Source organism: Anaerostipes sp. 494a, assembly GCF_001940315.1.
In the GTDB taxonomy this organism is placed as follows: Bacteria; Bacillota; Clostridia; order Lachnospirales; family Lachnospiraceae; genus Anaerostipes; species Anaerostipes faecalis.
Genome location: NZ_MJIF01000001.1, coordinates 937,747 through 995,417 on the forward strand (window position 1 = coordinate 937,747; position 57,671 = coordinate 995,417).

Sequence of the window (57,671 nt, forward strand, 5' to 3'; positions counted from 1 at the left end):
GGCATACTGTAATCAAATTTTCCTTTCATTCCCTCTATTATAATCTCTGTATTTTTATTGCCAATTTTTATTTTAGAAATCGATATATCTAATGCACTCTCGATCTCTTGTTTTTTATCTTTCCATTTTTCAATTCCTATACCAACAGAATTAAATCTTATTATAAAAAAATTATTATCTGTCATTTTTTGCTCCAAATATATAGGTTCTTCTCGTACCTTATTAACTAATCCTACCATCTGAAATGCTTTTGAATACTTTTCATCAATGAACCACTCGCTCCATTTCATGCAAAAAAATCCTATAACTGGTGCTAGAATATAAATAGTACAAGTCAAAATGAGAATTCCCAATCTATTATTTCATGGTACAATGTAGGTACCGCACTGAAGGAGGATCTCATTATGGCAAAGCACTATGACAAACAATTTAAACTGGATGCAGTCCAGTATTATCATGATCACAGAGACTTAGGACTGCAGGGCTGTGCATCAAATTTAGGAATCAGTCAACAAACATTATCACGTTGGCAAAAGGAGCTACGTGAGACAGGTGATATTGAATGCCGTGGTTCCGGTAATTATGCTTCTGATGAAGCAAAAGAAATCACACGATTAAAACGTGAACTTCGTGATGCACAGGACGCTCTTGATGTACTAAAAAAAGCAATCAACATTCTGGGAAAATGACGGAAGCCATTTATCTCGAAGTTGCTGAGAAGGCAGAAACTGCCCATAAGGCTGGACGCCGGGTTTCTGTCTCCGGAATGTTGAAATATCTCGGCGTTTCCCGTTCTGGTTACTGTGCATGGCTAAAACATGTTCCTTCAAACGCTGAACAGCGTCGTGAAGCGGTAAAAGCCAAAATCAAAGATATTTATAATGAATCAAAACAGAATTACGGTGCCCCAAAGATTACCAAAGAACTGAGGAAATCAGGAGAAGTAATCTCTGAACGTACAGTTGGAAAATACATGAGGCAAATGGGAATTAAAGCACAATGGGTAAAACCATGGACTATTACCACAAAAGATTCTGACTTCAGTAGCGAATTGCAAAATATCCTTGATGAACAGTTTAACCCGGAACGCCCAAATGCTGTCTGGTGTTCTGATATCACATATATCTGGACGATAGACGGATTTGTTTATCTAACCAGTATTATGGATTTATATTCCAGAAAAATCATTGCCTGGACACTTTCTAAAACACTGGAAGTATCCTGCGTGATTGAAACAATAAATAAAGCAAAAGCAAGACGTAAAATCAAAGAACCACTAGTTCTGCATTCAGATCGCGGCAGTCAATATGTATCCAAAGAATACAAAAAAGCGACTGCTGGTATCCAGTGCAGTTATTCAAAAAAAGCTCATCCATGGGATAACGCATGCATCGAATCATTTCATGCATTGATCAAACGTGAATGGCTGAACCGGTTTAAAATCCGAGATTATAATCATGCATATCAATTGGTTTTTGAATATCTGGAAGCATTTTACAATACAAAACGTATTCACAGTCATTGTGACTATATGTCTCCAAATGAGTATGAAAAGTTGTATCGTAAAATCCAGAAAGACGAATTGCAGATGACAAGTTAGGATGAGGAAAAACTCATTTTAACTTGTACTAAATCTTGACATAGGACCAAACAACTAAATTCAATACAATATAGTTGCTTTGATATACCAAACTATCCCATCCTGATATAACATCATTCATTGAATTATGTTGATGGTGCATCTGCACCATCAGCATAACAATTACATAAATGATTATCATTTTTTTCTTTTGTTTCGCCGTACTTATTAATGTTTTACCTCTTTCGTAAATTCTCTTTCTGTTAATATTTTCTCTCACACATTCTCTTTTTTCATTCATCTTTTATACCTCTCCTTTTTATACTCAATTACCTTGCCATCACTATCCAACTCAATAACCTTATCAATTCGCCTCACTAACGCATTCCAAGTTTCTTTGCTGTTAACCTGAACATCTCTGTACTGATCCTCTAATGGTAAATTAGATAGTATATACACTTTCTCGTAACACGCTGTCCGATCCATATATCTAGCAGGAAGTTGCACAGGATATCTGTCCAAATAACATAACATTTCAGAGATGGGTATCTGACTCCTATACTCATCAAACACCAACACTTTTTGCCCACTGTATGCGTCAAAACTAATACTTCCATGTCGATAATTCGTAACTCGACATATCTCATTCAACTTATAATTGTCATAGACTGTCCTTGTTTTTCCCACTCCTGTTTTCCCAAAAATATAGATTGTTTCTATATTTCTCATGCACATTGAGAATTTTTCTCTATTAAAAATCTCCCGCAGATTATCAATATCCTTTCCTTTAAATAAATACTTTTTCTTTTTTGAATAATCTCCAAAGTACTTCGACCTTCGCTTATCATATTCATAATTACTGTTTGATCAGGTGCTTTTTCTTCGTTTTCAGATGGGCATGCTCCACTTTCAAAAAAACTATCCTTTAATGATGTTCTTGACTTTTCACTTTTTTCCCACTTTCCAATTTTCTTAATATAATCTCGATTTTCTTTCGCAGACCCATATGCTCGCTCGATGTGCGCAATCGGAAATCTATTTTTCACTGTTCCAAACCGAATTGGCGCATGTGAAAACAGAAATATATGTACATGTTCTCTTCCTTTTTCAGCTCCAACTTCATGCGCAAAACAAAAATAATTTAATGTTAATTTATTTCTTAAGATATCTTTAAGCATATCATCAGAAATTCCATGTTCCTTTGGAGAATTAATTGTTAGTTGATATTTTCTTGATTGACTTCTACCATCCATTTCTACATCCTTTCTTTAATACTTGCTACATGCTACTTACTTACACACAGGTAATACTAACCTGTGTGCAACGCCAAGGGAAAACCCTTTTCGGCATTTTCCCTTGGCACAGATACAGTTTTAACTCTTAGTCTGCTTAATAGCCTCTGCACTTGCTGAAATATCGTAATCTCCATTTCTCCAGTAAATACGCATGTCCAATTTTTTCCAACTCGTGATCTGGCAATGCAACAACATATCTGTAACCTTCAATATTTTCCGTTTTTTTCCCATCCACATATACATAACAAGCTCTAACATCAACTAATAAAGGATTAGCACCTATTGTCGCATTTGCATCAATCACAACATCTGTAATTTTCATGTATTCTATTACTCCTTCTTATTTTTTTCAACTGATCAATTGATAGCTTAATTATAATCCTTTCTCAAATCAAAAAATTGACCGCTATTAGCGGTCAACTTTTTTAAAATTCTTCATAAACTTCCCTTGCTTCTAGTGCTTTTCTTTTACAATTCATGTAAGTTCCTCTCTTTCCATTCTCTTTATAAATTTTATCAGCCTCTAAAACTAATTTCCCTGCAAAATTCCATTTTTGTTTTTCAGTTAAATTTTTTACACGCTCTCTTGGTATTTCTAATATATCCAATATAACTTTTTCGATACAATCATCATCTTTGTCATACAAACTTTGTCCACACTCATAAAAAAAATCATAACATTCTTCCTTGGTTAACAACAATCCAAGACAAACTTTTATTATTATATCGCTATCCAGTTTTGCTATATTTTTATATTTTCCTTTCAAAAATTTATTAAATGTTTTATAACTTTCAAATCCTGTTCTTTCCATAAAACATTGTTTTGTTTTAACTCGTGGAAGATATTTTAACACTAACGCTTCAAACACCAATGCATACCTGTCTCGTCCCATATCTTTTTGTTTTCCATTCTTAATTTCCTCATAATATTCTTCTACTAATTTTGCATTTCTTACCATTGATTCAATCTCTAATTCAGAAATATTTTTATCGTTTGTTGCCAATATAACAAACAAATTAATGGGCATGGTTTATATACTACTAAACAATTATCAATTAACAACAGCTTTGTTTTTTTATTTTTGTTTATATTTATTGATATCATATATAGCCTCCTTTCATACTGCCCATGATTTTGAAATGCTGTCTTCTTTCTTTAAACACAAAAAAGGAACATATTGTTTAATAATATGTTCCTTTTGCTTTTATCTAATTTATTCAAATGTCTCTTATGCTTTATTGTATCTAAAAAAAAGCATACTACACCTTTTAATTAATTTCTTTCCAAATAATAACAAATTTCTAATAATACCCTAATTCTAATAATAACCTAATTCTGATAAATTCTAATAACAATATTATTATATTACATTTGTTAAATAATTTCAATAAATTCTTTTTAAACAAGAGGACTTAAAAACCTTACAGTCCTTAAGTCCTCTAAAACAATTTTCTTATTCTATTGATCTACGTTCCGTAAAGAACTGCCCTACGGCGTCTCAGCTCCGCTTTGTTTCTTTACCTCACTTGTATTAACTTTATTTTTACAATTTAATTTGATTTACATCCTCGATACTAATCGTAGTCAATTCTTCATCTGTTAAGTCTGAATCATTTGCTAATCTATTTGCTTGATTTACTAAAACCATTTCAAAATAATTTCTTACATCTCGTCCATTAGCAAAATTATCATCTATTAAAGCACATTTATTTTTAAAATATTGATATACAACGTGCTGTGCTTCTTCCTCTACTAACATTCCAGATTTATTACTCATTCCCATAAATATTGCGAACAATTCTTCCGCCGTATAATCTTCAAAATAAATAAATTTATTAAATCTCGAACGTAATCCAGGATTTGAATCTAAAAACTCATTCATTAAATCAGGATATCCCGCAACAATCACAATCAAATTTCCTCTATTGTCTTCCATTGCTTTCAACAATGTATCTATCGCTTCTTGACCGTAATCATTTTCTCCTTTTCCTGCCAATGTATACGCTTCATCTATAAAAAGAATTCCACCTATTGCTTTAGATACAACTTCTTGAACTTTAAGTGCTGTCTGCCCTACATATCCACCAACTAATCCCGATCTATCAACTTCTACTAGTTGTCCTTTTGAAATTATTCCTAATTTCTTGTAGATTTTAGCCAAAATTCTTGCAACCGTTGTTTTACCTGTCCCAGGATTTCCTGAAAATACAAGATGCAACGACATTGATTCTTGTTTAATTCCTCGATCTTCTCTTATTTTTCTAATACGTAATAAATTAATCAATGAATTAACATCTTGTTTAACATTCGTTAACCCTGTTAGATTGTTAAGTTCTTCTAACAACATTTCTATTGTTTCCTCGTCATCCATTGTTTCACATTTTTCTTCGACGTCGTTATATCCTATCTCTCTCTCCATTTCAGTCAATTGCTTACTAAATGTATCTCGAGCATTAATTCTTAATTTATTTAATGCAAGCATATAATTTTCTAATTCATCCTTTGTTATTTCACCATCGCATGCCAAAAATTCCTTTCCTATCAATTCATATAATAAAAGTATATGATCTACCATTCTCATTCCTACATTAGGTTCCTGCTGATCTGCTAAATTTGCAAGAATTATATCTCCATCAAACAAAATTTGAAACGATAATGGCAGTACATCAAAATTAGATAAATCATATAATTCATTTTCATTTATGTATTCAACAAAATTATCTACTGTAAAATACCTTTTTAAATAATCAGAAACAAACTCTATTTCATCTTGTTTAACTACTCCATCTGAAGCACTTAAAAATGCTATCCATTTTATTAAATCTATATTTAATATATCTTGACAAGTTATTTCTAGATTTTGATCTCCAAAGTACTTTTTATAATCTATATATGGTTCTATTATTTCACATGTTTTCTTTAAAGCTTCCAAGACGCCCATAACTGTTTCATCTAACATTTTATTTTCTCCTTACTAATTACCGTATATTTTTTCTAAATTATCAATTATTTTATTATAATGTTCCGTGCAATAATATTCTGTCTCCCCTGAGAATCCTTCTACTTCATGAGTTCCTTCTCTATCACATTGTTCGCACTTATGTTCCGATGCGGATCCATTACCAACATCTTCTTCCATCATATTAATTGTATCTTGCATCTCATCATAATGTTCCTTGCAATAATACTCTATTTCCCCTGAAAATCCTTCTACTTCATATTCTCCTTCTTCATAACATCCGTCTACTGCACAATAATGTTCTATTGATGTATCCTCATCTGTATCTTCTTCATCAGCTTCTTCCGAAGTGTCATCTGAACTATCATCGTAACTACTGTCACTTTCTGTTACATCCTCTGTTGTTTCTTCTGTCGTGCTATCTTGTTTCCCTACTTTTGATGAATTTGAACATCCCGATAAGCTTATAATCCCCACCAAAAGTATCGTTATTAAATATAACCTCTTTTTCATACTTCTCCCTTTCATACTTTTTGAAAAAATTATTACACTTATAAATTATAGTCACTTTAGTAACCACAGTCAACTACACAAGCATATACTATTCTAAAATTATTAATATTACACAAGGAGATGGGCATGATTGAATATAGTCCATTTTGGAATACTTTAAAAAATTCAAAAGTAACAACATACATCCTTATCCACAAACATCATATTTCCAGTGCCACCATAAACAAACTAAGGAAAAACAAGCCTATCACAACAACATTAAATGATCTTTGCAAAATATTAAATTGTCGTATAGAAGATATTGCTCAATATAGATATTCTAACGATGATCAGTTTTTATAAATCACAAAAAGGCTTAGAAATTTTACAATTTCTAAGCCTTTCATAAATAATTTTTCTATTTAATTCTAAACATATCAATTTATATCTTGTGAATTTTGATCATTATCGAACAATCCTTTTACTAACAAAATTCTTTCCTGAATTAAATTAATACATACCCTATAAGAATCTTCCAATTCCAAAGTTTCATTCTCCATAGCACAACCTAATACTTCACTAATTGCATTTGCTTCGTATAAAGCTCTGTTTATCTGGTCTTTTGTTTCAATTTCCATCTTGATTTCCACCTTTTCGAAATATTAATATAAAAATATTGTACTATGGCAAAAACCCTCTTCAATCATGATAATTTAATGTTAATTCTTCCAGTTTCTTTCTTATATTTGTGATAAAATCGTAGGTTCCCGCAAAATGTTCAAATATTGCCGTGGCAGATAAAAAGTACTCGAACCATAATTATTTTTCCTCTCAAATTGCCGTGAAATGCCGTGTTTTGCAAGGTTTTACCGGCATTCCCGGATATTGTAAATTTCATCTATTGTACTACACTTTTTGCAAAATGTGGCAAAACGGTGCAAATCACTTCCATGTGTAGTAGTCAAATCGTAGTCAGTTAGGGGGGCAGACTACTGCTTAGAGGGGTGCACCCCCCTCTTACATTCATCAATACATTCTACTCTTCGATATTCTCTGCGATTATTTCTATTTCTTCATTCAAAAGCATCAACAATATTTTCTTCTGAGATATCAATTTTAATAGAATCCAATGGTTTTGAAGTCCCTACCAAGGTATTAATTCTTGCTTTCTTTTCAAGTAAATACCTTTTGTTATAAAAAACATCTGCATATTCTAAAACAGTGTTCATTTGAACTATATCAAATAGTGCTCCAATAACTGCTCCTGCCACTGGAACAGCCTTTCCTACAGCTTTTTTTGACAACCCTTTTCCAATCTGTTCAAACACACCTTTGAACAAGCTCTCCTCAAGACTTTTTTGTCCTGCCTTTTCCAGTGCAGTTTTGGCAGCTCTATTTGCTAATGCGCGCATCTGACAAATAAGCAAGGTAAGCCCTCCATGTTTAGCCATTTCTTCCCATGTTTTTTTACTCAACTGCTTTACTGTAGTTATTTCAGTCATGAGCATTATTTTTCCAATAATTCCAGTCACTTCATTTGTCCCTTGACTATTTGGACTTAATGCATTCATAAACACATCACTGGCTATTATAAGTTCTGAAGGATCATTCTTAATATCATATCCATAATACATTGCAACAGATTGAACTGCCCTATAATACAAAAAAGTACTCAATACTAAATTGAATGGTAATCCAGCAAATCCAAAATACCCAGTTGCTCCACCTTCTACCAAAGCAAAACCTAAGTCTTGTGTTTTATATTTATTCACCAATTTAGAAATATCATAACTGCGTGCCAAGCACACTTCTTCTAATGAAGTAATTTCAACATCTTTCGACACATCATTTATTTTGTTAACAATCGCGCGATCACTCACCGTCAATTTTGCTGCCTGTTTTTCTAATATTTCAAAACCTTCAACAGCAACTTTCATACATTGAGCATATAATTCATTTTCTGTGATTGTCTCTTTAGCCACCTTTCCAATATTTTTGATAGGATTAGGAATAATTCCTACAACCTTTTCCCCTGTTTTCGCTAATACTCCTGGTTTTACCAATTTTCCATATCTATCTGTAAGGGCTTTAATTGATGCGTCTTCTTTTGCATCAATAATTGGTGATGGCAACAATATATTTTTTCCTTCAATCATATACGCCTCCTCCTTTGTACAATAACTTGTATTTTTCGCGAATTAACATAAATGCTTTTAAATGAATTTTCGTCTTTCATTACTTTAAATATAAAAATAAAACTATTCAATTTTATTATAGCATCCCACTTTTCTATTTACCATCAAAAAAAGACACCCAAGTCATTAACCTGAGTGCCATCAAATTCTCTGCCCGTCTTTAGGATTTAGCACTAGCTTTTTTGGCAATAATAGAAAATCAAACTCATCTCAAACCAGCATGTTTGCTGGCTTTTTTCGTGAAGAAGTCCAGAAGCTTAACCAAGAATCCCAGAAAAAGAAACACTCCGAAAAAATCCGTCAGATATCTGATGAATCTCCTGAAAGATTCCTTGGATATTTCCCTTAAAAAAATCTGAATGATTCTCTTGGCTGTAAAAAATACATTGACCTTATCTATGCAAGGGCCGTCCGCCCATGCTCGAAGTCCAGGACTTATGATGAAGTCATTCCAAAGCTATTTGAAACCTATAACTTTTCCCTTGATCAGCTTTATTCTGGACTTGGATATATTGGTTCTGAATACGAAAAGATCATTGAGATCGACAAGGAAGATGATTTCCGGCTGAAAGGACCATCGAAAGAAAACAGGAAAGATCCGATCGTTGGGCTTAGACTGCTCCTTGATTCACACCAGATCCCGATCGGAATGAAAATGTATCCCAGCAATCAAAGCGAAAAACCTGTCATGCGAACTATCATTGACGGATTAAAACAAAGAAACCAGATATCCGGCAGAACGATCCAGGTCACCGATAAGGGATTTAACTGTTTTAACAACATCCGCCATACACTCAAGGCAGGTGATGGATATATTTTTTCTAAATCTGTAAAAACACTTCCCGAAATAGAAAAAATCTGGGTACTGCTTGAAAATGATTATATGGATGTAAAAAATAAGAATGGCGAGGTCCTTTACCGTATAAAAGAATGTGTGGATGATTTTCCTTATCATTATACAGATACTGATGGGCACAAAAAAACTTTAAAACTTAGGGAAAAGCGTATTGTAACATACAATCCGAAACTTGCTGAAAAACAGAAATATGAAATCAGCCGACAGGTTGAAAAAGCAAAAAGACTTCAGGCATCTGAAGCAAAACGTTCTGAATATGGTGACAGTTCAAAGTATGTCACTTTTGTTCCTGCTGATAAAAAAGGGCAAAAACAGATGGAAAGATTAAAATAGAAATGAACGAGAAAGCAATAGAAAATGCAAAAAAACTTGTCGGTTACAATATGCTCATAACGTCAGAAATCCGTATGTCTGCTACTGAAATCTATGCCGCTTATCATAATCTCTGGAGGATTGAAGAATCCTTTCGGATTATGAAAACCCAGCTAGATGCAAGACCTGTATATCTGCAAAAAGAAGAAACTATTACCGGGCATTTCCTTATATGCTATCTTTCCGTACTGCTGACCAGACTCTTGCAGATATATATTTTAAATGATAACTACGGAGTAGCAGAACTTTTTGATTTCATACATGACTTCAGAGTGGCAAAAGTATCTGATCGAAAATATATAAATCTTACCCGAAGCTCTGCTTTTATAAAAGACCTAGCAATCCAAACAGGATTGCCATTAACCTCATATTTTCTTGGAAAGGGAGATATAAATAAAGTGCTAAGTCATAGGTTTTAATCTATGGCTTAGCACTACTTTTTTATTTCAACTCCGAAAGTCAGGTATTAATTCAAGCATTCTACCTTTATTATGAACGTTTTTCATCAAAATAAAAATGGCAAAGTGCTTATCGTAACACTTCGCCGAAAGCCTAACCGGTTTGAGCATAACAATGCTTGGTTAGGTCTGCTTTATTATTTTATGCAACTCTGCTGCATTTATACACTTAGATGTGCTTTCCAATCCGCCGGAAGATTCATTGCTGTAAGACTGACTACACCAATATTATTTTGAATCAACTTATCAAAAGCATCTACAAATACTGTCCATTTCTCATCGGATGAACGCAGATACTTCATCGCCAGTAGGATTTGATACAAACCGTTATGTACCGGCGGTGGTGTGACTTTATCTGCATCCAGAATTTCCGGTGTCGTATGTATTGTGCGATTGTAAATTCTGGAATTATGAGCACACATATTACGCAAGACTGAAACGCCCTGTATCCATGAAGCAAGCATTTTCTGTGATGGATTTACCAAATTTCCTTTTTTCGATTTATATTGGTAATTAGCCGCTAATATAGAATACGAACTTCCAGTACCTGTTTTCAAATTCTTAATTATTTTCGATAGCGTACCAAATGAAAGCACTTCAACAGCTGCCCATACAGGCACCTCTCCATCATGATTGTCAAAATTATGTTTGATAAACACATCATTAGAGCGAGCAATTTCTGACGCTACGGTAGACATATTCTGCCAATACAGTTTTTTCTCTTTAAAAATCGATGAATCCTGCAAAACAAGTGGTTCTCCGTGCATAAGCAACGCTTCCACTAATCGTACTCTCAAAGCCACTTCAATCTTGGAAATCATTGAAAAAATCAAAGCAGATAATTCCTGATCAAATTGATACAATTTTAAAATATCTTCAAACTTTGTTCCCGGAACATACTTCTTTGTAGCATTATCATATAATTGGAACAAGTATCCACGCAAACGATAAAATCCAACTGACTTTAATGCCTTTTCTACGTCCGCACGAGAAGTAATTACCATTCCTGCATCAATATAAGATTGTACCTGCTGTGCTATTGTTAATATTTGTTTCGGATATTGATACATAAAACACCCCATAAATGAAAAAGTCCCACCGGGTTGCGCATGAAAAATCAGAGGCGTGGTGGGTTCTGTTACTATCATTATACAACTTTTATTGCGGCTGTCAAGATTCCTTTTTCAAAAAAGAATACAAGCTCCCACTATTTCATGCAGTACATACTTTCCGATAGGACGTTCTTCCTCCCTTATACTGGTATACTCAGCTCATCAAAATGAAATAAAACGCCAAGTGATGTTCCTATTGGCTTTGTATTAAATGCATCGATTACATTTTCCAGTGCCATTTTGCAGAGCTCCGGAATTCTAACAATTCTCAATAAAGCAGCTGTATTTTTCGCATCATCTAAAGCATCATGCTCTTTCCCTGAAAAATCTACTCCTGCATACATTACTGCATCTTTCAAGGATACTGCTTTAGATAGACCAAGTGTTTCTCCATATTCTTTCTGAAAGTCCTGAAAATCCTGTAGTAATTTTGTATCTTCTTCATTCAGACAGATTCTTTTTAATTCTATTTCCTTTGTAATCTGTTCATAGTCAGATTCGCTCCACTGGTAAATATGAATCTCATCTTTAATGCTGTGGCACCAGGAAAAGAACTGTTCCATTGCTTCTGCAAAAACAGGAGCGTTCTGCACCATCTTTGTCGAAATACCGGTTAATTTCTCAAACTTTCTTTCAATCCGCTCATTATATTGAGGTTTCACCAGCGTATTAAAATATCCGATTTCCTGATATTGGTCATCTAACAAAACAGCACCTATTTGGATAATCTCTCTTCCGCAGATTATCTTTTCATCTTTAAACTTCTTGTCCAGTGCATTCATTTCCAAATCAATTACAATGTGCTTCATAACCATTTCTCCTTCTACTTTCGTTCCTTCACTGGTTTCAATGCTGACTTATTCCGAATTCCCAGCTTTTCACTGAATTCCGGGTTCTTTTCCATTTTTTCAATGATACTGATCAACTGCATTCTTTTTACTACATCCATCCCCACACCTCATTTGCTCTTCCTTATCCTTGCTGTTTTTCTATGTTTTCAGTATAATAATTTTGTATTCAGAAATACACGTTGGAGGAGAAGACTTAGACACGTGTATTTCTCCAGTTTTGAGAAATGAGGGAGAATTATTAATGGGTAAACAATCAACGAGAGAGAACAAAAATATATATCAGCTGTGCCGGGAAGCCCAGGGGCTCACCCGTGAAAGGGCGAGTGAAAATATGGTAGGTGTATCTGCCTCAAGAATTGAAAAAATCGAATATGAGTTGCAGGAGCCGACACCTTACGACATCATCCAGATGGCCGACTGTTATAAAAGACCGGATCTTTGCAATTACTACTGTTCCCACAAATGTACCATCGGTGACCGTTACGTTCCAGAAGTTGAGATATCCGAATTATCCAATATTATTCTGGAAACGATCGCCAGCCTAAATGAAATCAATCCATTGACCAGCCGCCTGATTCAGATTGCACGGGATGGAAAAATTTCAGATGATGAAATCAAAGACTTTGCGTTTATCAGCAAAAAACTGGATGAAGTATCTCTAGCCATTGATTCACTAAATTTGTGGGTGGATAAAACCGCCAGTGAAAATAATATTAATATTGAACTATTAAATGCTGAAAAAGAAAAACTGAAATAACAGAAGAGGGCAGTAGTTTACGGAAATCCCGTAAAACACTGCCCATTCTAATACCCTGTAAAAGAGTATGAATCATTTTATAGTTGTCTGAGGATTCCCTCAACTCTACGGATTGCTTCTGCAACCTGCCGGGAAGCCTGATTGATTCGATCCTGCACCATCCAGTCTACAACAAATCCATCAAAAAACCAGTTAGCAAAAGAAAGGAAATCACCTGTCTCAATATCCAGATGACAGGCCATAATACCACCTCTACGATTCTTGGATTCTGAGTTTATGAGTTCTTTAATCCAGAAATTATTTGGTAATTACAACTTTTCCCTCAGAGTCAAGTAATGGAGTAATCCCACCTGCATATCCCGATTTCCAAATCAAATAGTTCACACCAGTCTCATGATCTACTAAAATCTGACGAACACCCGCATCTTTTAACTGAGAACCGTCAACAAAGACAACCTCAAATCGTTCTTCTTTTTTTGCCATATTTCAATTCTCCTATAAATCTTGATTTACTTTCCTAATGTGTTGCTGTTTTTCGCTGCGGCTTTTGCACTTATCGTATTTGTCGATTCAAACAGAGAAGAAGTCGGTGCAACCGGACTCATCAGAACTCTTCCTGTTCCACGATATACATTTACAAGGCCTTCTCCACTGACTGCGGATCCTACCAGTGTCTTTGTCGTCCTTTCAACAGTAAAATCAAGGTTGGATGACCAGCATACTGCCAGATTTCCATCAATTTTAAGCTCATCATTTTCCAGTTCGACCTCAATCAGTTCATTCTCCGGAACATTACATTCCAGCGCAACCACACCGGTTCCCTGAAGACTCATATTGAACAGCCCTTCTCCACCTAATACAGCGGAAGAAACATTTTTCCTGGCAATGACATTTCTTTTCACGCGGGCATCACAGGCAAGGAACATTCCATCTTCAATGGTCATACCAACTGCTCCCCATTTCGATACATCCTGAAGGATAATATATTTGTATGTAGGCTCCAGTACCAGGCATCCTTCTCCAACATATTCCGGTTTCACAGCAGATTCTTTGGTAACAGCACCTTTTAATGCTTTTCCAAAAAGATCTCCGATTCCTTTTACACCAGATGTTGCCTGAACACTTCCTCCCATCCATTGCATAGAACCTGCCTGAATAACTGCCGAATAATCTTTGCTAATATCAATGACAACCTGTCTTCTTCTGACATTCATCTTACTCATATAATACTCATCGATTGCATTCATGGGAGATACACTGGCATCCTGTACATATTCCAATACATGGAAATTGTCCACTGTCTTAATAAATTTTCTGTTTTCATTTTCAAGATTTACAATTCGCATAATCGTTTTCTCCTCTCTTTTACCTTCCATCTAAAAATTCAAATAGAAACCCATCTGTTCTATAGGGAAATTATATCTTCTATATCCAAAAAAATACACAATTCATATGTGGAAATAGAATCCTGTATTCCACTATTTTTGAGAAATCCTCTTTTCTATTAATTTCTCCAACGATACCTCAAACCTTTTATCATCTTCCTCCGTCCGTTTTGCCGGACCTTTCAAATGATGCTTTTTCTTTGCATTTCTGACTTTCTTTGCTAGATGACGTTCCATCAGTATCTGATCGATATTCTCATTTGTATACCATTTACCGCTCTGATGAATGCCATAAGCACCTTTTCCCAGAATCATTGCAGCCACACCATAATCCTGTGTTACAACAATATCACCTTTCTGGCATAAACTGACCAGTTTAAAATCTACTGCATCTGCACCGTCTCCCACTGTGATCACTTCACTGTAATCCGAATATAAAACATGGTTTGTATCACATAAGAGAATAACTGGAATCTCATATTTCTTTGCTGTTTTTTCTACGATGAACACCACCGGGCAGGCATCCGCATCTACTAATATCCTCATCTTTTCTTTCCTTTCGTCAGATCATAACTTTCCCCAATCATACGCTGGATATCTTTATCCGGAACACAGCCATCTAGGATAATAGAATTCCAGTGTGTTTTGTTCATGTGATAAGCCGGAACAACAGATTCAAAAGCATTTCTCCAGAATTCTCTCCATTCCGGATCACATTTCACATTGATCCAAATATGTCCATCTTTATCATAGATAAGCGCAAATGTCTTCTTATTTTCCTTATGACGCATAACACACCAATTCTCATCATGAAAAGGATAATCTTCATATACATCTTGAAATGAATGGCAAAATTGTATGATCTCCTGCCTTGTCTGCATAGTTTCCTCTTTTCTTTAACCTTCCTCTCCCCGGATCGGAGCATCGAGTTTATAGTACCTGGTACTATAAATTGCATACATCTTGGTTAACAAACTTTCTAAGAAGTCTCTATTATCCACATCATCTACCAGAAGCATTTCTTTTGCACCTTCCAAGTAAAACATTATTATTTGGGTACGTTCACCTTACCTTCAATAATCTCCACTCTATTTTGGACTAACAGCATGTCAAATGCACTATTAACAGCCGCTGTAATATTTGGAGTCATTCTCTGGTAATTGTATGCACGAGCGCATTCCACACATAATTGCTCCTTTGTCAGACCAACACTCTTGGTCAAAACAATATACATAGCCTCGGCTAATTCATCAATTGAAACGTGGTTAATCTTCCTAGTATTCTTTCTTGGCACTATTTTGGTATAGCCTTCAGGATAATAGAAATCGCCTTTATTGATAACCTTTCTTCCAAGCTGTCTCAAACAGTAATCCACTTCTCTTTTAACTTTTACGGTTGCTTTCACATTACCGTATAGCGGTGCCATTTGCTGACAAATCAAATCATAGTGAACAGGATATAATGTATTCACGATCTCCATTACACAATCCGTACCGGATAGGTATCCGTTTCTTTGAGATAGTTGATTGAAGGATACTTCTTTCTCCTCAGCTAATCCATATGGATTTTCCATGTCTTCAATACTTATTACCTTTTCTTCGAATGAAACAAATTCTTCGGCTGTGGATTCCTGTTGGATAATACTTGGCTCCTCAACACCATAATCCGCAATAGCTTGTTCTATCACTTCTATCAAACGCTCGCCTTCTGTAATTGAATCTTTAATCCAATCGGTAGACCAAATACGATAAATTTTCCATCCCATATTCTCCAGAACGTCCTGTCTTAGACGATCACGCTCTCGAGCCGTTTTTGCCGAATGATAAGTTGCACCATCACATTCAATTCCAAGAACATATTGACCACTGATCGTTGGATGCTTGACTGCCATATCAATACGGTAACCTGAACATCCCACCTGCGTTGCCAATTTATATCCCCTACGATCAAGAAAATCGTATACAGCTTTTTCAAACGGCGAGTCATGCTGTGTAATATCGCTTTCAGTAATTTCTCGTTCCAATGAACTGATTCCGTTAATCGCAAAATCAATATACGCCCTTAAGAGTTTCGGTCCTTCCGCAGAGATACGATCTATATCAATATCTGTAGGCAAAATAGACCCCACTAATTTAATATTGTATTTTGCTCTTGTAATAGCTACATTTAGTCTTCTTTCACCACCAGACTTACTCAGAGGTCCAAAATTCATGCGTAAAATGCCCTGGTTATCCTTTGCATATCCAACACTAAAAATAATAGTATCTCTCTCATCACCCTGAACATTTTCGAGGTTCTTTACAAAAAACGCTTCTTCCTTCTCTTCGTTAAAGAAGGTCTCATATTGTTGGTTCTTCATACGCAGATCTCGAATCGCCAACTCAATTGCTTGCTGCTGAACCTCGCCAAATGCAATTACTCCTAACGAGCGATTTGGAAATTTATTAAAATGTTCAAATACCATTGCAGCAACTCGCTTTGCCTCAGGAACATTTCCTTTCTTACCACCGCGATCATAGAATCCTTCTCTAACATACACATATTCAACACCATTATCAGGAACCTTATCAACATTCGAAGGGAATGTAATTAGGTTGTGATGATATATTTTTGCATTTGAAAAAGCAATCAGGTGCTCATGACGACTACGATAATGCCACAAAAGCGTTCTTTCCGGAAGGAGATTTGCTTCGTCCAAAATTGATTCGTATGCTGTCGTATCATCATCTTCATCATCTGTATCAAAATCATCTGTATCTGATGTCGATGTTGTGAAAAAACTTGTCGGAGGAAGCTGTTTACTATCACCGGCAATAATAACTTGTTTGCCTCGAGCAATAGCACCAATTGCATTCTCTGTACACACCTGAGATGCTTCGTCAAAAATTACTATGTCAAACTGATAAGTATCGGCTTCAAGGAAAAGACTAACAGACAACGGTGACATCATCAAACATGGTTTCAAAACCATCAGCAGATTAGGAATCTGACGGAACAGCTTACGAATAGGCATAATTTTTCTTTGTTTGCTGAGTTCTCGCTTAAGAATACCCATTTCGTCCATTCCACTTGTGAACTTATCAAGTAACGGAAGATTATTTATCAGTTTACTCTTAACACGTGCCTTTGCAATTTCAAACTGTAGCTTATCCAATTCTGAAAATTCACGAATCGTGTTTTCCTGGTTTAATCGTCTAAAGTTCAAGATTGCAGGGTATTCCGGAAGTACTGCATCAAGCCATAGCCTGAAGAATCGCTTCTGGAAAATCGGAAGAATCTGGTATGGTTTAAACTTCTGCTCCTCAAATTTTTGAATATATTCTCCTAAGCCCTCTTCTGTACAATTCTTTCGTGCGTTGACAAAATCTATCCATTCTTCAAGCAAAAATAATCCATTACAACAACGCTTGATTCTTTCCGAAAGCGTATGAAGATTCACCGTCTCATATGTCTCTGATTCATCAAAAAGACTTATAAACCACTTGAACTCATAGCTTATATCTTGAAGCATCTGATCAATTTGTGTTTCGTATTTTCCGCAGTTTTCTATCACATTTTTATCAGAGCATATTCTTTCAATAAATTTTCCATTTGGTGAATACAGTGCTATTACTTCTTTAAAATGTACGGCCCATGTAAGGGCACTACGAACCTCATTCCAGGATGTAGCCATTCCGTCATAAAGGAAGTCATAATGTGATTTTAATACTGTTTCTTTAGAAACCAAAATGCGTATCATACTTTCCAGGACATTCAGAATATCTTTACTCTTAATGATGGCACTATAAGTAGTTAAGTAAGCATCGACTTGCTTAAAATCTGTATCCTCATAAGCAAATACACCGTCCATCACAGCCATAAATCTCGAAAGCAGGCTATTGCATTTTCCTTTCTCATGATCTACTTCCTCCAATGTTTGAAGCGCTAAAAATACATTTTCTGCAGTTATATCAACCGCTACATTCTTATAATATTTGCGAAGGAGTACACCGTCCTTTAGTAACTTTTCTCTGCTCTTTGCAGACCATTCAATAACCTTAATGACATCTCCCCATGAAGTATCAAGCCCCCTATATAAAAGGCCATATTTACCAATCATGTTTTCATCATCTGGAAGAAGCTGCTCAATAATAGTATGCATTTCACTTACAGCAGCAACAGCATTTTTCATTTCCACGTACATATTCAGTACATGTTGCATTGCCGAAAAATCTGTGTCTTCATATCTGAATTTTTCGCCAAATACGGAAACAATATTCTTACATTCATTGTCAATATCCGTACGAATCTGAGCTATTTCTTTTATCGTTGAAAGCACTGCAACAATTTCATCATCTTCCAGCTTAGATGATGTGCTTTTGTACAGTAGTTTCATCTGTTTCTGATCCGCACGATAACTACCTTTAAAGATTTTAAAGAAAGATGTGTATTCTGTCTTAAATCTTGCCAACATGCCCTCAAAATCAATGTCAAACACGCTTCTATCATAATTTTTAAGCACATTAGTTTTTAATGCTTGTATTTCTTCCGCTTTTTTTGCCGCAATAGCGATTTCCCTTTTGCACGAATCAATTAGATTTCCAGTATCAATCCTAGACATTTCCGAATGCTCAGATATATGACGCTGTAAACATTCAAGTTCAGAGATTATGGCTTTATATGAAACTAATTGATCAACATCCGAAATTGTATACTCTCCATTAGTTAAAAGGATTTCTGCTATCTTCTTTAACGTATCTTTTGCCTTATTAAAGGCTGTTTGCTTTCCGTAGCATTCTTGTGCACAATCATACAGAGTGTCAAGATCTTCCAATAACCAGTTTTTCGGCAGAATTACAAAAGGTTGCGAAGAAGCACTAAAACTTATTCGGTTATTTCTTTGAACATCATGCAATAATTCAAAATACGACTCCAAATAACCTGAAAGTACCTGCTTATAATCAAAAGTGAAAATATCAGCAGTAAACAAATTTTCAAGTCTTGCTTTTATCGAACGTATCTGTTTTGCTTGATCCTCTGCAACACTTCGCTCTCTTTGTAATAAAACAAATTGTTCCTCATGTGCTATTCTAGAAAGAATTTCTACACTCTTAATACATTTTTCAAGAATTTTCTGTTCACCTTCAATACTATCCACACTATTAAGATCGCACATGCAACGTTTTTTCAGAGAACAAATGCCTTGATTATTTACCTGGAAATACATATTTTGAAGGTCTTTAACTTTATCCTCATATACTCTTGATTCAGCTTCAAATAACTCAACTTCTTCCATGAATGGCTGAATATCATCTTCGGTTATCCAACTATATGGAATTAATGGAGAATTCTTTGCCACCGCAAACAACTTCTTTGCATCCTGTAAACGTGCATATGTACAATCATAGTTTAACGAAACGTCCACAAACATTTCATCAGTTGTTGAAGCAACTTGTCTTAATTTGCCTTCCAACTTAGGGAACCGTGCATTTACATCATGTCTTAACTCATTTGAAACAAATTGAACCACAGATCCACGCCAAGGATTGCTATCAAAATCCTCCGACATTTTTCCAATAGTATTCTTAAAATCAGTCAGCACATAAAGATATCTATTATACTTTTCAAACGAGGTATTCCTGACATCAGAAATACTGAAAATAACTTCTGGATAATCGTCAATGCTGGCAAGGATACCATTAACCTGATAAATAGTCATATTTAACGGCGCCACATTCGCAAAAATCTGCTCCGCATAATCATTCAATTTTTCTTTATCTTGATATAAAGCCTCCAGTTTCATAATGGCATCATCGCTTAACTGAGCCTTGTTTTTTGCAAGATTTAAAGACGCACGCAACTGTTCCAAGACAGCTTTTTTATTTGCCTTATGGCTGTGCAAAACAAGACAAAAATCATCCAGACCAGCAGCTGTTAATCTTTTGTGTACAACATCAAGTGCAGCCATCTTCTCTGATACAAAAAGGATTTTCTTTCCATCGGCTAAACACTCGGCAATAATATTAGTAATGGTTTGACTCTTTCCTGTTCCAGGTGGCCCCTGAAGCACGAAGCTTATACCCTTTTTTGCACACAGAATGGCTTCCTGCTGACTCGAATCAGCATCGACTACCTGAAATACATCAATAGGCCTCTGCATTTTATCAAAATCAAAATCGTTAAGATCTTCCGGTATATGCTGAACCGCTGTATGATCCCCTGCAATCGCACGTACAATTTCGTTTGAAACAATATCATCTTTATTTCTATTAAGATCACTATACATATTAATCTTCAAGAAAGAAAACAGACTAAGGCCTACATCTTCTGATATTGTCCAATTATTGTTTTTAATAGCTTTATTTGAAGCATCTAAAAAGCTTTGTAAACCTGATTCATCATCGTATTCTGGAAGAGAAATACCAAAATCGCTTTCCAACTTATATTTCAATGCTGGGTTCACAACAATTTCATCATCTGTCATCTGTAATACAAATGGATCTGCAATTGATTCCACTGTAAGACTAACTGGAACAAGAATAAGAGGTGAAACAATCTGATTCCTACTATAATCAGCCTCTGTCCATTTCAAAAAACCAAAACCTAGATATAAAATATTGATACCTTGTTCTTCGATTGCCATTTTGGCTTTGTTTCGTAGATTTCTAAGAGTTTTCTGAAGTTCTTTTACAGTCTGATTGGTCTGCACTCCAGATGTGAGTACCATTTCTTCTTCATCAATTATATCTTCTTCATCTGTTTCACTTTCTATTTCGTCTTCTTGATTTTCAAAGTACATAGGAAATATCAGAGAGTCATTTTTCTCTACAATACTATCCCAAAGGTCAAAGATCCCCGGATTTTTGATTGTAAGAGTAGATCTTTTTGTTTCTCTGTAATTTATAAGTCTGTTGCGTTTCCCCAAATCCAACAGCTTATTCTTCCATATTTCAACTTTTTGGTCCAATTCTAAAGGCATGCTGAGTCCCTCCACATTTGACAGTACCTAATCATTTATATTGTCTTTGTTGCAATTAATATCATAAGTTCATTTGTAATATTATCCATTTATCCTACACCGCCAGTGCATTCGCATTAACCTGCTCTATTACTCTTCTGATTCCCATCCACACAGATAGATCCGTAAATACTTCAACAATACTTCCCTGATCTGTAAATGGAGTTTCCTGCAAAACAGATAGGTCTTTCATCATGCCATTATGTACAATGAATTCCACAATCTGGTTCACAAAATATATCTGTCTGCTGTCCAGATTCGTCTCGTCCAGAAATTCTGCAAAAGCCTCCTTCGCGGCAGTCATATCCAGGCCCACGATTTCTCGAACAAATTCTCCTAGAGGTTTCTCGCCATACTCTGCTTCATAATCCTGCTTTGTTCCAATTTCGCTCCACAGAATTTTTTCCAGAATCTTAATGTCCGCAGATGTTAGTGGCTTGTTACTCTTAAGCTTTGCAATTGCTTCATTGTCCTGATGCTGACGTACATAATATTCTGCTTTTGCCTTATAATTCTTCAGATCATCATTTTCCAACTCTGATTCGTTCCAGTCCATCGATAAGATCTCATCATCAAAGTTTGTATCATAGATAATCTTCGGACCCTTAGGAATATACTTCATCAAATCTCGAAGATTCTCCCTAATATGCTCAAATTCGTTGATTCCAGCATTGTCAAGGTAATCCGTATGAAGAATCTGATTAATCAGATCTGCCTGAACCATGATTTCCGGAATATTAGCAACACTGGAAAGTGCAGATACCTTTGAAATCAGGTCATGCATACCACGAGAATACTTCTTCCCAATCAAATACGCCAATTCGATACCATACATCAGCGCATCAAAACGCAATGCTGTTGCTTCATCATTCTCAGGTTCAATGAGTGGTGAAAGTTCTTCTCTTACAACCAATGTATCCTCATAGGTCAAGGCAGTATAATTCTTTTCGTTCGCGTAGGTATCAACATATTTTAAATGCTGACGAACGGCAAAATTTTCTCGATTCAGTTCTTTCACTTTTGACGCCATATGCTCAACCAAAGCATTACGATAAGCTATCAGTCGCTCCGTCTGATACGCGATATCCTGCAATTTATAAGCAATTTCAAATTCAAGCTGGAAAATTGCTCCCTGTAACGCAATCATATTTGCTGTTGGACGTCCTTTATTCATGCGGAAGAATTCAAAGTTTCCACAGAAATCGAAAATGTAGAACTTCTCCTTGTCTTCACCATCCAGTAATCCCGGACACAAACGTGTTCCTCTTCCGATCATCTGCCAGAACTTGGCTTTACTCATTACTTTTTTGAAAAACACAAGATTCACTACTTCCGGAACATCGACACCAGTATCAAGCATATCAACAGAAATAGCAATCTGCGGCATCTTCTTTGGATCAGAAAATTCATCAATAGCACTCTGAGCATAATTCAAATAGTTATCAATAACCTTTGCATAACCAACCAGATGTGGATACTCTTTACCAAACACTTCATATATCTTTTCAGCATGATCATGGTTTTTCGCAAATATAATACTCTTTCCGATCTTATTGCCATAATCAACTTTAATTCCATTTGTCATGAAGATATGCAGTACTTCTTTGATGGTATCCTCATTAAACACCCAATCGTTTAATGCAGAAGACTTGATACTTTCTGGTAACTCACCATTTTCATCTATAAATTTATTTTCGTATTCTTTTTTTTCTTCCTCAGATAATTCATCATAAACAATACCCTGATCAATAAATTTCAGAGTGGTTTCCACAGACATAAAATCAACAAGATATCCATCCTTTACAGCCTGTGCAAGTTCGTATCCGTATGTTGGAACACCATTTTCCAGTTCAAAAATCTCGTATGTGTTTTTATCAATCTCATCCTTTGGTGTTGCTGTCAAACCAACTAATGGTGCATCAAAATAGCTGAAGATATCCTTATACTTGTTGTAAATGGATCTATGTGCTTCATCACAAATTACCAGATCAAAATGTCCACATGTAAACAACTTTCCATTTTCATCATGAACAGAATCTATACAATTCATCATGGTCTGATATGTGGAAAATACTCCATGCGCTGTATAGTTATCTTTCTCTTCGCAGAGATTGGTTACAGATAAATCAGGCAAAAGATTTACAAAGTTTCGTTTTGCCTGTGTCACAAGAGAATTACGGTCAGCCAGGAAGAGGATATTTTTAATCCATCCCTGTTCTAGCAATACCTTGCACAGTGCAATGACCGTTCTTGTTTTTCCAGATCCTGTAGCCATAACCAGAAGTGCTTTTCGACGATTTTTTGTGCCGAAACTATCACATACAGCCTTAATCGCGCCTTCCTGATAATATCTACCCGCAATATTCTTATCTACTGTAATGTATTTTAAACTCGATTTCATTGTTTGAAGATTAAACAGTTTTTCAAGATCTCGCTTAGAATATACGACCGATACTTTTCGTTCTGGATATTGATTGTCGATAATTCTGGTCTCAAAGCCATTCGTCAAGAATACTACCGGTCTTCTTTTCTGTTTTTCTTCAATAAGATCCGCATAAAGTTTTGCTTGCTGACGACCTTTAGAGACATCTACACAGGTACGCTTCGCTTCAATGACAGCCAATATTCGTCCATCATCTCCCAGTAAAACATAGTCTGCAAAACCAACTTCTGACTTGTTTGGCATTTCCGGAATCTCATATTCATTTATCCAGTCTTTACCTTCTGTCCACCCTGTATCCTGAAGCATGGAATCAATATATAATTTTCTTGTTTTATACTCCGATAAATCAAGAGGCTTTGGAACATATGACTCCTGCTGTTCCTCTCTTCTAGCTGAAAGTTCCTCTTTTAGCACTGCATTTTCTTTTATTAAAGATTGTAAATCCAGATCTTTTTTCTCAAGCTCACTGATCTTTTTCAATAAGCTTTCCTTCGTATCAGCAGCCTCTTTTTTCAATTGTTTCGCTTTGCTAATCCTATCTTCGATTAATTGCTTATCAAAAATATGCTCTACATAACTCAACGAATAACAGCATGCAATAAAATCAATGAAAATAGATAAATTCTCCAGACAGAGCATTGCTTCCGCTCTACCTAACTTTCTATTATTGTGTGCAACATTATTTCCACATCTTCGAATGTAATCCATTCGTTTCCAAATATCGTATCCGACAATATCTCTGAAATCTTCAGCATTCATCAGACTCTGAAGATTGTCCTGGTATGGCATATCCAACTGTTTTTCAACAGAATACATCCATTTCACAGCAAACTCCATCGCCCTGCGGCAGTTAATGACACAAGCCTCAGGGTCTATCAAAACAATCTTTTCTGCAGAAATTGCGACATCTGCAAATGCTGAAAATTTCTCTTCATTTTTCAAATAATCAAAGTTGGTTATCATAAGAACCTCCTTCTTGTATCGAATACATTTCTATAATTATGAGACAAAGTCTTCTCTTTGTTTTCTAAATTTTGATTTGTCGATTTGTTCCGCAAACCTAATAAATTCTCTTTGTAATTCAATCGGCGGTATTACCTGCTTATACGCTTTCATAATTGCAGTATTTAAATTAGGCTGTGTTCCAGCTGGAGCAATTGCTCTAAAATGCTCTGTCATCTGATTTAGTGCTTGCAACAGAAACACTTTATCAAGTCTTTCGTCTATATCTTCCATTGCAAGCCAACCATCGTGAATGCATCCATCAAAGGTAATAATTCTCGCAAATCCTAATGAAACTCCACAGTTTGCAAATATCAAACTTCCTGCTTTTACAAGCCTACTCTTCTTTACCCCTTCTTTAATGATGTACTCCTTTGTCGAACTTAAATATATATTATCGCCATCGGTTGCATCTCCAATTTTTATCCAAGGAACATCACCACCTAAGAATTGTTCTATTGGTCTTGGTGATCCACCTCGAACGATGGTACAAAGATCTCCTAGAGGTTCACACTCCCAATTCTTATCATTAATATTTATATCTCCAAACATCTCGACAAATCGGGCTTTAATAAGTTTGTCTAACCTCTGAAGCTCCTGTTTTCTCATCTGAATAATCTGTTCGATTTTCGAAAGCTTATCTACAACTTTTTGCTGACTTTCCATTGATGGTAATTCTATTTCTATCTTTAATAGATCAGATTTAGTAAGACTCGGTATTGTAACAGCCTTATTTAATCTTTCAAAATCAAAATTCCGGCAAAAATAATAAAGGTATCTTGGCAGTAATACTTTTCTTTTGGCCGATAGTCCAAAGGCAGTATCGACATTCCAAAATGGTTCTTCGACAAAAATTGGATTGTTTATATTTCCTTTTCTGCCAATAATCACTGTATCTGCTTCGCAAATATAATCATCAGCATATCCCATTATTCCGCCACTTCCATAGATAGGATATTTTCCATCCGGGTTCTCAACATTTTTTTGATTACGCCCATTTCTTATTTCAAGTACATCACTAAATATCATATATTCATCCCTACAAATCCGAAGTTGTATTATGCAATAAATCGTTGATGAGATGATTTGACGTTATTCTGATTTACAATAGCATATTGCATGGTTGTATCAATCTGTGAATGCCCAAGTATCTTCTGAACCTGTTCAATTGGCATTCCCTTATCTATAGCTCTTGTAGCCATGGTCCTACGAAATTTGTGTGGATGTATTTTATTTAGATTCAATTTCCTACCAAGTTTACGGATTCGAATCTCTACTCCGCTGATTTTTAGTCTGCTATGCGGTGAATCAAGTGTAACAAACAATGCTGGATTATTATCATTTCGTGTACCCAGGTAATTCTGAAGGTGTAACTTTGCCTTTGCATCAAAGTATACACGTCGTTCTTTGTCGCCTTTACCAAACACGACACACTCTCTATCTTCAAAGTTGATATCACTGATATTCAAATTTACCAATTCTCCAACTCGGATTCCCGTAGAATAGAGTAAATCAATCATTGCAAGATCACGTGGACAAGAACAGATATCCCGCAATTTTTCAATTTCTTCGTCTGAAATAATTTCCTTAACCTTTTGCTTGGTTTTTATTTTATGTATCCGTCTCATAGGACTTTTCAGAATATAATCCTCTTCTTCTAGCCATGAGAAAAAACTGGAAATATTTCTTCGAATATTATCCACTGTAACCTTACTACAGTTATTAATCTGCTGATATTCAGAAAGATACGCTCGAATTTGCTCTGTAGTAATTTTCCGGATTGGCTCCTCAATGTTGTCAAGAAGCTTTTCAATCGTTGTCCTGTAATACTGAAGTGTCCGATCAGAACAGCCTTCAATCTTTTTAGCATCCAGAAATAGTTGTAAATACTTTTGGTTACTTGCTGGTTTATTGTCAGAATGTGATTCACCCAAGTTTCTCAACAAGACCTCCTGTAACTTTTTCATCTGAGCTATTGATAGCACTTCTGCCATCTCGTTTAGAATATTTACTAATTTTTCTTCCATGTTGATATCTCCTTTCAAAATACCAACATCCTTCGCCAATTAATAACAATAATTACGCTTTATCATCTTCCTGATTAATAACACTTTCAATCATAACTGTTACAGCCATATTCAAACTGTGACAATTTGTCACGGTTTCATTTCCTTCTTCTTTTAATCGTTGTTTCAGTTTTCTCCAATAGGCACTTGCGTCCTTACTTTCTGTTAATACAAAAACAACATCTATTATTGAAAAATACCATTCTTCCGTTTCTTCATCCCACGCTGTACGAATTGGCTGATTCTCATATAATTAAATATTATCATTTTGTATCAATGAGTCTTCTCCTTATCCGAAATACTCCTGCATCAAGCTATCAAACAACAGCTGTGCTTTTTTCAACGCTGCTTGTACCGCAACTTTTGATTTGTCGACTTGTTCCACAAATGCTACAAACTCTTTTTGAAGTTCCATTGGTGGAAGAAATATCTTAGTTTTCTTAATCTCACCTAGATGTAAATTGGGAACTCCAATCCCTTTTGTACTAGAATCAAACTGTCTCTTTGTTTCGGGATTATTTATTACACACCTAAAGAAAACTGGATCAATAATTTCCTTTGGTCTTAATAGAGCAAGACTTACATAAATATCAAATATTTCATCTGTATCATTTACCGCAGCAACACCATAATTAACACCATTTTTTGACATCAAAATATCATTTCTCTGCGGCTTAGTTGTTGCGTAGAGTTTCTCATGTAGTTCTGCTGGAATATACTTTATGTCTGTCCAATCTATCTTCTGTGACATAACATCTTTTGAAGATAAAAACTTATATCCTTTTTCTTTATCCTCAGTATATTGAGGCGTTTGATGTGTGCCATCCTTTATCAAAGAACATACTTCTTCCATAGTAACTACATCAAATCCATTTTCATTATCATGGAGCGTTCCAAACAGCTCGACAAATCGGGCTTTAATGAGGTCATCTAATAACTGTAATTCTCTCTTTCTTGATTCAATTACAGACTCACATTTACCAAGAGTGTCCACGATTTCCTTCTGCTTTTCTAATGAATCAAGGTTAAATTCCTCATTCTTATAATCCTTAAAATATATATGTGGGATTGTCGCACCAGTGAAATATTTTTCTAAATGCATATAATTAACCACATAATAAAGATATTCAGGAAGAACATTATCCTTTGGCAATAAATATTGCATTGTACCAATAACTGATGACTTGGCAGAATGCAAAGTTGTTCTTCCAATTCCTGCACCATCTTTTACTACAGCAACATATGATTTTTCTTGGTGGTAAAAATCAACATTGCCTATATACCCTGAAGCTCCAAAAATTGGATACTCGCCGGTTTTATCTATAACATCTGATTGCTTGAGGTTTGATGAACCTCTTTCGCAAACATCTTCAAGCTTTACTCTCATCTATTCATCCCTACAAATCCGAATTTATAATCCTAATAATTGTTCCAAAACATCCATTTCCTCGCCAATTTTCATTTCTAATTCACGAAGATCTGTCATGATTTCCTGGCTTGATGGATACTCAATCGGTACATATTCTACTTCCTTATATTTATTGATACTAAGATCATAGCCATTGTCTGCAATTTCCTGCTTTGTTACAAAGAAGCTCTGTTCTGTTCGTTTTCTATCAGCTTCTTTGTCTAGATTTCTAAATCGTTCAATAATATCCGGAATATCATTTTCCTTTGTTTCGCTACGCTTGTCATCTAAGCTGAAGCCATCAGCTTTCATATCATAGAACCATACATTATCTGTTCCACCATGCCCTGTTTTGGTAAAAATCAGAATCGCTGTTGAAACTCCAGCATATGGTTTAAACACTCCAGAAGGCATGGAGATAACAGCTTCCAATCTATTTTCTTCCACAATCTCCTTACGAATATCTTTATGAGCTTTAGAAGATCCAAACAATACTCCATCTGGAACAATACAAGCACAACGTCCACCCACTTTAAGCATGCGAACAAATAATGCCAAAAACAATAACTCTGTCTTTTTTGTCTTACACACCTTTAGCAGATCCGCACTCACTGTGTCGTAATCTAAGCTTCCTTTAAAAGGTGGATTCGCAAGAATCAGACTATATTTTTCCTTGTCTGGATTCTGATCGGACAAACTATCTCTATACTCGATATATGGATTATCTACTCCATGGGTCATCATGTTCATAGCACCAATTCGGAGCATCGTTCTGTCCATATCAAATCCATGGAACATATGGTTCATATAATGGTTTTTATTTTGTTTATTGAAGAATACTTCTTCTTTCTTTGTCTCTTTTAAATACTCGCTGGCAGATACAAGGAATCCAGAAGTACCACAGGCTGGATCACAAATAACCTCGTCAGCTTTCGGATCCATCATTTCCACCATCATGCGGATAATATGTCTAGGTGTACGGAACTGACCATTCACTCCTGCTGTTGCCAGCTTTGAAAGAAGATACTCGTACACATCCCCTCTTGTATCAGCGGATTTCAACTGTGCCATCTGTTCATAAATAGAATCCATAGCGGTAACAATCTTATCAAGCATCAGAGGTGTCGGAACCTTGAAAATTGCATCTCCCATGTATTTTGAGTATGCACTGTCCTTATCTCCGTGAAGATTCTTAATAAAAGGAAATACCCACTCCTGCATTGTGCTGTACATTTTAGCTGCAGTAAAATCATGAAATACACTCCATTTCAGTTGATTTCCGGCAATTGTGCGTTCTCCTACCTGTACCTCATCAGCAAAGATACTTTTATGTGGAAGTCCTAACATTGCAGCTTCCTTTGCGTGAAGATTATCTGCATCATCCAAATCTCGAATAAACATCAGATATGTCATTTGCTCAATTACGTCTAATGGGTTGGTCAATCCACCTGTCCAAAAGATTTCCCACAATCCATCAATTTTACTTTTCAATTCACCTGTAACCATATTAATCATTCTCCCTATTCCATACGTACGAAGTGTATCTTCCACCGCCAATTTTGATTATCTCTTTATTCTTAAGCAATTCATTCAGTGCTCGCTGTACAGTCGTTTGACTGATTCCTGGACACTGTTCCATGATTTCTGCTTTTGTAATCTTACCTAATGTACCTCTAATAATTTCTCTGATACGATCTGGTTTAGACATTGCTTTATTAGTCAAAAGAGAAGCTCTTTCTGTAAAGTCTCTATATGCAGCAACAATGATTCCCAACATATACTTCACAAATGGTTCGTAATTATTTTCTTCTTCATGCCAATTGTAAGAACTTTCCTGCAGAGCTTCGTAATAACTTTCTTTTGTATCTGATATCAGTTTTTCGATACTAATATATTGTCCAACGTTGTATCCACATCGATAAAGGGCTAATAAAGTAAGTAATCTGCTCATACGCCCATTTCCATCAGAAAATGGATGGATGCATAAGAAATTCAATATGAACATAGGGATTAATATCAACGGATCCATCGTCTGCTTATTCAATGCTTCATTAAAGGCATTACATAAGTTATTTACTGATTCCGGAGTTTCCCAGGAAGGAACTGGTTTAAATCGTACTCTTCTTGTTCCATCTGGTAATTCCTCTGCAATTACATTATCAGCTGCTTTAAAATTGCCACCGGCACTGCTTCCACTGAACTTATATAAATCTCTATGCAATTGAAGAATCATATTTGATCTGATTGGAATGTATTCATAACTCTCGTGGATTGTCGCTAGAACATCTCTATAACCAGCAATTTCTTTTTCACCTCTGGTCTTCGGTATTGTTTTCTCTTTGACGATCATTTTTAAACGATCATCTGTAGTAATAATTCCTTCTATCCTGTTAGAAGCCTCTGTACTTTGTATTTTGGCTATCTCAACTAATTCTGCCAAAATCTCTTTTTGCGATTCAACATCGGAATGAAAACCTTTAAACTCGTGAATCTGAGTCAAAAAAGCAACTATTTCCGGTGTAAGTAATTTACTGTATTCTTTTTCAAAATCAAAATATCTCATTAACATACCTCATTCTGATTTCAACACTTTCCTATCTAGTATTCTACCATTCAATTGCACTTTAATCAATTTAATTTAGTCATTTCTTTTTATTTTGACTAAATTAAAATCGGTTTTGAGTATTATAAAATCTTCTCTAACACTGCTCTCCCATAATTCAAAGTGTAATTTTTGCACATTGGAACACGTCCTATTTCCGATATAGTTCCTTCTTTTCAATAAATAGTTCCCGTTTTCTTCAATCTGGTTCTCGTTTTCCACATTTTAGTTCCCACTTTTCTGTTGTATTCTTTTTATTTTTCTTATTCTTTGACATATATCAAATAATATTTCTCCTTAAACATTTAATAAGTAATTCTAAAATAATCCAAATATGCTTTATACTTATCCTGTGCGGACAGACATGTCTCGGTCAAATAGCCTTTTTCGTTGTTCCACTCTTTCAATCCACGATAATAGAACATTTTCAGATTATCCTCAATGATGAACGGAACAATATTATATTTCAGACATTCTTTAAACATAATCAATCTGCCAACACATCCGTTTCCGTCTTGAAACGGATGTATTTTTTCAAACTTAACATGGAACTCCAGAATATCTTCAAATGATTTATTCTCTATTGAATTGTATTCTGTAAGCAATACTTTCATCTTATCTGCAACATCTTCCGGCAATACAGTTGTCATACCTCCAACTTCATTGGGCATTTTTTTATAATCACCCACTGCAAACCAATCTTTTCTCGAATCACTTGTTCCAGATTTTAAAATCAAGTGTAATTCCTTGATGAATTTTTCCGATAAAGCAGCTTTTGCATTATCAATAATCATATCTATACAACGGAAATGATTTGCTGTTTCGATAACATCATCTACATTTAAGACTTCATTTTCTACACTGATTGTATTTGTTTCAAAAATATATCTTGTTTGATCATGCGTCAGACGACTACCTTCAATATGATTAGAATTGTACGTCAAATCAATCTGTGTCTTGTGGTAAATACCACCGGAATATTTACTTGCTTTCTGCTCCTGCAGAATATCTAACAATGTAATCGGCTGTTCTTTCTTCTTATTTAAACGTTCCGGTTTTTCTGCATTTTGGGGAATATTCCAAGTTTTACCAGTAAGAAATGCCCCCGGCACTCGTCTCTGAGCACAGTAGTTTCTGACGCTGCGCTCTGAAACATTCCACTTTTTTGCTATTTCAGTAACTGAAAGGTATCGCATTTGCTCTCCTCCGTTGCTCCATATTTCAATTTAATAACTACATTAACCTAATAAATAGTATATCATTTTATCGGCAATAATTACATTGTTTAGATTTTATTATTGAATTTATTTTTGCCGTTTTCGGCAGTTTTATACGCTAAACGACCTTGTACACACTCAAACAAGACCGTCTGTTCGCCACGTAATTCTAACTTTTATATCTGTCAAATTTTGTCGATTATTATATTTTTTCAGTTATAACTTAAAAAATCATGTATATCAAATATTGCTGCGGTGCGTACTTGTTCTATCAGGTTAAGCGTGAAGATTTACAAGGAAAACAAATCCTTGCATCCAATGAAAAGTATTACATTGCCGATCACGGTATCCGCGAAGCAGTTTTTGGTGGCAATATGAAAGAAATTGATTTTGTCTGTCACAAACGAGATGAAAAGCTGTACGTTCAAGTTACCTATCTGCTTGCCTCTGATGAAACAATCCAACGTGAATTCGGAGCATACGATAACATCCGAGACAACTTCCCGAAATATGTCGTTTCCCTGGATGAATTTGACATGAGCCTTAATGGCATCAAACATCGCAATATCCGAGATTTCCTCTTAGCCGAGGAATGGAACTAAATGGCTATGCCCGTCACAGTTTCAAATGGTGACGGGCATTTTTTTGAATCATTTATTCATCTTTCGTCATTACTTTTTTAAAATTGGTTCAACATAATCCACACCTACTCTATCTTAAATATTCCGGAATCACATCTCGGCCAAGTTTTTCAAGCATATCTTTATCACTTTGAATTGTCGCACATGCTACTGTTGTTAACATATCCCCTGTGATCGTTGCTGAGGCTCCAGATTTAAATGCATATTCTCCATCATTTGTAAGTAGTGCCCTGCCTGCTGCTAAACGTATATTTGCATCTGGATTTATATAACGGAACATGGCAACTGTTCTTAAAATTTCTTCTTCTGATAATTGTTCCATATTCTCTAATGGTGTCCCTTTGATCGGCATCAACGCATTGATCGGGATGGAATCGATACCCAGTTCTGACAAGCTGACTGCCATGTCAATTCGATCCTCCCAGGTTTCTCCCATACCGATGATTCCACCAGAACAGGCACACATTCCTTCTGCCTTAACTTTTTTCAACGTTTCTATCCTTTGTTCATATGTATGTGTTGTGCATATGTTAGGAAAGTTTCTTTTTGATGTTTCGATATTATGATGATAACTGGTTACACCAGCTTCATGTAATCTATGTAATTGTTCCTCATCCAGAAATCCCATGGATGCACATAAGTCGATTTTACATTCCTTATGCATGGTTTTATACGCATGTACTGCTTTATCAAATGCTTCACCTGTTAGCGTTTTCCCGGATGTAACGATTGAAAATCGATCGACTCCCTGACTTTCATTAAATTTACATGCCTCTACAATTTCCTTTTCCGGAAGAAAATCATACACTTCACAATTGGTATTATGATGCGCAGATTGTGCACAATATTTACAATCTTCAGGACATTTTCCACTCCGTCCATTTATGATGGAACATAAATCCACTTTATCACCTACAAAATACTCACGAATTTTATCTGCTCCCTGACATAATTCTTTTAAATCACAATCGAGAAAAAAAGAAAAATCATCTCCTCTTTGTAGTCTTTTTCCTTCTATTATTTCTTGTGCAAGTCTCAGCATATCCATAAGCCTTATTCTCCTTATATCAGTATTATTATCTTTCATTTTATTATATTCTATTATATCTATCTTTTTAATAGGTTTTAATAATATTTTAAAGAGGCCGTGTTTTACCACGACCTCCTTACAGTTCATCTTATATTAAAATGCTTTTACTGATTTTACTGTTGAATATGCTCCATATACTCTCTGATTGGTTGAATCATAATAGTAATAGCGTACCTGTACATAATACTTTTTGCCTCTTGTCAGCCCTGTTTTAGTATATGTATTTTTCGTTAAGCCTGTTGTTTTATATTTGGCATATTTCATTTTGGAATTTACTGCATAACGGAAACGGAATCCTCTTCTGGAACCATCTTCCTTAGTATATTTTCTAGAAGTTGCCTCAAAACCTGTTGCTTTTCCATACTTTCCTTTTACATTGAGCACTTTTGCCTGACCAACTGACATTTTTACAAATTTAGCTGTCAATACAATGTTCTGATCGGATGATGGCATTTTGGTAACTGTTTTCCCTTTATATGTCCATCCTGCAAATGCATATCCTTTTTTACCTGCTGCTTTAAATTTTGCTTTATTCCATGACGGTAATTTAGCTCCTGCTTTGGCATCTTTAATAACAGCAACTGTTTTTCCGCCATTTCCTTTTAAGGTTGCAGTGATCTTCTTTGGTACCTGTGGTGCTGGTTTCTCAGGCTGCTCTTCCTCTGTTTTCGGTGGTTCCACCTCTGTTTTTGGCAGTTCATAAGCTGCAAGAGTACCACTGACTTCACATGCTGCAAGGAAAATGTTCTTTCCGTCTGCCTGTGCTACACAAAGTCCTTCTGGTGATACATCTCCTTTGATTGCTTCTGAGAAGTCACGGCTGTTGATATAATTTGCATATGTGCTGTTCTGTGGATCAGTAATATCATACGCCATAATTCCGCCAATTCTTTCAACTGCTACAAATGCATAGGCTTTTCCATTGATTTTTCCAACCGTAACATTTTCCGGTTCCGGTCCTTTTTTAGGACTTCTGCTGTCTATATCATTGTCATCATTAGAGCAGTTGAAATAATCTCCAAATGTTTTAGCAGTATTGGATTCAAATTCATTTCCGCTGTCGTATACTTCTGTCATTCCATGATCTGTCACTTCAAAAATACTGAAACCACGTCCGCCAAACATAACCTTTTTACCTTCCGGTAATCCTGCACACTTTGTATCATCGATTACACGAATACTCTTTCCGGTAAAATCTTTTGTTTTTGCTTCATTAAGGTAATTTGTCCAATCTCTGGAATCCCCTTCATTAGCTGTAACTACATAAGTTTTTCCTGCGTTTTCATAAACAGAAATTCCATCCGGCATACGGGCACCAACAAGTCCTTCATAGGTTTTTGCTTCGTATTTACCATCTTCTACTAAATCCACAGCCACTTTACTGTAATCTTCAAATCCTGTACTGTAAATTCCGGTAAATTCTTTCTTTTCCACATCTAACTCTGCAATGGCATTTGCTTCCTGCAAAGAAACATATGCTTTCTTTCCATTGGCTGAAACTGCAATGTACTCTGGTTCCAAATCTGTTTTTGGTTCCAGTGTCTTATCATTTGCAACACCAATCAGAATATTTTTTGCTGTTAATTCCTCTGCTGTGTATTTGTCAAATCCCACCTGATCAGAAGTTCCATCGGATAAATTTAAAACTGTTACACTTCCTGCAGGATCGATGCTTCCTTCTCCATATCCGTTTCTTGGTTCTCCTTCATCTGCAGTTAACACAGTGTTTCCATCTGCAAAAGTAACCATATCCGGCTGTACACCTGCATTATATAACTTTGGATTGGTTAAGGAACCATCTTTTTCACAGGTAAATACTGCGATTTTTCCACATTTATCATAATCTGCATGCTGAACTGCTGCTGCCAGTTTTGTTCCATCTGGTGAAATGGCAACACTGGTAATATCTCCATATGCGAATCCAGCTTCTGCTGAGGCTGTTTCCACCAGTGTTTTCACATCATATTCCTTACCGGAAAGTTCTGTAACTTTATCAGATTCCTGGATTCCTGCAACCTGTACTGCTATGATTTGTCCTTTCAGACCACTTACTGCATAAGCATAACCATTCTTTTCATTGTATTCTACAATTTCCAGACTTCCGCCGTCTGCATTCATTGCTCCGGAATTATAACGGGCGAACAACTGCATGTTCAATGGAGTAGCCCCATTATTTACACCTGTTATTTTTTCATCTGATGTAACAACCGGAGTGTAAACAGGCTGTTCTGGTGCTGCCTCTGCCGAATGAACTTTTCCGTATTCACCTTTGCTGTTACGTGGAGCATAGTTTTGAACGTATTCATCATTTACTGTCACAGATGATTTTTCCCATACAATAACATCCCAGTCATCATTTGTGTCTGTATCTGTATAATTTACACGACGTAAAGATTTTTGCTTGGATATTTTAATATCTTCGACATTCTCATCTGCTGTTGCAGTATCTGTAACTCCGTCACTGTTTTTCAATGTCAGTGTGTATTTCTTATTATTGATTGCAATATCCCAGTTCTGATCTGCCTCTGGAAGGTCATAAGTTAAAAATTCATCTGTTGTCACCTCTGGTTTACATACAATCAACCATGATGCTCCTGATTGTAATGTAACATCCGGCAAATCCAGAGATGTAGTTTCATCAAAGGATAATGTATATCCCTTCAATGAAATGTCCTGTGAAGTTGGATTATAAAGCTCAATAAAACTGTTGCTAATCGGGGTCTCTCCCTTACCATTGCCACCATATACCTGATTAATAATCAGATGTGTTGCCGCTGCCTGTTTCGCATAAGACTGTGTCTGAACCACTGGCTGCTTTACCTGATCCGCTGCAAGTACCATATTTGCCCCGACACCCTGTGACATTAAAGCCAGGGAAAGTCCAAAAGACAAAAATTTTGTATTAAACTTTTTCATAAATACCTCCTTTATCATGTTGTCTAAGCATAACAAAGAAGTGTTGGGTTTCTGGCATATCCATGTAAAAACCATGTTAATTATTTAACAGTATATTTTAATAACAGTCCCCAAGAATCCGTTCTTTTATTTCTTCGGGCCTGGTTACAAAAGTTTTTCCTCCTTTTTCTTCCAGGTACTCCCGGTCTCTGAATCCCCATTCTACTACGATACAGTCCAACCCAGCATTTTTTGCTGTTTCAATATCTACTTCAGAATCCCCGATATATACAGCATGTTCCTTGGTTGTTCCCAGTTTTTTCATAACCGCATTTACAGAATCCGGTGCCGGTTTTTTGGCAATTCCTTCTTTTTCTCCCGCTGCCGCATCAAACATTCCCTGGAAATATTGTTCACACAGCTCTTGCACCGCATAATCTGCCTTGTTGGATACAACTGCTGTCTGACAGCCTGCTGCTCTAAGTTTTTCCAACAGTTTCATAATTCCATCATATGGTTTTGTTTTATCCGCACAATGTACTTTATAATATTTCGTAAAATCTTCATGTACTTTTTCAATTTCAGGTTCCTCTGTTCCTGTTGGAACTGCTCTCTCGATCAGTTTTCTGATACCATTTCCTACAAACCTTCGTACTTCATCTATCGTTCGTGCCGGATAATCTGACTGGCTCAAAGCATAGTTTGTTGCATCACAAAGATCTTCTAATGTATTTAAAATTGTTCCATCCATATCAAAAATAGCAAGTTTATATTTCATTTGTATGTTCCTCCGTTTCTTTGATCCCATTATAACTCATAAGGGACTTTCCATGCAAAAAAAGAGATACACCCTGATGATGTATCCCTTCTGCTTATGTTTTTTACTCTATGCTTCTGCTGCTTCCTCTTCATCATCTTCCGGTGCCTGAATTTCACCGATGGTTACGATGACTTCTTCTGGATTTGTCAGAAGATCGATATTTTTATTTGATGCAATGTCCAGATCTTTCACTTCGATGGTATCTCCGACTTTCATATGGCTTACATCAACTTCAATTTTATCAATCAGTGCATCTGGTGTTGCTTTAAATGAAATCTCATGTAAATGCGGTTCCACAATTCCTGCTGTTACAACATCTGTATTCAAAAGGACGATCTCTGCTACAGAATGTACCTTTTCTCCCTGTACCAATGCCTGAAAATCAATTTCCATAAACTGATGTTTTAAAGGATCATAAGTAACGTCTTTTATCAAAGCATCAATTTTCTGTCCTTCTACATCCAGCATAACCTGGCTGCCTCGACCATTGTTTTTCATCAACTGTTCTGCCTTGGCTTTTTCAATCTTGATCGGCATTGACTCTTTCATTTCTCTACCAAAAATATTACCGGTAACGTATCCTTCCCGTCTAAGCTTCTTTGCCTTGATTTGTAAATCTCTTTTTTCAGCTTCTAAAGTATTCATTTGTCTTTTCCTCCTAAAACTGATTGCTTAGCGGCCTTTATTATGTTTAGAAATGTTTTTGCGCAATTCCCTTGCAAGTAATAAGAGGTCTGGTTAAGTATTCAATTGTTTCTTTGTTACATATGTATTATAACACTACAAACACTTTTGGGAGCTATGTTTTTTAAAAAGTACAATCTTCTCTTACTCTGAAATCTTATAATCATCATCCTGTAAGGTGAAATCCAGTCCTTCACTGACATATACGTTTTTCTTTTTATCCACAAATATGGCTTTTGCATTATATTTTTTCAACAGTTCCCTGCTCTTTTCCACTCCTAGAGTAAAACATGCCGTAGACAATCCGTCACTGTTGATTCCTGAATCACATATAATAGTACATGACGTAATATCTGTCTCCACCGGATATCCGGTTTTAGAGTCTAAAATATGGAAATATTTCTTTCCTGTTTTTTTATCCACAAAATATTTTTCATAATCACCGGAAGTCGAAATAAAGGTATCACCTTTTACTTTCAGGCTTCCGAGCACTTTTCCATCTTTTCCTGAAGGACTTTGCACCCCCACATTCCAGTCACTGCCATCTGGTTTTTCTCCATATACAAGAATACTTCCTCCCAAAGCTACCATAGCTCCTGAAATATTTTCTTCTTTTTTTAGGAGTTTCGTTGCCTCATCTGTTCCGATTCCCTTTCCAAATGCCCCCAGATCAAACTTTGTACCTGTTTCACATGTAAGGATTTCTCCATTCTTCTTTCTAATCGTGATATGCTCACTGCTTTCCGGAAGGGTTCCCTTTACTGTATCTCTGATTTTATCTGCATCCGGAACTTTGGGATTTTCTGATTCAAAATCCCAAAGCTGTGTCAGCTTTCCAATAGACGGATCCACTGCATTTCTTCCATCTGCCATGGAATCACGGCTCAGTTCCAAAGCATCCATAAGCCATCCCTTCAATGGTTCTTTTATAACTGCCTGATCCTTTTGGGCAAGGGTTTTATTTAACCGGGCAATCTGAGAATCCTCAATTCGCCAGGAAATCTGTTTCTCCTCTATCTCTTTAACTTTCTTAATGATTTTTTCCTCGGTTTGTTCCAGATCATTTCCTGTACCATATAATGTAACATTTGTTACAGTTCCCATGGCAAAATCCGTATGGCTGTAAGATGAAGTTTTTTCCTGACATCCAGTCAAAGATATCAACAAACTTAACATAATACCCATTCCCAATATTTTTTTACAGATGCCTCCCATGTCTGTCCTCCATTCTTTAAAATAACTGTTTTGGCAGTTTCTTAACCAATATTCCCGTTAATACCCCGATGGCAACCCCTGCAATGGTTCCTGTTATCAAAAGCACCGGCATATAAAGATAGATTTTAGCATTTTCCATTAATAAAACTGCAACTGTCAGCTGTCCCATATTATGTGCTACTCCACCGCCTACACTGATCCCAATGGCTGAAAAACCTTTGATTTTTCTCAATAGCACCATCACCAGAAGGCTTAAAATTCCTCCTGCCAGACTGTATACAATCGTCATTGGATTTCCAAAAAGGAATCCTGCCAATATAATGCGAAGCACAGATATTCCCAGAGCCCTTTGCCAGGTAGTAAAAAACAGTAACACCATAATCACTGCATTGGCAAGACCTATCTTTACCCCTGGAATTCCCAGAGGAATAGGAAGCATTACTTCAATATAAGATACTACCAGTGAAAGGGCTATAAATAATCCATCGGTCGCTACTCTTTTTGTCATTTGTTCCTCCTACCTGGTTATTCCATCCAGTTCCTGTTCCCTCGTATCTGCTTCTACCTCAATCACTACTTTATGAGGCAGACATACAATGGTTTCTCCTGACTTGTCAATAGCCTTATGCTTCCTGCAAATCTGATCCGGGCAATCTGCTTCTTTCATAATGACTTTACCATCCTTGATCTCTAAAACATTTTTCCCATCCTTTACCGGAATTTCAAATGTTTGATTCTTTGCCAATTCCCTGCGAAAAACCTCACTGCCGTTCACTGTTACAACAACTTCTTTTCCACTTTTTTGCGTAAATTTCATAATCCCAAAACTAATCAGTGCGATTCCTAAAATCACACTGATCAGTATTACATCTTTTTTCTTCATTTTTATACCGTTATCTGTCCTAATACTTCACCAATAGGATCTGTAATACAAATGTCTGCCTGCTTGTCTCTGGATGTGGCATCCCTGTTCAGTACCGCCAGGTATTTTCCACGGAAATAATCAATCATCCCTGCTGCAGGATATACCACCAGAGAAGTTCCTCCAATAATCAGCATATCTGCATTGGAAATGGCGTTGACTGCTCCCTGAATGGTGTTAGAGTCCAGACCTTCTTCGTATAATACAACATCCGGTTTAATAATTCCGCCACATGTTTCACAGTATGGTACACCATCTGCCTCCACCATATAATTCACATCATAAAAACGATGACATTTCTGACAATAATTGCGGTGAACACTTCCATGAAGCTCAAATACATTCTTACTTCCTGCTTTCTGATGAAGCCCGTCAATATTTTGAGTTACAATGGCAGATAACTTTCCTGCCTGCTCAAGCTCTGCCAGCTTTAAATGTGCCTTGTTGGGCTGTGCATCCGGGAAAATCATCTTATTTTTATAGAAATCATAAAATTCTTCTGTATGATGTACAAAAAAACTATGACTGACCATAATTTCCGGAGGATATTTGTAAGTCTGATGATATAATCCATCAGTACTTCGAAAATCAGGAATATTACTTTCTGTGGATACACCTGCACCACCAAAAAAAACTATATTATGACTCTCATCTATCATCTGCTGTAATTGTGCAATCTTTTCATTATCCATTTTTCTTCCTCCGTTTCTTTCACCATTTTGGTTTTATTGTACAAGAAAAGAGACGCCTCGTCTAGGCGTCCTTCTGAAAATATCTTTCATTTCTTTCATTTTCCATTTTTCTCTAGTTTTCTCCAGACAGTAATAATCATTGTGGTAAAGGATGCCAGTCCTCCAATAAAGTTGGAAATAGGTTCTGATAAAAAGACACCGTTAACACCTAAATTCCCCACATATGGCAAAAACATTGCCAGTGGAACAACAATAATAATTTTCCTGAAAATAGAAAAAAATGTAGCCTGCTTTGCTTTTCCCAGTGCTACAAAGGTTGCCTGTCCGGAAAACTGAAGAGTCATAAAAATAAATCCAAAGAAATAAATATGGAGTGCAGGAACTGCTGCCTTCATCAAATCTTTGCTTCCATTAAATATGTGAATAAATATTTCGGGAAATAGTACCACGCATCCCCATGCCAAAGCAGTATAACACAGGCAGGATATAGTCATAAATTTTATTCCGCTTTTTACTCTTTTAGGATGTCCCGCACCATAGTTAAATCCAAGAACCGGCTGTGCTCCATTGGTAATTCCTGTTACAGGCATGGTAAGGATATCTCTTACAGAATTTAAAATGGTCATGACTCCAATATACAAATCTCCTCCAAACTGTTGCAGCTGGGCATTGCATACAATCTGTACTGCTCCATTGGTAGCTGCAAGAGTAAAACCGGATATTCCCATTGTTGTGATCTCTTTTGTCAATCTTCTATTTAAATAAAATTCTTTTGGATTCAATCGAAGAATAGCCTTCTGACTGCTTAAAAATCTTAATGCAAAAAAAGCAGACAATCCCTGTGAAATCACAGTTGCCGTGGCAGCACCTCTTACTCCCATATGAAATCCAAAGATCAGGATAGGATCCAGGATAATATTTGTCACTGCGCCGCACAGAATCGTATACATTCCGATTTTCCCAAATCCCTGAGAATTAATAAAATTATTCATTCCCAGGCTGATCATAACAAAAACCGTTCCCAGCAAATAAATCTGCAGATAATCCCTGGCATAAGGATAAATAGTATCACTGGCTCCAAAAGCATATAAAATCGGTTTCATGAATATGAAGCAAAGAACGGTCAATACCAATGCTGTCATACACAATAACGTATAAGAACATCTCATAATATTAGCTGCCCGTTGATTTTCTCCTTTTCCTCTGGCAATAGAACAAAGGGGTGCTCCTCCCATACCAAATAAATTGGCAAAAGCACTTAAAATCGTTATGATCGGGAATGTCAGTCCAAGACCTGTCAAAGCCATGGTTCCGTCAACAGGTATTCTTCCTATGTAAATACGATCTACAATATTGTACAAAAGATTAATGATCTGTGCCAATGTCATAGGAATTGCCATATTCATAATATTCCGTGGAATACTGCCTTTTGTAAAATCATTTCTGGCTGCTGCCATGTTCCTCATCCCTTCATTTCATTATCTTATTTATTATGACACTTCCCTTAAAATGAATCAAGGGCAGTTTTCACTACCCTTGTCTTCTTATATTTCTCCTATTTTATGCAGGCTTTCGAAAGCTGCCCTCATATCTTTTCTTACAAGCTCTTTTTGTAACTGATAAACTTTTCTGTAATAACTGGTATTTTCCGGATCAGGCTTATATACCTCTTTTATTTCCAGATTCTTTTCAAATACAGCTTTCAGATCTTTAATATCACCTACCGCATATGCTGCCGTTGCAGCATCTGTCAAAACTGCTCCTTCTGCTGTTTTTAATGTTACCACCTGGCAGTCCATCATATCTGCTTTCATCTGATTCCATATGCGGGATTTGCTTCCTCCTTCTGTCACTGTAATTACATCAAGATTTGCCCCGGCTTTTTTATAAATATCTGTTACTCCCATATAATCATATCCTATGGCTTCCAATACAGCTCTCCATAAGACTCCCTGATCAGTATCCATGGACATATTTAAGAAACAGGCAGATGCCTGGGTGTTTTCCCCAAAACCTCCTGTTAAATATGGAAGGAAAAGAACCCCGTTAGATCCCGGTGGTACATTTTCTGCCTGCTGATTTAATTGATCAAAATAATCTCCATCTTCTGATTTTCCACAGACATTATCTTTATACCAGCGTAAGGCAAGCCCCCCTGTACGAATAAATCCCCAGTAAAAATATGTATTTTCCAAAGTTCCACTATTGAATACCAGATTATTTTCTGCCTTGCTTAGCTCTGGTTTAATTCCATCAGTTGCAATGCAGAACATGGCACAGGTGCCTGCCACATCTGCTGCTTTATTGACACCTGTAACTCCACAGCCTATCATAGACTGCATTGTATCTCCGGCACCGGCACAAATGAGAATTCCTTCCGGAAGCCCTGTTTCCTCTGCGTACTTTTCTGACAAATGTCCGATAATATCCCATGGCTTTTTAATTTCCGGCATCATTTCCTCAGGAATTTCTAAGATCTCCAGCTGGTCTTTGGACCACCTTTTCTCGATAACATGATAACCCAGTCCCCATCCTGACATAGCTCCCCAGTCGATAAATGCATCTTTTGCAGAAAGTCCCGCCAGATTTGCCAGTATATATGGTGCGTTGTGCATGAACTTTTTACCATTTTTCTGAAATTCTTTGCAGTTTTTCATCATCCATCGGGCAAACATTGCCGGAAACATACAATTAGGCTGTGGATTTCCCGTTTCTTTTGCCCAGATATCTAAATTTCTTTCCGCCAGTTCACTGGCATCTTCCTTTGTCCTGGAATCCAGATAATTAATATATGGAGTGATGGCTTTACAGTTTTCATCAACACCGACCACTCCACAAATAATTCCATCACCAAATATTGAACGAATTCCTGCAGGATCAAGCCCCTTTTCTTTCATTTGACTGACACAGTTACGTATTCCTGCAATAGTTGCCTGAAGGTATTGATCTGCATCCATTTCCACCCATCCCGGATGAGGATACTTTAATATTGTCGGATTGGTATCTGAGACAACACATTTCATATCCTCATCATAAATGGCAGCTTTCACACTTTGTGTTCCCGCATCAAATCCTAAATAATATTTTTTCATTTTATGCTTCCATCTCTTTGATCAGCTGTACCATTTCAATGGCTGACAGTGCACAATCATATCCTTTATTACCTGCTTTGGTTCCGGCACGTTCAATTGCCTGTTCAATATTTTCTGTTGTCACAACTCCGAAAAGAACCGGAATTCCTGCATTTAATGAAACCTGTGCAATCCCTTTTGCAGCTTCGTTACATACATAATCATAATGGGATGTAGCTCCACGAATTACTGTTCCAAGACAGATAACTGCATCGTATTTCCCACTCTTTGCCATTTTATCTGCAATTAACGGGATTTCAAAAGCACCAGGAACCCACGCGATATCAATATCATCATCTTTTACATCATGACGCTTTAAGCCATCTAATGCTCCACCTACCAGTTTGGATACAATAAACTCATTAAAACGTGCTGCTACAATACCGATTTTTAATCCACTTGCTACTAATTTACCTTCTAATACTCTCATTTTTATATCTCCTTTTCTTTTAATAATCTGTCATATGTCTCATTTTTTCCTGTTTGGTCTTCATGTATCTTTGATCATATTCTGTTAATGCCATCTGAATTGGCACTCTTTCTACGATTTCCAGTCCAAATTCACTTAATCCTTCAATTTTTGTCGGATTGTTGGTCAAAAGTCTCAACTGGCTGATTCCAAGATCTCTTAGGATCTGAGCACCGATATAATATTCCCTTAGATCATCTTTAAAGCCGAGAGCCAGATTTGCTTCTACTGTATCCAATCCCTGATCCTGGAGTGCATAAGCTTTTAATTTATTGATCAGTCCAATACCTCTGCCTTCCTGTCGCATATATAAAAGAACACCTCGACCTTCTTCTTCAATCTGTCGTAATGCCTGATGTAGCTGATCACCGCAATCACATCGAAGTGAACCAAAGGTATCACCTGTCAGACACTCTGAATGTACCCTGCATAATACTGGTTCTCCGTCTGCAACATTACCTTTTACCAATGCAACATGATGTTCACCTGTGATCTGATCCACATATCCATATGCTTTAAATGATCCGTATTTTGTAGGCATTGGAGTTGTAACTTCACATTTTACAAACACTTCATGACTTTTTCGGTAATTCTGAAGTTCTTTAATGGTTGTCATTTTTAAACCGAATTTCTCTGCCAGCTCCATCAGCTCCGGAGTCCGCATCATGGTTCCGTCTTCCCGCATAATTTCACAGCAAAGTCCGCTTTCTTTTAACCCTGCAATCTTCATCAGATCCACGGTTGCCTCTGTATGGCCGTTTCGTTCCATGACACCCCATTCTTTAGCAATCAGTGGAAACATATGTCCCGGACGTCTGAGATCCTCTGGTCTGATTCCATCTTCCATACATTTCATTGCAGTCAAAGAACGTTCTACCGCTGATATTCCGGTCGTTGTATCTACATGATCAATACTTTCTGTAAATGCAGTCTCATGATTATCCGTATTGTTTTTCACCATAGCAGACAATCCCAGCTTCTGGCTCATTTGCAAGGACATTGGCATACAAATCAATCCCTTTCCGTATGTAGCCATAAAATTAATATTATCTGTAGTTGCAAATTGTGAAGCACAGATAAAATCCCCTTCATTTTCTCTGTCCTCATCATCTGTAACGATAATAATTTTTCCTTGTCTTAGTTCCTCTGCTGCTTCTTCTATAGTACAAAATTCCATCTTTATTCCTCCTTAAAATCCTGCATTTCTAAGCATTTCCATGGTTATCCCAGAAGTATTTTCTTTTGTTTTGGGTTCCTCAAAATGCAAAAGTTTATCTATATATTTTCCAACCATATCATTTTCCAGATTCACCACATCACCAGGCTTTTTCTGCCCAAAGTTTGTGTTCCCTATGGTATGAGGAATCATGGAAACTGAAATAGTGCTACTGGTAATATCCGCTATGGTCAAACTGATTCCATCTAAGGCAATGGATCCTTTTTCAATACAATATTTCATAATATTCTGTGGTGCCTTAATGGTAAACCAGACTGCATTGTCATCTTTTTTGATTTTTACAATCTCTCCTGTTGCATCCACATGTCCTGCTACCATATGACCTCCAAATCTTCCATTGGCTGCCATGGCACGTTCCAGATTTACCACATCACCCTTCTGTAAGCTTCCAAGACTGCTTCGATGAAAGGTTTCATTCATGACATCTGCATGAAAGATATTTCCACTGATACTTGTAGCTGTAAGACATACTCCATTTACCGCAACACTGTCTCCAAGCTTCAGATCATCAAAAATTTTACTTCCCTGAATTACCAGCACTGCTGATTTACTTCCTTTTTTCAGAGATATTACAGTTCCTAATTCTTCTACAATTCCGGTAAACACCTTTTCACCTTCCCTTCCAGCAAAATATCATTTCCAAGTGTTTTGGACGTCAGATGTTCCAGAAACAATGCATCTTTTATATGTTCTACTCCAGTTCCCTCAATTGGTGTTTTTGCATTTCTGCCTCCGAAAATTTTTGGTGCAATATAAGCATATACTTTCTGAACACATCTGCTTTGGATCACAGACTCATTGAGGATTCCTCCACCTTCCACCAGAACACTGTCAATTTCTCTCTTCCGAAGCTCTTCCATTAATTTTCGGATACTTACATGACCGTTTTCTTCTTCCACCTTTATTACGCTGCATCCTGCCTTACTTAATTTCTGCTTTTTCTCATGTTCCTCTGATATGGTTGCAATAATCGTAGGAATTTCTTTTGCTGTCTGTACAATTTTGGATTCCAATGGTATCTGTAATTGTGAATCACAAATAACACGAATAGGATCATGACCGTTTTCAATTCTTGCATTGAGCATTGGATCATCCGCCAGTACCGTGCCGATTCCAGCCATAATAGCCGCATAACGATGCCTCAATTCATGCACATGCTTCCTGGCTTCCCTGCCCGTGATCCATTGTGATTCTCCAATGGAAGTGGCAATCTTTCCATCCAGAGTCATAGCATATTTCAAAGCAACATAAGGAATATCATTCTGGATATAATGGAAAAAAATATCATTAAGTTTTCTGCATTCCTCTTCCATCACGCCTGTTATCACTTCAATTCCATTATCCTTCAAAAGCTGTATCCCTTTTCCGGCAACTTTTGGATTCGGATCCAGATTTCCAACGAACACCCTGCGGATCTTGCTATTGATAATTGCTTCTGTGCAAGGAGGGGTTTTCCCATAATGACAGCATGGTTCTAAAGTTACATAGATATCTGCATCTTTCGGGTCTTTGATACAGTTTTTCAAAGCATTTCGCTCTGCATGCAAACCTCCGATTTTCTCATGATAACCTTCTCCGATAATTTCCCCTTCTTTTACAATAACTGCTCCTACCAGCGGGTTTGGGTTAGTCCATCCGATTCCCTTCTTTGCCAGAGAAATGGCTCTTTCCATAAACTTGTTTTCCAAGTGTTCATCTCCTTCCTCTTCAGAAAAAAATGAAAGAAAAAGGGAAAAGATCCTAAAAATTCTTCAGAACCTTTTCCCTGATTTCAGAATATTCGTTTATCATGTTATCTTTATTTTATGCATCCTTTTTATAATAAAATAACTGTTTTTATGCAATAAAAAAATCCTGGAACTATAAAATAATCCCAGGACAAATAAACCAATATCACTCTACCTTCTTCCATCCAGACTATACTGTCGGCTTCGGAATCTCACCGAATCATGCCTTACGGCTCGCGGGCTGTACCGCCGGTAGGGAATCACACCCTGCCCTGAAGATATTATTTAATTTCTGCATATACAATATCATGAACACAGAATTCTGTCAATGAAAAAAATGCCAATCATGAAATGACTGACATTTTTTCGTTTTAAATTAATATGCTTTTACTGACTTAGATGTTGAGTATGCTCCATATACTTTCTGATTTGTTGAATCATAGTAGTAGTAACGTACCTGTACATAGTATTTTTTATTCTTCTTCAAACCTGTCTTGGTATATACATTCTTAGCCAGACCTGTGGTCTTGTATGTTGCACTCTTCATCTTAGAATTGGTTGCATAGCGGAAACGGAATCCTCTTCTGGAACTATTGCTCTTTGTATTTTTTGCGGATGTTGCCACAAAACCTACACCTGTTCCGGATTTTCCTTTTACTGTTAATGCTTTAGCCTGTCCAACAGTTAATTTAGTAAATTTAGCTGTTAATACAATATTCTCGGATGATGATGGCATTGTTTTTACAACTTTTCCATTGTAAACCCATCCGGCAAATGCATATCCTTTCTTACCAGCTGCTTTGAATTTTGATTTATCCCATGCAGGTAATTTAGCTCCTGCTTTTGCATCTTTAATAGTTGCTACAGTTTTTCCACCGTTTCCTTTTAATGTTACTGTAACTGCTTTTGGAGATACAACTACTTTTGTTTCTAATGTATAGCTACGTCCAAATGTTGTTACTGTAGAAGTTATAACAGCAGTTCCAGCTTTCTTGGCTGTTACATTTCCTTCATCATCAACTACTGCAATATTTGCATCAGATGTAGTATACTCAACAGCGTTAAATGAATCTTCATCAATATTTGTAACTTTAATTGCTTTCTTATCACCAGCCACTAATTCAATCTCTTTATCTGTTTCTGGTACTTTGACTTCCAATGGAGTCACTTTCATATTCTCAAAGGTCACATTTGCATTAAATACATTAAATCCAACGTATCTTCCTTCTGGATAGTTTTTATCAACTTGGCTATCACGAACCTTTAATACAAGGGCTCCATCATAGTAAACTTTGTACAGATTTCCTTTTACCTGGACTTTTACATGATATTTCTGACCTTTTGTTAAAGAAATTTTCGCATCGTCTCCAATGTCTCCTGTTCCTCCTCCAAAAGTGAAAATTCTTGCAGTACTGTCTTTTCTGTTTACATCAACATTGGCCGCATATGCTTTGTTATTATCCGGACTCTGTCCACGGAAGAGTAATGCAAATGCCTGGCCTCCATTGTATATGACATCTGATTCAAAGATATAATCAGCAGAAGGAATCTTAATTCCAGACATCAGGAATGCATCTCCTGTAGCATTTCCTGTACAGCTGTTTTCATTTTTGCTGATTGTCCAGTTTCCATCGCCATTAACTTCTTTCCAGTTACCCAGATTAATAGCTCGTTCTTCTTTGTCAATATACACTTTAATGCTTCTTGACAATCCGTTTTCTGAAGTAGCTCGAACTGTTACAACACCATCTTTCAGTGCTTTTAACTGAATCTCACTTTTTCCTTCTTTTTCAATCTTAACTTTATTATCATTATTGCCAGATATGGACCATTTAACTTCCTGTGTTGCAGTTACAGGAGAGATTGCAGCTTCGATACTGATTGTATCTCCAACATTATACTGTCCACTTCCTGTATCGGTACTAAGGTATAAATCTGTTGCTGTAGTATCACCTGTCAGCTTATCCTCCCAGATGCTCTTCATAGGATAGACAGTAATCTCAGCATCTGTATCTCCACCTTCAGAATATACTTCCATTCCGGTATTACTTGTTGCAGGGAAGATAGCCATTGCTCCTGTCTGCTGTCCATCCTGTGCATATACTTCAACACTGGATTCATCCACAAAGATGTTAAGTTTCACTTTTCCATCTTCCTCAGTTACAATTGCATCAGATACAACATCACCTTTACGCTGTCCGGATGGAATTGTACCGGATTTATCAACATTTATGCTGACTTTTTTCGTTTCAACATTATATTTGACAACAGTTTCTTTTGTTCCTGCTTCATTGGTTCTTAATTTAAATCCAACTTCTTCTGTACCTGCTTTTGGTGCCAGTTCGGCAACGATTTCATACTGACCTGCTTTTATGCCAGATAACAGGTTTTCACTTGTTTCCGTTTTCTTTGGAATGGTTCCTTCAATTTTAGTTTTGGCATCTTCAACCCTGAGAGTTTTGTACTCTTCAATTGGTGTCTGGATTAAACGATATCCATCTTTTGTATTCTTTAAATTTAATTCTGTCTGAAGATTGAAGAATCCGTTATATCCCCATTTTCCTGTTACAGCACTGACATTATTGCAGTAACCACCTTCCCAGGTACTTGCCCAGTTGATCATAATACGACGTGATTCTTCTGTCTGGTGATCAATATAATATGTCATAGCTGCATACGACTGAGGTCCAAAGTTCATGACATGATGTACAATATCTTTTGAATTAGAAGGTGCATCATCCTGTACAAATGTCCACTTTCCATTTACTTCTTTGAAGTCTCCAATACGATAATAACGTCCACCTTCACTAATAACCCATTTTGTATTTCCTTCTGCATCTTTTAATGAATACATATCCGGGCATTCTGTTTCAATTCTTGGATTACCGTTACCTTCATCACCTCTGTAAGTGCTTTCTACCTTCCAGTCAATCAGATTCTCAGAAGAATAGATTCTTAAGATTCCTCCGGCAACAACCATCATATATTTTCCAGATTCTTTATGGTAAAATACCTTTGGATCACGAAATGCCGCATCATCCAATGGATCTTCGTTCCATTTAAGAATTGGATTTCCTTTATATTTTGTCCATGTTCTACCATTATCTTTACTGAATGCAATTGCCTGATCCTGTCCTCTACCGTCATTATTCTGTGTATAAATGGCTACTAATCCGCCTTTGCCTTCGCCTTTTTCTTCTCCAAAAAGACCTGACACATTTGTATCATCAACAACACAACTTCCAGAGAACATTGCTCCCTGATCTTCCTGATAATATAATGCGATTGGAAGTTCTTCCCAGTGAATTAAGTCTTTGGATACTGCATGTGCCCAATGCATTGGTCCCCATATATTATCATCTGGATAATATTGATAGAATAAATGATATTCGCCTTTGTAGTAAACCATACCATTTGGATCGTTACACCAAGCTAAAGCTGGTGAAAAGTGATACTGTGGTCTGGTTGGAACACTATAAACAGAATTTTTTGCCTTCCGAAGAACATTGATAATTGTTTCATCTTTTGCTCCATTTTCACTGGTTACTACAATAGATATCTGCTGAGATCCCTCTTTCAATTTGACCTCTGCAGGATTTCCTGATGCTACAGCCGTTCCATTGACCGTAATTTCTTTTGCTCCCTCTGCTGTTGGAACAAAAGTAAGACTTTCTGTATTATTCTCTACAACAGCTGCATAGCTATCGATATCCTGACTGAACTTCTGATTCAGATCTGCACCTTTGACTTCTAATCCTGTCAAATATACAGTTGTATTCTTTTCTTCAATATCTTTTACTTCAATATTGGATATTGTCACATCTTTGTTGAAACAGATAAAACCAATATTTCCTTCGAAAATTGTATCTGTTATCTTCATATCGAAGACATCAACATCATTAATCTTTACGTTCAGCTGTCTATTTTCAACTGTTACATCAAATTTGTAGTCTTCTTTGCCTTTTAACTCTTCAACAGTTTTGTCTTTTTGCAGATTTCCAGCCAGTCCTCCCTGGAAGCAGAACATACGAACCACACCAGTTGCAGGATTGACATTTGCTACAACAGACCCTTCCTTTGGGTTATTAGCATCTTTTGCTCCTAAGACAACTCCAACTGCTCCATCACTGGTATCTGTTTTTAAATCTGCTTTTAAAGAATAATTATCCTTTTTATTAATTGTCCTGGAAATTCCAAGATTATCACCCTTTCCGTTCAAACGGATACCATTGTCTGTCAACTCTCCATTTCCAACAAATGACCAGTCTCCTGTCTCTTCAGGTGTTATATCTTCAACTTTAAAATCAGATGTTGTCATAGTTTCTCTAAAGCTGATAAATCCAATATTTCCGTTTAACAAATTTTTATCAACGGCTGTACTGGCAGCCACTTTAGTATCATTAATTGTCGCAGTGATTTTTCCATCTGTTACTTTGATATTAAATTTATATTCTGTTTGATTTTTCAGTTCATCATAACATTTTTTTTCCTGCTCATCGGTTCCTCCAAATGGGAACTTAAAAAGACGTACCTCTCCGCTAGCTGGAGTTACATTCAATACTAAAGAACCGTTATTCGGTGACTTAGTATCCTTTGCACCTAAAACAATTCCAATCGCTCCATCTTCATCTCCCTGAGTCAATTTTGCACTAACGGAATAATTATCCTCTTTGGAAATATCTGAAATACCGAAACTATCTCCATCACCTGATAAACTAATTCCAGTCTCCGTTTTCTCACCATGAATGCCTGAAAATTCCCACTTTGTGCTGTTTTGCTCCTCTGCTGCCTGAACATACCGGGGTGGCACTGTTGGTACCACAGTAGTTCCAACCATTGCGCTTGCCATAAGGCAGGCTAAAAATTTTACCGTTCCTTTTCTCATACTTTCTCCTTTCTTAAACAGTTTTATTGTAAATTTATTTTAACATTTATTATGTTGTCAGCCATCTGTATTTTGTCATCACTTTTTATGACAATTGTAAATTTCTTCTATTTTTTAATATATATAGGAAAACAAAAAAATGGACGATCAAATTTTGATTTGATCGTCCATTTCCAGTTCAGTATTTATTACTTTTCAACTAACTTAATAATTTTATCTACATTTGCTTTACCATTTTTAAAAGCAAGCCCTATGACTGCACATAAAATCACACATATTACAATTAAAATTATACTGATCACTCCAATAACATTATATGCAATTCCTTCCTGCATCTTCAATGCCCAGTAAGCAACAACAACACCTACGGAAGATAAAATGATTAAATTGCGAATCCACTTTTTCAGGTTATTTAACATTTTTGTCTGATATTCAATTTCTTTTAACTGCTGCTGTTTTGTCTGTACTGCCATAGCGTACTTCCTTTCTTTTTTAGTATTTTAATCCTGGGTTGAAGAATCCAACCAGAACACCAACAAATGCTATTACTACTAAAATTAACATTGTAACAACTGGAGATACTTTTTTCTTAGCCATTAACCACCAGCAGAAGATAACAAATGCTGCTGTTAAGCATCCTGGGTATACAGAATCTAACTGATTCTGAAGATTTAAGAATTCTTTTCCTGCATCGTTTACAAGATGGAAAGAAGTTTTTACAGATACCCATGTTGCTGCTACAGATCCAACAACCATTGTTCCAAGCATTACGATAGATTCACGTATTGCCGTGGCTTGCTCACCGACCAGTACGTCAACGGCTTTTCCACCAAGTTCATATCCTTTGAAATATAAGAATTTCATACCAAAAGTAATAATCAGGTTCCATGCAATAATATAGAAAATTGGTCCTACAACAGATCCACCTGAAGATAATCCCAATGCAATTCCTAATAAGATTGGAATTAATGTACCAACAACCAGGGAATCACCAATACCAGCGATTGGTCCCATCAGACCAGCACGGATACCATTGATTGCTTCTGCATCAATATCATCATTTCCATTTGCTTTTGCTTCTTCCAGACCTGCTGTGATACCTACGATTACGGCACCTACCTGAGGTTCTGTATTGAAGAAAGCAGTATATGTATTCATTGCTTCTTTCTGTTCCTCTTTTGTATCATACAGTTCTTCTACCAATGGAAGCATTGCACATAAGTATCCAAAGGTCTGCATATGTTCTTGTGAGAAACATGTTAAGTTTCCATAATACCAGTTACGGAATGATTTATTTAACGCTTTTTTAGAAAGCTTTTTCTCTGCCATATTAGATATCCTCCTCATCATCATCGTCAATAGAACCACCGGAAGCTAATGCTGCTTCTTTTGCTCTGATTCCAATCATCTTGATATTGTAGTAAATAATTGCGAACATTCCTGCAACTACTGTTACAGATACAAGGTTCAGTCCCATACCTGCTGCAAGAGTAAATCCAAAGAAGAATGGTACGAAATCTGCTGCTTTATCTACTACCTGTTTCAGAAGAATTGCAATTCCGACACAAGGTAACATACTACCTACAGTAAACAGTGTCTTCATAGCGATTCCATCCATTGGTAATGTTGCTTTGATTGTTTCAACTACTGGAACTCCCAGTTTACACATAATAACTGCTGGAAGGAAACTACAGATAATATGAGAAATCCAAGGTAATACCATATCTACAAGATATAATTTCTTAAAGTCTCCTTTTTCAACTGCCTGCCATCCAATATGCTGCCATACCAGGTTGATAGTTGCTGTTCCGTAGAATAATACGGTTCCCAGTGTACCTACCATTGCTCCAAAAGATGTTGCCATAGCAATACCTTTTGCAGATGCTGGATCTAATCCATAAGAATTTAATGCTAACATTGCCAGTGGAATACCAATGTAAGATACTGCACGAACGTCAGCAGAAACAGTTCCTCCTGGTGTTACCAATGCGATATATACAACCTGCATTGCTGCACCGACTAAAACACCTGCCTGAACATCTCCTAAAACGATACCGCAGACAAGACCTGCAACTAATGGACGTCCTAATGTGTAGTTACCAATTGAAGTGCCTCCCATACCTGGCATACTTGATAAGCAGGCAAAAATACCTAAAATGACTGCTTGTAACCAACTGATTGTCATAATATTTTCTCCTCTCTGATTTTAATTAAATCCAAATTGTCCTCTGAATTTTTCCCATGTTCCGATTGAAGCTTCTTTTACCAATGCAAATTCAATTTCATAACCTGCTTTGTAGATTGCTTCAAGCGCTTCTGCTTCTTCCTGTGTAATGGACTGATTATTTCCAAGTTTTACAGCTCCCGGACGATCATTACATGGTCCTACAATAACTTTCTTAATGTCACTTGGAACAAATCCATCATCAACCAGAATCTTCTTCATCTGAATTGGATCCTTTGTAATCAGGAAATACTTATCTTTACTGTCTAAAACTTTCTGGCATTTCTTTTTCCACGCTTCATAAGTCCATACAAATGTCTTCTTTGTACTTGCACTCTTGTAAGCCATCTTTAATGCTTCTGTGTTTGCCGCTCTGTCATTAACAGCAATTAATCCATCACATGGATACTCTAAAGACCATCTTGTTACAGTCTGACCATGAATCATACGGTCATCAATTCTTAAAAATGAAATTGACATCTTCTCTCCTCCTTAAATATCATCTTCATCATCACTGCTTGAAGTTTCTAATACAAACTCTTTAATTGCATCTTTAGCTTCACTTACCAGGTTTTCTCTCAGCATGTCTTTATCAACTGCATCTTTCATCAAAGTTGCTGTCAATGCCATGGCAAGATTCATTCCGCCGAAGATGATTGTATTTTCAATCAATCCCTTATTTGAAACCTGCTCAATAGCATTAGTCAATGGAGAGCCTCCAATGATATCTGCAAGAAGAATGATTTCATCACCTTCTTTGATTCCGCTGATTGCATCTACGAATTTCTCTGCAAATTCGTCTGCTCCCATTCCGTTCTCAAGTCCTACTGCAATAACATCTTCTCTGTCTCCACCTGCAAGCATTTCCAGTACATTTTTGAGTCCTGGTGCAAATGTACCGTGACTGACCAGCACAACGTATTTCATCCTCTTCTCCTTTCTTTTATCTGTTCTCATATTGACAAACTTATCTTACCAATTACAAAAAAAAAGAGCATCTGTAAATTGTCATCAATTCCAATTTACAAATGCAACTTTTTTATATGACAAATGTCATTTTTTATTTATTTAATAATTCTTCAGCCTGATTTTTGATTTTCAGAATACTTTCATCAAAATTTTCATCACTTTCAATCAAGTCATCAATTTCCCTGTCGATAAACTGCAAAACAGTATCATAACTACGGAATTTTCTTGTTTCCACAGAATGATTCATAACCTCATCAAGAAGCTCCACTTTTACTACCGTATCCTCACCCATATCTTCTTCCAGAATCTTCTCAGTTTCTTTTGACCTGGTCACGGATTTTAATGGAGATACTCCCTGAGAATACTGAAATATTTTTTTCTGAGTTTCTTTTTCATAGGTTAACTTTTTAAGAAATTCCCATGCCATATGGCTGTGACTGGTTTTATCACTTATTCCTATTAATAAATGATCCATATTGGTTCTATTATTACCATCTGGCCCTGACGGCAAAAGAATACAATCCCATTCAAAATCAAAATATTTATTAATTCTCCATGGATATGGTTTATAAGTTCGAAACTCTGAAAACTTCATTGGTCTGAATGCAATATTTCCTGTATCAAAATCAATTGATTTAGGTTTCTGATACTCTGATAGCTGTTGAATTTTTTTTACGAACAAAACAGAATTTTCCACCGAATCTTCTGTTAGATTACATTGGGTTCCATTTTGATTAAACAGATTTCCTCCATTGCTATAGACTGCATCTTTCCAGTCATAATTATAAACACCAAACTGATCGATTTTTCCATCACCATCGGTATCTTTAGTGACTTTTTTGCATATATTATAGAACTCATCCCATGTCCATTTATTATCAGGCATTTTGATTCCTTCTTTTTTTAACAGCGTTTTATTTACAAACATCAAAGTCGGAACACTTTCATAAGGCAATGCAAACTGACTTCCATTAAAATTTCCTGCATCATAACTTCCCTGATAATAATCATCTGAATCAAATGAACGATCTTGTGCAATAAGAGAATCCAGATTTTTTAAAATGCCAATAGATGAAAAAGTATTAAAATCTTCCGGAAGCACCATAAACACATCCGGCAGTTTTCCTTTCAGCGCTTTTTCCGAAATTTCTTCCGAATAGTCATCTTTCATAATTCCGCTGTCATATTTAATTGTTACATTGGGATGCTCTTTTTCAAATTCTTTTATAGTTTCATCAATAATCTTATAACAGTTATCATCTGGAACATCCCACTGATTTCCTGCAAACATGCCAAATGTAAGTACAATTTTCTCTTGTTTTGGTGTTACCACAAATATAACTGCAAAAATACTGAGAACTAATCCCAGAATCACCAATCTCTTCCACCAAACTGCCATTTTATTCATAGATTACCTTCTTCCATATTTGCCAGAACCTGATTGAACTTCCCAAATTGCAAGCTGAGTTCTGTCCCTTAAATTCAGTTTATTTAAAATTGTGCTTAAATAATTTCGAATGGTTCCCTCTGACAAATTCAATGCCCTGGAAATTTCTTTATTGGACATTCCACGTCCTACATGTTTAATGATTTCCCATTCCGAATCCGTTATCTCCTCAACATTCTGAGCTTCAACGACAATATCATAATTTGACTGTGCCATTTCAGAAAACAGCTCTACAACCTTCGTTGCTATTCCAGGATTAATCATAGCACCACCACTATAAACTGTATGAATTGATTTTTCCAGCTCATCCATAGAAATTCCTTTTAATAAATATCCGCTGGCACCATGTTTTAATGCACTAAACACATACTCATCATCATCAAAGGTTGTTAAAATGATAATTTTAATATTAGGATAAAAATTTTTAATAACCCTGGTGCACTGAACTCCATCCATTTCCGGCATACGTACATCCATTAAAATCACATCCGGTTTCTCTTTTTTTACCAGTGAAATAACTTCCTTCCCATTCTTTGCTGTTGCGACTACTTCTATTCCTTCTTTTGTTTCCAGGAC

Annotated in this window: 53 protein-coding genes, 1 pseudogene and 1 riboswitch (2 of these 55 only partly in view); of the genes and pseudogenes, 6 read left to right on the forward strand and 48 right to left on the reverse strand. The window is 36.3% G+C overall.

All coding sequences use genetic code 11. The features are described 5' to 3' along the window. Positions 1–290 carry the beginning of an FtsK/SpoIIIE domain-containing protein gene (locus BHF70_RS04760; RefSeq protein WP_075759191.1) on the reverse strand. It extends 790 nt beyond the left edge of the window, so 290 of the gene's 1,080 nt are visible here — the first part of the coding sequence; it begins with the start codon at positions 288–290; its stop codon lies beyond the left edge, outside the window. Between the two features lie 114 nt (positions 291–404). On the opposite strand from BHF70_RS04760, the gene BHF70_RS04765 reads away from it, so the two are divergent. Together BHF70_RS04765 and BHF70_RS04770 are read left to right on the forward strand one after the other, a co-directional pair. Beyond that, entirely contained in the window at positions 405–689 is a 285-nt protein-coding gene (locus tag BHF70_RS04765; RefSeq protein ID WP_192846098.1) for a transposase, read from the forward strand. Next, positions 686–1,600 carry an IS3 family transposase gene (locus BHF70_RS04770; RefSeq protein ID WP_075759193.1) on the forward strand — a complete coding sequence of 305 codons (915 nt, stop codon included), beginning with the start codon at positions 686–688 and terminating at the stop codon, positions 1,598–1,600. The genes BHF70_RS04765 and BHF70_RS04770 overlap by 4 nt, the downstream gene beginning before the upstream one ends. Before the next feature lie 28 nt (positions 1,601–1,628). On the opposite strand, the gene BHF70_RS04775 is transcribed toward BHF70_RS04770, so the two are convergent. From BHF70_RS04775 to BHF70_RS04805, 7 genes are all read right to left on the reverse strand, one after another. Beyond that, entirely contained in the window at positions 1,629–1,880 is a 252-nt protein-coding gene (locus tag BHF70_RS04775) for a hypothetical protein (RefSeq protein WP_075759194.1), read from the reverse strand. Further along, positions 1,877–2,314 (reverse strand): hypothetical protein, encoded by a 438-nt coding sequence (locus BHF70_RS13100; protein WP_143249368.1) that lies wholly within the window; start codon positions 2,312–2,314, stop codon positions 1,877–1,879. The genes BHF70_RS04775 and BHF70_RS13100 overlap by 4 nt, the downstream gene beginning before the upstream one ends. Further along, the gene (locus BHF70_RS04785) at positions 2,305–2,832 is read right to left on the reverse strand and encodes a hypothetical protein (protein WP_075759196.1); all 528 of its coding nucleotides are present in this window, start codon (positions 2,830–2,832) and stop codon (positions 2,305–2,307) included. The genes BHF70_RS13100 and BHF70_RS04785 overlap by 10 nt, the downstream gene beginning before the upstream one ends. Before the next feature lie 136 nt (positions 2,833–2,968). Beyond that, positions 2,969–3,196 carry a hypothetical protein gene (locus BHF70_RS04790; protein ID WP_075759197.1) on the reverse strand — a complete coding sequence of 76 codons (228 nt, stop codon included), beginning with the start codon at positions 3,194–3,196 and terminating at the stop codon, positions 2,969–2,971. Between the two features lie 103 nt (positions 3,197–3,299). Further along, positions 3,300–3,902: a hypothetical protein gene (locus BHF70_RS04795; RefSeq protein WP_143249369.1), complete on the reverse strand. Its 603-nt coding sequence runs from the start codon at positions 3,900–3,902 to the stop codon at positions 3,300–3,302. A gap of 516 nt (positions 3,903–4,418) precedes the next feature. Then, on the reverse strand, positions 4,419–5,834 hold the full coding sequence (locus BHF70_RS04800) for an AAA family ATPase (RefSeq protein ID WP_242946309.1): 1,416 nt from the start codon (positions 5,832–5,834) through the stop codon (positions 4,419–4,421). Between the two features lie 15 nt (positions 5,835–5,849). Next, positions 5,850–6,347, reverse strand: coding sequence for a hypothetical protein (locus tag BHF70_RS04805; RefSeq protein WP_075759199.1), 498 nt, complete (start codon positions 6,345–6,347; stop codon positions 5,850–5,852). 126 nt (positions 6,348–6,473) lie between these two features. Between BHF70_RS04805 and BHF70_RS04810 the strand changes: the two genes are divergently transcribed. Beyond that, a complete protein-coding gene (locus BHF70_RS04810; RefSeq protein WP_075759200.1) occupies positions 6,474–6,689 on the forward strand; it encodes a helix-turn-helix domain-containing protein in 216 nt (71 codons plus the stop codon). A gap of 74 nt (positions 6,690–6,763) precedes the next feature. Here the strand turns inward: BHF70_RS04810 and BHF70_RS04815 are convergent, their stop codons facing one another. After that, positions 6,764–6,964: a hypothetical protein gene (locus BHF70_RS04815; protein ID WP_075759201.1), complete on the reverse strand. Its 201-nt coding sequence runs from the start codon at positions 6,962–6,964 to the stop codon at positions 6,764–6,766. Positions 6,965–7,399: 435 nt separating this feature from the next. After that, the gene (locus BHF70_RS04820; RefSeq protein WP_075759202.1) at positions 7,400–8,482 is read right to left on the reverse strand and encodes an EcsC family protein; all 1,083 of its coding nucleotides are present in this window, start codon (positions 8,480–8,482) and stop codon (positions 7,400–7,402) included. 274 nt (positions 8,483–8,756) lie between these two features. On the opposite strand from BHF70_RS04820, the pseudogene BHF70_RS13105 reads away from it, so the two are divergent. Beyond that, positions 8,757–10,168 (forward strand): annotated as a pseudogene (locus BHF70_RS13105) (IS1634 family transposase); the annotation flags it as partial. Positions 10,169–10,368: 200 nt separating this feature from the next. On the opposite strand, the gene BHF70_RS04830 reads toward BHF70_RS13105, so the two are convergent. From BHF70_RS04830 to BHF70_RS12755, 3 genes are all read right to left on the reverse strand, one after another. Beyond that, positions 10,369–11,277, reverse strand: a complete 909-nt coding sequence (locus BHF70_RS04830; protein ID WP_075759203.1) for an Abi family protein — start codon at positions 11,275–11,277, stop codon at positions 10,369–10,371. Between the two features lie 182 nt (positions 11,278–11,459). Beyond that, entirely contained in the window at positions 11,460–12,128 is a 669-nt protein-coding gene (locus tag BHF70_RS04835; RefSeq protein WP_075759204.1) for a 3'-5' exonuclease, read from the reverse strand. A 14-nt stretch (positions 12,129–12,142) separates the two neighbouring features. After that, positions 12,143–12,268 (reverse strand): hypothetical protein, encoded by a 126-nt coding sequence (locus BHF70_RS12755; protein ID WP_278277196.1) that lies wholly within the window; start codon positions 12,266–12,268, stop codon positions 12,143–12,145. Between the two features lie 143 nt (positions 12,269–12,411). Between BHF70_RS12755 and BHF70_RS04840 the strand changes: the two genes are divergently transcribed. Beyond that, complete coding sequence (locus BHF70_RS04840; RefSeq protein WP_075759205.1) at positions 12,412–12,927, forward strand: helix-turn-helix domain-containing protein; 516 nt, start codon at positions 12,412–12,414, stop codon at positions 12,925–12,927. Between the two features lie 77 nt (positions 12,928–13,004). On the opposite strand, the gene BHF70_RS12505 is transcribed toward BHF70_RS04840, so the two are convergent. From BHF70_RS12505 to BHF70_RS04905, 13 genes are all read right to left on the reverse strand, one after another. Beyond that, positions 13,005–13,169, reverse strand: coding sequence for a hypothetical protein (locus tag BHF70_RS12505; RefSeq protein ID WP_242946310.1), 165 nt, complete (start codon positions 13,167–13,169; stop codon positions 13,005–13,007). A 55-nt stretch (positions 13,170–13,224) separates the two neighbouring features. Beyond that, entirely contained in the window at positions 13,225–13,410 is a 186-nt protein-coding gene (locus BHF70_RS04845) for a DUF6440 family protein (protein WP_075759206.1), read from the reverse strand. A gap of 26 nt (positions 13,411–13,436) precedes the next feature. Then, positions 13,437–14,273 carry an AIM24 family protein gene (locus BHF70_RS04850; protein WP_075759207.1) on the reverse strand — a complete coding sequence of 279 codons (837 nt, stop codon included), beginning with the start codon at positions 14,271–14,273 and terminating at the stop codon, positions 13,437–13,439. A gap of 132 nt (positions 14,274–14,405) precedes the next feature. After that, positions 14,406–14,858: a YaiI/YqxD family protein gene (locus tag BHF70_RS04855; protein ID WP_075759208.1), complete on the reverse strand. Its 453-nt coding sequence runs from the start codon at positions 14,856–14,858 to the stop codon at positions 14,406–14,408. After that, positions 14,855–15,193 carry an MmcQ/YjbR family DNA-binding protein gene (locus BHF70_RS04860; RefSeq protein ID WP_075759209.1) on the reverse strand — a complete coding sequence of 113 codons (339 nt, stop codon included), beginning with the start codon at positions 15,191–15,193 and terminating at the stop codon, positions 14,855–14,857. The genes BHF70_RS04855 and BHF70_RS04860 overlap by 4 nt, the downstream gene beginning before the upstream one ends. Before the next feature lie 167 nt (positions 15,194–15,360). Further along, on the reverse strand, positions 15,361–21,270 hold the full coding sequence (locus BHF70_RS04865; RefSeq protein WP_075759210.1) for a DUF4011 domain-containing protein: 5,910 nt from the start codon (positions 21,268–21,270) through the stop codon (positions 15,361–15,363). Positions 21,271–21,364: 94 nt separating this feature from the next. Then, positions 21,365–24,715, reverse strand: a complete 3,351-nt coding sequence (locus tag BHF70_RS04870; protein ID WP_075759211.1) for a DEAD/DEAH box helicase family protein — start codon at positions 24,713–24,715, stop codon at positions 21,365–21,367. Between the two features lie 36 nt (positions 24,716–24,751). Then, positions 24,752–25,783 (reverse strand): restriction endonuclease subunit S, encoded by a 1,032-nt coding sequence (locus tag BHF70_RS04875; RefSeq protein ID WP_075759212.1) that lies wholly within the window; start codon positions 25,781–25,783, stop codon positions 24,752–24,754. 29 nt (positions 25,784–25,812) lie between these two features. Further along, positions 25,813–26,781, reverse strand: coding sequence for a site-specific tyrosine recombinase/integron integrase (gene xerA, locus BHF70_RS04880; RefSeq protein WP_075759213.1), 969 nt, complete (start codon positions 26,779–26,781; stop codon positions 25,813–25,815). Positions 26,782–27,109: 328 nt separating this feature from the next. Continuing rightward, entirely contained in the window at positions 27,110–28,207 is a 1,098-nt protein-coding gene (locus tag BHF70_RS04890) for a restriction endonuclease subunit S (RefSeq protein WP_075759214.1), read from the reverse strand. Between the two features lie 24 nt (positions 28,208–28,231). Beyond that, entirely contained in the window at positions 28,232–29,734 is a 1,503-nt protein-coding gene (locus BHF70_RS04895) for a class I SAM-dependent DNA methyltransferase (RefSeq protein WP_075759215.1), read from the reverse strand. Between the two features lies 1 nt (position 29,735). Further along, positions 29,736–30,791: a Fic family protein gene (locus BHF70_RS04900; protein ID WP_075759216.1), complete on the reverse strand. Its 1,056-nt coding sequence runs from the start codon at positions 30,789–30,791 to the stop codon at positions 29,736–29,738. Between the two features lie 344 nt (positions 30,792–31,135). Beyond that, the gene (locus BHF70_RS04905; protein WP_075759217.1) at positions 31,136–32,026 is read right to left on the reverse strand and encodes a Fic family protein; all 891 of its coding nucleotides are present in this window, start codon (positions 32,024–32,026) and stop codon (positions 31,136–31,138) included. Positions 32,027–32,310: 284 nt separating this feature from the next. Between BHF70_RS04905 and BHF70_RS04910 the strand changes: the two genes are divergently transcribed. Next, positions 32,311–32,649, forward strand: a complete 339-nt coding sequence (locus BHF70_RS04910) for a hypothetical protein (RefSeq protein WP_330390851.1) — start codon at positions 32,311–32,313, stop codon at positions 32,647–32,649. Positions 32,650–32,758: 109 nt separating this feature from the next. Here the strand turns inward: BHF70_RS04910 and bioB are convergent, their stop codons facing one another. The 22 genes from bioB to BHF70_RS05020 form a co-directional block, all read right to left on the reverse strand. Beyond that, on the reverse strand, positions 32,759–33,736 hold the full coding sequence (bioB, locus tag BHF70_RS04915) for a biotin synthase BioB (protein ID WP_075759218.1): 978 nt from the start codon (positions 33,734–33,736) through the stop codon (positions 32,759–32,761). A 135-nt stretch (positions 33,737–33,871) separates the two neighbouring features. Continuing rightward, positions 33,872–36,694 carry a choice-of-anchor I family protein gene (locus BHF70_RS04920; protein ID WP_075759219.1) on the reverse strand — a complete coding sequence of 941 codons (2,823 nt, stop codon included), beginning with the start codon at positions 36,692–36,694 and terminating at the stop codon, positions 33,872–33,874. 97 nt (positions 36,695–36,791) lie between these two features. Further along, complete coding sequence (locus BHF70_RS04925; RefSeq protein WP_143249373.1) at positions 36,792–37,451, reverse strand: HAD family hydrolase; 660 nt, start codon at positions 37,449–37,451, stop codon at positions 36,792–36,794. Positions 37,452–37,559: 108 nt separating this feature from the next. Next, positions 37,560–38,138: a 50S ribosomal protein L25 gene (locus tag BHF70_RS04930; protein WP_075759221.1), complete on the reverse strand. Its 579-nt coding sequence runs from the start codon at positions 38,136–38,138 to the stop codon at positions 37,560–37,562. A gap of 183 nt (positions 38,139–38,321) precedes the next feature. Next, positions 38,322–39,392, reverse strand: coding sequence for an FAD:protein FMN transferase (locus tag BHF70_RS04935; RefSeq protein ID WP_083638292.1), 1,071 nt, complete (start codon positions 39,390–39,392; stop codon positions 38,322–38,324). Between the two features lie 16 nt (positions 39,393–39,408). Continuing rightward, on the reverse strand, positions 39,409–39,900 hold the full coding sequence (locus BHF70_RS04940) for a Gx transporter family protein (protein ID WP_075759222.1): 492 nt from the start codon (positions 39,898–39,900) through the stop codon (positions 39,409–39,411). Positions 39,901–39,909: 9 nt separating this feature from the next. After that, the gene (locus tag BHF70_RS04945) at positions 39,910–40,275 is read right to left on the reverse strand and encodes a NusG domain II-containing protein (RefSeq protein WP_075759223.1); all 366 of its coding nucleotides are present in this window, start codon (positions 40,273–40,275) and stop codon (positions 39,910–39,912) included. A gap of 2 nt (positions 40,276–40,277) precedes the next feature. Further along, the gene (locus BHF70_RS04950) at positions 40,278–41,006 is read right to left on the reverse strand and encodes an NAD-dependent protein deacylase (protein WP_075759224.1); all 729 of its coding nucleotides are present in this window, start codon (positions 41,004–41,006) and stop codon (positions 40,278–40,280) included. A gap of 95 nt (positions 41,007–41,101) precedes the next feature. Next, complete coding sequence (locus tag BHF70_RS04955; protein WP_075759225.1) at positions 41,102–42,463, reverse strand: MATE family efflux transporter; 1,362 nt, start codon at positions 42,461–42,463, stop codon at positions 41,102–41,104. An 87-nt stretch (positions 42,464–42,550) separates the two neighbouring features. Beyond that, complete coding sequence (locus BHF70_RS04960; protein ID WP_075759226.1) at positions 42,551–44,098, reverse strand: FGGY-family carbohydrate kinase; 1,548 nt, start codon at positions 44,096–44,098, stop codon at positions 42,551–42,553. 1 nt (position 44,099) lies between these two features. Beyond that, positions 44,100–44,567 (reverse strand): 6,7-dimethyl-8-ribityllumazine synthase, encoded by a 468-nt coding sequence (gene ribH, locus BHF70_RS04965; protein ID WP_075759227.1) that lies wholly within the window; start codon positions 44,565–44,567, stop codon positions 44,100–44,102. Positions 44,568–44,586: 19 nt separating this feature from the next. Further along, on the reverse strand, positions 44,587–45,783 hold the full coding sequence (locus tag BHF70_RS04970) for a bifunctional 3,4-dihydroxy-2-butanone-4-phosphate synthase/GTP cyclohydrolase II (protein WP_075759228.1): 1,197 nt from the start codon (positions 45,781–45,783) through the stop codon (positions 44,587–44,589). A 12-nt stretch (positions 45,784–45,795) separates the two neighbouring features. After that, positions 45,796–46,449: a riboflavin synthase gene (gene ribE, locus BHF70_RS04975; RefSeq protein ID WP_075759229.1), complete on the reverse strand. Its 654-nt coding sequence runs from the start codon at positions 46,447–46,449 to the stop codon at positions 45,796–45,798. Further along, positions 46,431–47,516, reverse strand: coding sequence for a bifunctional diaminohydroxyphosphoribosylaminopyrimidine deaminase/5-amino-6-(5-phosphoribosylamino)uracil reductase RibD (gene ribD, locus BHF70_RS04980; RefSeq protein ID WP_075760529.1), 1,086 nt, complete (start codon positions 47,514–47,516; stop codon positions 46,431–46,433). Before ribD ends, ribE begins: the two co-directional genes overlap by 19 nt. A 223-nt stretch (positions 47,517–47,739) precedes the next feature. Then, a riboswitch (FMN riboswitch) is annotated at positions 47,740–47,854 on the reverse strand. A gap of 92 nt (positions 47,855–47,946) precedes the next feature. Beyond that, positions 47,947–52,455 carry a GH32 C-terminal domain-containing protein gene (locus BHF70_RS04985; protein WP_075759230.1) on the reverse strand — a complete coding sequence of 1,503 codons (4,509 nt, stop codon included), beginning with the start codon at positions 52,453–52,455 and terminating at the stop codon, positions 47,947–47,949. A gap of 188 nt (positions 52,456–52,643) precedes the next feature. Continuing rightward, on the reverse strand, positions 52,644–52,928 hold the full coding sequence (locus BHF70_RS04990; protein WP_075759231.1) for a hypothetical protein: 285 nt from the start codon (positions 52,926–52,928) through the stop codon (positions 52,644–52,646). A 19-nt stretch (positions 52,929–52,947) separates the two neighbouring features. Further along, entirely contained in the window at positions 52,948–53,784 is an 837-nt protein-coding gene (locus tag BHF70_RS04995) for a PTS system mannose/fructose/sorbose family transporter subunit IID (RefSeq protein ID WP_202816902.1), read from the reverse strand. A gap of 1 nt (position 53,785) precedes the next feature. Continuing rightward, positions 53,786–54,640 carry a PTS mannose/fructose/sorbose/N-acetylgalactosamine transporter subunit IIC gene (locus tag BHF70_RS05000; protein ID WP_075759233.1) on the reverse strand — a complete coding sequence of 285 codons (855 nt, stop codon included), beginning with the start codon at positions 54,638–54,640 and terminating at the stop codon, positions 53,786–53,788. A gap of 21 nt (positions 54,641–54,661) precedes the next feature. Beyond that, positions 54,662–55,159, reverse strand: a complete 498-nt coding sequence (locus BHF70_RS05005) for a PTS system mannose/fructose/N-acetylgalactosamine-transporter subunit IIB (RefSeq protein ID WP_075759234.1) — start codon at positions 55,157–55,159, stop codon at positions 54,662–54,664. Between the two features lie 12 nt (positions 55,160–55,171). Next, positions 55,172–55,606 (reverse strand): PTS sugar transporter subunit IIA, encoded by a 435-nt coding sequence (locus BHF70_RS05010; protein WP_075759235.1) that lies wholly within the window; start codon positions 55,604–55,606, stop codon positions 55,172–55,174. A 133-nt stretch (positions 55,607–55,739) separates the two neighbouring features. After that, positions 55,740–57,056: an ABC transporter substrate-binding protein gene (locus BHF70_RS05015; protein ID WP_075759236.1), complete on the reverse strand. Its 1,317-nt coding sequence runs from the start codon at positions 57,054–57,056 to the stop codon at positions 55,740–55,742. A 3-nt stretch (positions 57,057–57,059) separates the two neighbouring features. Continuing rightward, positions 57,060–57,671 carry the 3' portion of a response regulator transcription factor gene (locus BHF70_RS05020; RefSeq protein ID WP_075759237.1) on the reverse strand. It continues 57 nt past the right edge of the window, so only the last 612 of its 669 coding nucleotides appear in the window; its start codon lies beyond the right edge, outside the window; it ends in the stop codon at positions 57,060–57,062.

Excerpts from the sequence above, each read along its gene's own strand:
- BHF70_RS04765 (WP_192846098.1), top strand. The coding sequence starts at position 405 with ATGGCAAAGCACTATGACAAACAATTTAAACTGGATGCAGTCCAGTAT.
- BHF70_RS04770 (WP_075759193.1), top strand. The coding sequence starts at position 686 with ATGACGGAAGCCATTTATCTCGAAGTTGCTGAGAAGGCAGAAACTGCC.
- BHF70_RS04775 (WP_075759194.1), bottom strand. The coding sequence starts at position 1,880 with ATGAATGAAAAAAGAGAATGTGTGAGAGAAAATATTAACAGAAAGAGA.
- BHF70_RS13100 (WP_143249368.1), bottom strand. The coding sequence starts at position 2,314 with ATGTGCATGAGAAATATAGAAACAATCTATATTTTTGGGAAAACAGGA.
- BHF70_RS04785 (WP_075759196.1), bottom strand. The coding sequence starts at position 2,832 with ATGGATGGTAGAAGTCAATCAAGAAAATATCAACTAACAATTAATTCT.
- BHF70_RS04790 (WP_075759197.1), bottom strand. The coding sequence starts at position 3,196 with ATGAAAATTACAGATGTTGTGATTGATGCAAATGCGACAATAGGTGCT.
- BHF70_RS04795 (WP_143249369.1), bottom strand. The coding sequence starts at position 3,902 with ATGCCCATTAATTTGTTTGTTATATTGGCAACAAACGATAAAAATATT.
- BHF70_RS04800 (WP_242946309.1), bottom strand. The coding sequence starts at position 5,834 with ATGTTAGATGAAACAGTTATGGGCGTCTTGGAAGCTTTAAAGAAAACA.
- BHF70_RS04805 (WP_075759199.1), bottom strand. The coding sequence starts at position 6,347 with ATGAAAAAGAGGTTATATTTAATAACGATACTTTTGGTGGGGATTATA.
- BHF70_RS04810 (WP_075759200.1), top strand. The coding sequence starts at position 6,474 with ATGATTGAATATAGTCCATTTTGGAATACTTTAAAAAATTCAAAAGTA.
- BHF70_RS04815 (WP_075759201.1), bottom strand. The coding sequence starts at position 6,964 with ATGGAAATTGAAACAAAAGACCAGATAAACAGAGCTTTATACGAAGCA.
- BHF70_RS04820 (WP_075759202.1), bottom strand. The coding sequence starts at position 8,482 with ATGATTGAAGGAAAAAATATATTGTTGCCATCACCAATTATTGATGCA.
- BHF70_RS04830 (WP_075759203.1), bottom strand. The coding sequence starts at position 11,277 with ATGTATCAATATCCGAAACAAATATTAACAATAGCACAGCAGGTACAA.
- BHF70_RS04835 (WP_075759204.1), bottom strand. The coding sequence starts at position 12,128 with ATGAAGCACATTGTAATTGATTTGGAAATGAATGCACTGGACAAGAAG.
- BHF70_RS12755 (WP_278277196.1), bottom strand. The coding sequence starts at position 12,268 with ATGGATGTAGTAAAAAGAATGCAGTTGATCAGTATCATTGAAAAAATG.
- BHF70_RS04840 (WP_075759205.1), top strand. The coding sequence starts at position 12,412 with ATGGGTAAACAATCAACGAGAGAGAACAAAAATATATATCAGCTGTGC.
- BHF70_RS12505 (WP_242946310.1), bottom strand. The coding sequence starts at position 13,169 with ATGGCCTGTCATCTGGATATTGAGACAGGTGATTTCCTTTCTTTTGCT.
- BHF70_RS04845 (WP_075759206.1), bottom strand. The coding sequence starts at position 13,410 with ATGGCAAAAAAAGAAGAACGATTTGAGGTTGTCTTTGTTGACGGTTCT.
- BHF70_RS04850 (WP_075759207.1), bottom strand. The coding sequence starts at position 14,273 with ATGCGAATTGTAAATCTTGAAAATGAAAACAGAAAATTTATTAAGACA.
- BHF70_RS04855 (WP_075759208.1), bottom strand. The coding sequence starts at position 14,858 with ATGAGGATATTAGTAGATGCGGATGCCTGCCCGGTGGTGTTCATCGTA.
- BHF70_RS04860 (WP_075759209.1), bottom strand. The coding sequence starts at position 15,193 with ATGCAGACAAGGCAGGAGATCATACAATTTTGCCATTCATTTCAAGAT.
- BHF70_RS04865 (WP_075759210.1), bottom strand. The coding sequence starts at position 21,270 with ATGCCTTTAGAATTGGACCAAAAAGTTGAAATATGGAAGAATAAGCTG.
- BHF70_RS04870 (WP_075759211.1), bottom strand. The coding sequence starts at position 24,715 with ATGATAACCAACTTTGATTATTTGAAAAATGAAGAGAAATTTTCAGCA.
- BHF70_RS04875 (WP_075759212.1), bottom strand. The coding sequence starts at position 25,783 with ATGATATTTAGTGATGTACTTGAAATAAGAAATGGGCGTAATCAAAAA.
- xerA (WP_075759213.1), bottom strand. The coding sequence starts at position 26,781 with ATGGAAGAAAAATTAGTAAATATTCTAAACGAGATGGCAGAAGTGCTA.
- BHF70_RS04890 (WP_075759214.1), bottom strand. The coding sequence starts at position 28,207 with ATGAGAGTAAAGCTTGAAGATGTTTGCGAAAGAGGTTCATCAAACCTC.
- BHF70_RS04895 (WP_075759215.1), bottom strand. The coding sequence starts at position 29,734 with ATGGTTACAGGTGAATTGAAAAGTAAAATTGATGGATTGTGGGAAATC.
- BHF70_RS04900 (WP_075759216.1), bottom strand. The coding sequence starts at position 30,791 with ATGAGATATTTTGATTTTGAAAAAGAATACAGTAAATTACTTACACCG.
- BHF70_RS04905 (WP_075759217.1), bottom strand. The coding sequence starts at position 32,026 with ATGCGATACCTTTCAGTTACTGAAATAGCAAAAAAGTGGAATGTTTCA.
- bioB (WP_075759218.1), bottom strand. The coding sequence starts at position 33,736 with ATGGATATGCTGAGACTTGCACAAGAAATAATAGAAGGAAAAAGACTA.
- BHF70_RS04920 (WP_075759219.1), bottom strand. The coding sequence starts at position 36,694 with ATGAAAAAGTTTAATACAAAATTTTTGTCTTTTGGACTTTCCCTGGCT.
- BHF70_RS04925 (WP_143249373.1), bottom strand. The coding sequence starts at position 37,451 with ATGAAATATAAACTTGCTATTTTTGATATGGATGGAACAATTTTAAAT.
- BHF70_RS04930 (WP_075759221.1), bottom strand. The coding sequence starts at position 38,138 with ATGAATACTTTAGAAGCTGAAAAAAGAGATTTACAAATCAAGGCAAAG.
- BHF70_RS04935 (WP_083638292.1), bottom strand. The coding sequence starts at position 39,392 with ATGGGAGGCATCTGTAAAAAAATATTGGGAATGGGTATTATGTTAAGT.
- BHF70_RS04940 (WP_075759222.1), bottom strand. The coding sequence starts at position 39,900 with ATGACAAAAAGAGTAGCGACCGATGGATTATTTATAGCCCTTTCACTG.
- BHF70_RS04945 (WP_075759223.1), bottom strand. The coding sequence starts at position 40,275 with ATGAAGAAAAAAGATGTAATACTGATCAGTGTGATTTTAGGAATCGCA.
- BHF70_RS04950 (WP_075759224.1), bottom strand. The coding sequence starts at position 41,006 with ATGGATAATGAAAAGATTGCACAATTACAGCAGATGATAGATGAGAGT.
- BHF70_RS04955 (WP_075759225.1), bottom strand. The coding sequence starts at position 42,463 with ATGGCAGCAGCCAGAAATGATTTTACAAAAGGCAGTATTCCACGGAAT.
- BHF70_RS04960 (WP_075759226.1), bottom strand. The coding sequence starts at position 44,098 with ATGAAAAAATATTATTTAGGATTTGATGCGGGAACACAAAGTGTGAAA.
- ribH (WP_075759227.1), bottom strand. The coding sequence starts at position 44,567 with ATGAGAGTATTAGAAGGTAAATTAGTAGCAAGTGGATTAAAAATCGGT.
- BHF70_RS04970 (WP_075759228.1), bottom strand. The coding sequence starts at position 45,783 with ATGGAATTTTGTACTATAGAAGAAGCAGCAGAGGAACTAAGACAAGGA.
- ribD (WP_075760529.1), bottom strand. The coding sequence starts at position 47,516 with ATGGAAAGAGCCATTTCTCTGGCAAAGAAGGGAATCGGATGGACTAAC.
- BHF70_RS04985 (WP_075759230.1), bottom strand. The coding sequence starts at position 52,455 with ATGAGAAAAGGAACGGTAAAATTTTTAGCCTGCCTTATGGCAAGCGCA.
- BHF70_RS04990 (WP_075759231.1), bottom strand. The coding sequence starts at position 52,928 with ATGGCAGTACAGACAAAACAGCAGCAGTTAAAAGAAATTGAATATCAG.
- BHF70_RS04995 (WP_202816902.1), bottom strand. The coding sequence starts at position 53,784 with ATGGCAGAGAAAAAGCTTTCTAAAAAAGCGTTAAATAAATCATTCCGT.
- BHF70_RS05000 (WP_075759233.1), bottom strand. The coding sequence starts at position 54,640 with ATGACAATCAGTTGGTTACAAGCAGTCATTTTAGGTATTTTTGCCTGC.
- BHF70_RS05005 (WP_075759234.1), bottom strand. The coding sequence starts at position 55,159 with ATGTCAATTTCATTTTTAAGAATTGATGACCGTATGATTCATGGTCAG.
- BHF70_RS05010 (WP_075759235.1), bottom strand. The coding sequence starts at position 55,606 with ATGAAATACGTTGTGCTGGTCAGTCACGGTACATTTGCACCAGGACTC.
- BHF70_RS05015 (WP_075759236.1), bottom strand. The coding sequence starts at position 57,056 with ATGAATAAAATGGCAGTTTGGTGGAAGAGATTGGTGATTCTGGGATTA.